At 34.7% G+C, this 57671-nt stretch carries 64 protein-coding genes (1 of these 64 running past the window's edge); 5 read left to right on the forward strand and 59 right to left on the reverse strand.

Annotation, left to right across the window (positions count from 1 at the left end):
* Positions 1-621 precede the first annotated feature (621 nt).
* The 14 genes from C8C76_RS07265 to ispE form a co-directional block, all read right to left on the reverse strand.
* Positions 622-1773 (reverse strand): D-alanyl-D-alanine carboxypeptidase family protein, encoded by a 1152-nt coding sequence (locus C8C76_RS07265; protein ID WP_108140114.1) that lies wholly within the window; start codon positions 1771-1773, stop codon positions 622-624.
* A 24-nt stretch (positions 1774-1797) separates the two neighbouring features.
* Complete coding sequence (gene mazG / locus C8C76_RS07270) at positions 1798-2643, reverse strand: nucleoside triphosphate pyrophosphohydrolase (RefSeq protein ID WP_108140116.1); 846 nt, start codon at positions 2641-2643, stop codon at positions 1798-1800.
* A gap of 66 nt (positions 2644-2709) precedes the next feature.
* Positions 2710-4341 (reverse strand): putative polysaccharide biosynthesis protein, encoded by a 1632-nt coding sequence (locus C8C76_RS07275; RefSeq protein WP_108140118.1) that lies wholly within the window; start codon positions 4339-4341, stop codon positions 2710-2712.
* Positions 4342-4395: 54 nt separating this feature from the next.
* Positions 4396-7878, reverse strand: a complete 3483-nt coding sequence (gene mfd / locus C8C76_RS07280) for a transcription-repair coupling factor (protein WP_108140120.1) — start codon at positions 7876-7878, stop codon at positions 4396-4398.
* A gap of 118 nt (positions 7879-7996) precedes the next feature.
* The gene (gene pth, locus C8C76_RS07285; protein WP_108140122.1) at positions 7997-8554 is read right to left on the reverse strand and encodes an aminoacyl-tRNA hydrolase; all 558 of its coding nucleotides are present in this window, start codon (positions 8552-8554) and stop codon (positions 7997-7999) included.
* A 66-nt stretch (positions 8555-8620) separates the two neighbouring features.
* Positions 8621-9295: a 50S ribosomal protein L25/general stress protein Ctc gene (locus tag C8C76_RS07290; protein ID WP_108140124.1), complete on the reverse strand. Its 675-nt coding sequence runs from the start codon at positions 9293-9295 to the stop codon at positions 8621-8623.
* Between the two features lie 136 nt (positions 9296-9431).
* Positions 9432-10373, reverse strand: a complete 942-nt coding sequence (locus tag C8C76_RS07295) for a ribose-phosphate diphosphokinase (protein WP_108140126.1) — start codon at positions 10371-10373, stop codon at positions 9432-9434.
* 23 nt (positions 10374-10396) lie between these two features.
* Complete coding sequence (gene glmU / locus C8C76_RS07300; RefSeq protein WP_108140128.1) at positions 10397-11770, reverse strand: bifunctional UDP-N-acetylglucosamine diphosphorylase/glucosamine-1-phosphate N-acetyltransferase GlmU; 1374 nt, start codon at positions 11768-11770, stop codon at positions 10397-10399.
* 204 nt (positions 11771-11974) lie between these two features.
* On the reverse strand, positions 11975-12241 hold the full coding sequence (locus tag C8C76_RS07305; protein ID WP_108140130.1) for a SpoVG family protein: 267 nt from the start codon (positions 12239-12241) through the stop codon (positions 11975-11977).
* A gap of 66 nt (positions 12242-12307) precedes the next feature.
* A complete protein-coding gene (locus tag C8C76_RS07310) occupies positions 12308-13312 on the reverse strand; it encodes an AIR synthase family protein (protein WP_258222443.1) in 1005 nt (334 codons plus the stop codon).
* Positions 13309-13845, reverse strand: a complete 537-nt coding sequence (locus C8C76_RS07315; RefSeq protein WP_108140134.1) for an ECF transporter S component — start codon at positions 13843-13845, stop codon at positions 13309-13311. Before C8C76_RS07315 ends, C8C76_RS07310 begins: the two co-directional genes overlap by 4 nt.
* Before the next feature lie 21 nt (positions 13846-13866).
* Complete coding sequence (gene glnA / locus C8C76_RS07320) at positions 13867-15198, reverse strand: type I glutamate--ammonia ligase (protein WP_108140136.1); 1332 nt, start codon at positions 15196-15198, stop codon at positions 13867-13869.
* Complete coding sequence (locus C8C76_RS07325) at positions 15199-15588, reverse strand: MerR family transcriptional regulator (protein WP_108140138.1); 390 nt, start codon at positions 15586-15588, stop codon at positions 15199-15201. It abuts the gene before it with no gap.
* Positions 15589-15694: 106 nt separating this feature from the next.
* Positions 15695-16558, reverse strand: coding sequence for a 4-(cytidine 5'-diphospho)-2-C-methyl-D-erythritol kinase (ispE, locus tag C8C76_RS07330; RefSeq protein WP_108140140.1), 864 nt, complete (start codon positions 16556-16558; stop codon positions 15695-15697).
* Positions 16559-16697: 139 nt separating this feature from the next.
* On the opposite strand from ispE, the gene C8C76_RS07335 reads away from it, so the two are divergent.
* Positions 16698-17216, forward strand: a complete 519-nt coding sequence (locus tag C8C76_RS07335; RefSeq protein WP_108140141.1) for a biotin transporter BioY — start codon at positions 16698-16700, stop codon at positions 17214-17216.
* Between the two features lie 77 nt (positions 17217-17293).
* Here C8C76_RS07335 and C8C76_RS07340 read toward each other — a convergent pair whose 3' ends face one another.
* The 12 genes from C8C76_RS07340 to C8C76_RS07385 form a co-directional block, all read right to left on the reverse strand.
* Positions 17294-17605, reverse strand: coding sequence for a LiaF transmembrane domain-containing protein (locus C8C76_RS07340; RefSeq protein ID WP_108140143.1), 312 nt, complete (start codon positions 17603-17605; stop codon positions 17294-17296).
* Complete coding sequence (locus C8C76_RS07345) at positions 17595-18122, reverse strand: PspC domain-containing protein (RefSeq protein WP_108140145.1); 528 nt, start codon at positions 18120-18122, stop codon at positions 17595-17597. The genes C8C76_RS07340 and C8C76_RS07345 overlap by 11 nt, the downstream gene beginning before the upstream one ends.
* 208 nt (positions 18123-18330) lie before the next feature.
* On the reverse strand, positions 18331-20058 hold the full coding sequence (locus C8C76_RS07350) for an ABC transporter ATP-binding protein (protein WP_108140147.1): 1728 nt from the start codon (positions 20056-20058) through the stop codon (positions 18331-18333).
* 188 nt (positions 20059-20246) lie between these two features.
* Positions 20247-20906 carry a phosphate signaling complex protein PhoU gene (gene phoU / locus C8C76_RS07355; protein WP_108140149.1) on the reverse strand — a complete coding sequence of 220 codons (660 nt, stop codon included), beginning with the start codon at positions 20904-20906 and terminating at the stop codon, positions 20247-20249.
* A gap of 79 nt (positions 20907-20985) precedes the next feature.
* On the reverse strand, positions 20986-21747 hold the full coding sequence (gene pstB / locus C8C76_RS07360) for a phosphate ABC transporter ATP-binding protein PstB (protein ID WP_108140151.1): 762 nt from the start codon (positions 21745-21747) through the stop codon (positions 20986-20988).
* Positions 21748-21761: 14 nt separating this feature from the next.
* Complete coding sequence (gene pstA / locus C8C76_RS07365; RefSeq protein WP_108140153.1) at positions 21762-22613, reverse strand: phosphate ABC transporter permease PstA; 852 nt, start codon at positions 22611-22613, stop codon at positions 21762-21764.
* Positions 22613-23572, reverse strand: a complete 960-nt coding sequence (gene pstC, locus C8C76_RS07370) for a phosphate ABC transporter permease subunit PstC (RefSeq protein ID WP_108140155.1) — start codon at positions 23570-23572, stop codon at positions 22613-22615. Before pstC ends, pstA begins: the two co-directional genes overlap by 1 nt.
* Before the next feature lie 102 nt (positions 23573-23674).
* Entirely contained in the window at positions 23675-24580 is a 906-nt protein-coding gene (locus tag C8C76_RS07375) for a PstS family phosphate ABC transporter substrate-binding protein (RefSeq protein WP_108140157.1), read from the reverse strand.
* Positions 24581-24835: 255 nt separating this feature from the next.
* Positions 24836-25984, reverse strand: coding sequence for a tyrosine-type recombinase/integrase (locus C8C76_RS07380; RefSeq protein WP_108140158.1), 1149 nt, complete (start codon positions 25982-25984; stop codon positions 24836-24838).
* Positions 25985-26011: 27 nt separating this feature from the next.
* Positions 26012-26176 (reverse strand): hypothetical protein, encoded by a 165-nt coding sequence (locus C8C76_RS15105; protein ID WP_181248164.1) that lies wholly within the window; start codon positions 26174-26176, stop codon positions 26012-26014.
* Entirely contained in the window at positions 26163-26312 is a 150-nt protein-coding gene (locus C8C76_RS15110) for a hypothetical protein (protein WP_181248165.1), read from the reverse strand. The genes C8C76_RS15105 and C8C76_RS15110 overlap by 14 nt, the downstream gene beginning before the upstream one ends.
* Positions 26313-26326: 14 nt before the next feature.
* Positions 26327-26506, reverse strand: a complete 180-nt coding sequence (locus C8C76_RS07385) for a hypothetical protein (protein ID WP_108140160.1) — start codon at positions 26504-26506, stop codon at positions 26327-26329.
* Between the two features lie 210 nt (positions 26507-26716).
* Between C8C76_RS07385 and C8C76_RS07390 the strand changes: the two genes are divergently transcribed.
* Positions 26717-26935, forward strand: a complete 219-nt coding sequence (locus tag C8C76_RS07390; protein WP_108140162.1) for a helix-turn-helix domain-containing protein — start codon at positions 26717-26719, stop codon at positions 26933-26935.
* Positions 26936-27059: 124 nt separating this feature from the next.
* Here C8C76_RS07390 and C8C76_RS07395 read toward each other — a convergent pair whose 3' ends face one another.
* The 7 genes from C8C76_RS07395 to C8C76_RS07425 all read right to left on the reverse strand — a co-directional run bounded on the left by C8C76_RS07395 (position 27060) and on the right by C8C76_RS07425 (position 31743).
* Positions 27060-27314 (reverse strand): hypothetical protein, encoded by a 255-nt coding sequence (locus tag C8C76_RS07395; RefSeq protein WP_108140164.1) that lies wholly within the window; start codon positions 27312-27314, stop codon positions 27060-27062.
* Entirely contained in the window at positions 27314-27835 is a 522-nt protein-coding gene (locus C8C76_RS07400; RefSeq protein ID WP_108140166.1) for a hypothetical protein, read from the reverse strand. The genes C8C76_RS07395 and C8C76_RS07400 overlap by 1 nt, the downstream gene beginning before the upstream one ends.
* 182 nt (positions 27836-28017) lie before the next feature.
* The gene (locus C8C76_RS07405; protein ID WP_108140168.1) at positions 28018-28554 is read right to left on the reverse strand and encodes an ERCC4 domain-containing protein; all 537 of its coding nucleotides are present in this window, start codon (positions 28552-28554) and stop codon (positions 28018-28020) included.
* 230 nt (positions 28555-28784) lie between these two features.
* Entirely contained in the window at positions 28785-29246 is a 462-nt protein-coding gene (locus tag C8C76_RS07410; protein ID WP_108140171.1) for a hypothetical protein, read from the reverse strand.
* Positions 29246-31303 carry a YfjI family protein gene (locus C8C76_RS07415; protein ID WP_108140173.1) on the reverse strand — a complete coding sequence of 686 codons (2058 nt, stop codon included), beginning with the start codon at positions 31301-31303 and terminating at the stop codon, positions 29246-29248. Before C8C76_RS07415 ends, C8C76_RS07410 begins: the two co-directional genes overlap by 1 nt.
* A gap of 30 nt (positions 31304-31333) precedes the next feature.
* On the reverse strand, positions 31334-31552 hold the full coding sequence (locus tag C8C76_RS07420) for a helix-turn-helix domain-containing protein (RefSeq protein WP_108140175.1): 219 nt from the start codon (positions 31550-31552) through the stop codon (positions 31334-31336).
* Complete coding sequence (locus tag C8C76_RS07425; RefSeq protein WP_108140177.1) at positions 31549-31743, reverse strand: helix-turn-helix domain-containing protein; 195 nt, start codon at positions 31741-31743, stop codon at positions 31549-31551. The genes C8C76_RS07420 and C8C76_RS07425 overlap by 4 nt, the downstream gene beginning before the upstream one ends.
* 199 nt (positions 31744-31942) lie before the next feature.
* Here C8C76_RS07425 and C8C76_RS07430 point away from each other — a divergent pair, with 199 nt between their 5' ends.
* Positions 31943-32986 carry a hypothetical protein gene (locus tag C8C76_RS07430; protein WP_108140179.1) on the forward strand — a complete coding sequence of 348 codons (1044 nt, stop codon included), beginning with the start codon at positions 31943-31945 and terminating at the stop codon, positions 32984-32986.
* Between the two features lie 38 nt (positions 32987-33024).
* Here the strand turns inward: C8C76_RS07430 and C8C76_RS15115 are convergent, their stop codons facing one another.
* From C8C76_RS15115 to C8C76_RS07515, 18 genes are all read right to left on the reverse strand, one after another.
* Positions 33025-33186 (reverse strand): hypothetical protein, encoded by a 162-nt coding sequence (locus C8C76_RS15115; RefSeq protein WP_181248166.1) that lies wholly within the window; start codon positions 33184-33186, stop codon positions 33025-33027.
* A 27-nt stretch (positions 33187-33213) separates the two neighbouring features.
* On the reverse strand, positions 33214-33876 hold the full coding sequence (locus C8C76_RS07435) for a hypothetical protein (RefSeq protein ID WP_108140181.1): 663 nt from the start codon (positions 33874-33876) through the stop codon (positions 33214-33216).
* A 107-nt stretch (positions 33877-33983) separates the two neighbouring features.
* A complete protein-coding gene (locus C8C76_RS07440; protein ID WP_108140183.1) occupies positions 33984-34526 on the reverse strand; it encodes a hypothetical protein in 543 nt (180 codons plus the stop codon).
* A gap of 134 nt (positions 34527-34660) precedes the next feature.
* On the reverse strand, positions 34661-34996 hold the full coding sequence (locus tag C8C76_RS07445; protein ID WP_108140185.1) for a hypothetical protein: 336 nt from the start codon (positions 34994-34996) through the stop codon (positions 34661-34663).
* A gap of 16 nt (positions 34997-35012) precedes the next feature.
* Complete coding sequence (locus C8C76_RS07450; protein ID WP_108140187.1) at positions 35013-35312, reverse strand: DUF6804 family protein; 300 nt, start codon at positions 35310-35312, stop codon at positions 35013-35015.
* A gap of 307 nt (positions 35313-35619) precedes the next feature.
* Positions 35620-35850 carry a thioredoxin family protein gene (locus C8C76_RS07455; RefSeq protein WP_108140188.1) on the reverse strand — a complete coding sequence of 77 codons (231 nt, stop codon included), beginning with the start codon at positions 35848-35850 and terminating at the stop codon, positions 35620-35622.
* A gap of 101 nt (positions 35851-35951) precedes the next feature.
* Positions 35952-36908: a permease gene (locus C8C76_RS07460; protein ID WP_108140190.1), complete on the reverse strand. Its 957-nt coding sequence runs from the start codon at positions 36906-36908 to the stop codon at positions 35952-35954.
* Positions 36908-37270: an ArsR/SmtB family transcription factor gene (locus C8C76_RS07465; RefSeq protein ID WP_108140192.1), complete on the reverse strand. Its 363-nt coding sequence runs from the start codon at positions 37268-37270 to the stop codon at positions 36908-36910. Before C8C76_RS07465 ends, C8C76_RS07460 begins: the two co-directional genes overlap by 1 nt.
* A 308-nt stretch (positions 37271-37578) precedes the next feature.
* Entirely contained in the window at positions 37579-39360 is a 1782-nt protein-coding gene (gene pnpS / locus C8C76_RS07470; RefSeq protein ID WP_108140194.1) for a two-component system histidine kinase PnpS, read from the reverse strand.
* A complete protein-coding gene (locus C8C76_RS07475) occupies positions 39344-40033 on the reverse strand; it encodes a response regulator (protein ID WP_108140196.1) in 690 nt (229 codons plus the stop codon). The genes pnpS and C8C76_RS07475 overlap by 17 nt, the downstream gene beginning before the upstream one ends.
* Before the next feature lie 57 nt (positions 40034-40090).
* Entirely contained in the window at positions 40091-40684 is a 594-nt protein-coding gene (locus C8C76_RS07480; protein ID WP_108140198.1) for a GrpB family protein, read from the reverse strand.
* Positions 40685-41176: 492 nt separating this feature from the next.
* Positions 41177-42895: a Na/Pi cotransporter family protein gene (locus tag C8C76_RS07485; protein WP_108140200.1), complete on the reverse strand. Its 1719-nt coding sequence runs from the start codon at positions 42893-42895 to the stop codon at positions 41177-41179.
* A gap of 176 nt (positions 42896-43071) precedes the next feature.
* Positions 43072-43329: a Veg family protein gene (locus C8C76_RS07490; RefSeq protein ID WP_108140202.1), complete on the reverse strand. Its 258-nt coding sequence runs from the start codon at positions 43327-43329 to the stop codon at positions 43072-43074.
* A gap of 117 nt (positions 43330-43446) precedes the next feature.
* Positions 43447-44958: a 4Fe-4S dicluster domain-containing protein gene (locus C8C76_RS07495; protein ID WP_108140204.1), complete on the reverse strand. Its 1512-nt coding sequence runs from the start codon at positions 44956-44958 to the stop codon at positions 43447-43449.
* The gene (locus C8C76_RS07500; RefSeq protein ID WP_133530504.1) at positions 44955-45194 is read right to left on the reverse strand and encodes an NAD(P)H-dependent oxidoreductase subunit E; all 240 of its coding nucleotides are present in this window, start codon (positions 45192-45194) and stop codon (positions 44955-44957) included. Before C8C76_RS07500 ends, C8C76_RS07495 begins: the two co-directional genes overlap by 4 nt.
* 47 nt (positions 45195-45241) lie before the next feature.
* A complete protein-coding gene (gene rsmA / locus C8C76_RS07505) occupies positions 45242-46138 on the reverse strand; it encodes a 16S rRNA (adenine(1518)-N(6)/adenine(1519)-N(6))-dimethyltransferase RsmA (RefSeq protein ID WP_108140208.1) in 897 nt (298 codons plus the stop codon).
* 121 nt (positions 46139-46259) lie between these two features.
* Positions 46260-47156 (reverse strand): Gfo/Idh/MocA family protein, encoded by an 897-nt coding sequence (locus C8C76_RS07510; RefSeq protein ID WP_108140210.1) that lies wholly within the window; start codon positions 47154-47156, stop codon positions 46260-46262.
* Positions 47157-47200: 44 nt separating this feature from the next.
* Positions 47201-47968, reverse strand: a complete 768-nt coding sequence (locus C8C76_RS07515; RefSeq protein WP_108140212.1) for a TatD family hydrolase — start codon at positions 47966-47968, stop codon at positions 47201-47203.
* A gap of 230 nt (positions 47969-48198) precedes the next feature.
* Between C8C76_RS07515 and C8C76_RS07520 the strand changes: the two genes are divergently transcribed.
* Together C8C76_RS07520 and thiI are read left to right on the forward strand one after the other, a co-directional pair.
* On the forward strand, positions 48199-49347 hold the full coding sequence (locus C8C76_RS07520; protein ID WP_108140214.1) for a cysteine desulfurase family protein: 1149 nt from the start codon (positions 48199-48201) through the stop codon (positions 49345-49347).
* Between the two features lie 14 nt (positions 49348-49361).
* Positions 49362-50582, forward strand: a complete 1221-nt coding sequence (gene thiI, locus C8C76_RS07525; RefSeq protein ID WP_108140216.1) for a tRNA uracil 4-sulfurtransferase ThiI — start codon at positions 49362-49364, stop codon at positions 50580-50582.
* 80 nt (positions 50583-50662) lie between these two features.
* Here the strand turns inward: thiI and C8C76_RS07530 are convergent, their stop codons facing one another.
* The 8 genes from C8C76_RS07530 to sufB all read right to left on the reverse strand — a co-directional run.
* Complete coding sequence (locus C8C76_RS07530; protein ID WP_108140218.1) at positions 50663-51136, reverse strand: glutathione peroxidase; 474 nt, start codon at positions 51134-51136, stop codon at positions 50663-50665.
* A gap of 87 nt (positions 51137-51223) precedes the next feature.
* Positions 51224-51664, reverse strand: a complete 441-nt coding sequence (locus C8C76_RS07535) for a MarR family winged helix-turn-helix transcriptional regulator (protein ID WP_108140220.1) — start codon at positions 51662-51664, stop codon at positions 51224-51226.
* 133 nt (positions 51665-51797) lie between these two features.
* Entirely contained in the window at positions 51798-52301 is a 504-nt protein-coding gene (locus C8C76_RS07540) for a KdsC family phosphatase (protein WP_108140222.1), read from the reverse strand.
* 149 nt (positions 52302-52450) lie between these two features.
* Positions 52451-53353 (reverse strand): DMT family transporter, encoded by a 903-nt coding sequence (locus tag C8C76_RS07545; RefSeq protein WP_108140224.1) that lies wholly within the window; start codon positions 53351-53353, stop codon positions 52451-52453.
* Between the two features lie 192 nt (positions 53354-53545).
* Positions 53546-53977 (reverse strand): Fe-S cluster assembly sulfur transfer protein SufU, encoded by a 432-nt coding sequence (gene sufU, locus C8C76_RS07550; protein WP_108140226.1) that lies wholly within the window; start codon positions 53975-53977, stop codon positions 53546-53548.
* Entirely contained in the window at positions 53967-55241 is a 1275-nt protein-coding gene (locus C8C76_RS07555; RefSeq protein ID WP_108140228.1) for a cysteine desulfurase, read from the reverse strand. Before C8C76_RS07555 ends, sufU begins: the two co-directional genes overlap by 11 nt.
* Positions 55213-56403: a Fe-S cluster assembly protein SufD gene (gene sufD / locus C8C76_RS07560; protein ID WP_108140230.1), complete on the reverse strand. Its 1191-nt coding sequence runs from the start codon at positions 56401-56403 to the stop codon at positions 55213-55215. The genes C8C76_RS07555 and sufD overlap by 29 nt, the downstream gene beginning before the upstream one ends.
* Positions 56404-56413: 10 nt before the next feature.
* On the reverse strand, positions 56414-57671 hold the 3' portion of the coding sequence (gene sufB / locus C8C76_RS07565; protein WP_108140232.1) for a Fe-S cluster assembly protein SufB. The gene runs 146 nt beyond the window's last position; 1258 of the gene's 1404 nt are visible here — the last part of the coding sequence; its start codon lies off the right edge, out of view — the gene reads right to left on this strand; its stop codon occupies positions 56414-56416.

Genomic DNA, 57671 nt, shown 5'->3' on the forward strand with positions numbered 1-57671 from the left:
TTTTCTTCTATATTTTCTGCCGCGTTTTTTATCAGCGACATTTAATATCTTATCAACTCTGCCTCACTTTGTCAAGAACTTTTTAGAAAAACTTTTAAAAAGATTTTTCTTTATTTTAAAGCTTTTTCTTTTCTCTTATATATAAAGAAGAGAAATATTTAAGCTTTAATTTGAAGTTCTTTCAACCTCCGATTTGAGATCAGTTTCGAACTCAAATTTTAGTGGAGATTATTTGTGCGACGCTTATTATCTTATCAAGCTCTTTTAACTTTGTCAAGAACTTTTTAAAATAATTTTGTCGGCCGGAAAAATTGATAATTCAACTTTTCAGCGACATACATTATCTTAACATCAATCCCCCTTTTTGTCAAGAGTTATAGAGGATTTTTTCGAAAAGATTTCTGCAGCAAATATAATTATTGCTGCAACGTTTAATATAGTAACATTAAATTAATATGGTGTCAAGAAGTTTTTTGATAAAACTTCTATATTCAAAAAAATCCCTCTATCCATTAATTAAACAATAATAATGAATAGAGGGAATATAATCATTTGGTCTTTTTTAATATTTTAGATGTAGTCCTTAGATCTGTTAAACTATTACCGCTGTAAGTTAAAGTTCTAAGAAAGCAACCCCTGAGCAAAGCCAATTGCTTTTCTCCAAAGCCTAACAAAAATATTTGCACGCTCAATATCCTCGACTGCAACAACATCTACAGATTCAACAGCTTCTTCGCCGCGATAAACAGTCAATTTTCCAAGTACTCCACCTTTTTCTATTGGAGCAGCCAAAGAATCATCAACTTCAACTTCCTGCGAAATTTCCTGTTCTTTGCCTTTTTGCACCATAATATATAAATCTTCAGCTATTTCTCCTACAGCAGCCCTATCTGCAGACTCTTCAACAGGAATATTTTGAATCTGATCACCTGCAGCAGCTATCTGTCTTTTAGAAAATGCATTAAAGCCATAATCAAGAAGCCTTGTTGTTGCCTCTTCTCTTTCATTTAGCGTATCTCCCTGCAGAACAACAGAAATAAGCCGGACATCACCTTTTTGAGCTGTTGAAGCAAGACAGAAACCAGCCTCCTGGGTATGTCCTGTTTTTAAACCATCCATACTTGGATATTTATTAATTAAACTATTGGTGTTAACTAACATTGCATCTCTGCCGGGAAGCTGAATTGTCTCAGTCCAGATAGATGCCCACTCCAGGACCTGCGGATATTTAGCTAATTCCCTGGCCATAATCGAAATATCTCTTGCTGTAGAATAATGATTGGGATCAGGTAGACCAGTTGAATTAGCAAAATTTGTAGAGTCCATCCCCAGCTCTTCTGCTTTATCGTTCATCATAGCAATAAAGTTACTGTATGTACCAGCAATATACTCACCAACTGCAACACTGGCATCATTACCAGAAGCAATTGTTACCGCTTTAAGCAATTTTTCCAGCTTAACCTGGGTATTTGCGGCCAAAAAGATCTGAGATCCTCCCATTGACTCTGCATAACGGCTAATAGTTACCTGGTCATCTAAAGAAATACTCCCCTCTTCTAGTTTTTCCATAGCTATTAAAAGAGGCATGATTTTAGTAATGCTTGCCGGTGGCAAAACTCGATCAGCATTTTTTTCAAATAAAACCTGGCCAGTTTCTGCCTCTAGCAAAATAGCAGATTCAGGTTCAATATCAAAAGCTAAAGTTGGTGTAATAAGTACAAAACTGAAAAATACTGTCATAATGATTGTGGAAATAATAAATTTCTTTTTCATTCTTTTAATCCTCCTGTATAATTTTTATTCCTGATTTTTTGCCTGCTTCCAGAATTCATCTAATTCTTCTAAATTATAATCTTCAAACTCAGCTTTTTCAGCCATTATTTTTTCTTCTATAAATTTAAATCTGTTTTTAAACTTTAGAATAGTTTTAAGTAATGCAATTTCTGGATTGATTTCCTTAAAGCGGGCAAGATTAACTACAGCAAATAACAGATCCCCTATTTCCTCCTCAAGGTTTTGCTGCTGAGCCTGATTTAAATTTTGATCGGCAAACAAGGTATTGTCCGGATTTGCTCCAATGATTTCTTTGCACTCACCCAGTTCTTCTTCGATTTTATCTAAAACAGGTTCCAATTCATCCCAATCAAAGCCCACTTCCGCAGCAATTTTTTGAATATCATAGGCCTGATTCAAAGCACTCTGCCCCTGATTAAATTTATCCATTAGAGAATTGAATTGACTGTTTTTCTCTTTCTCTTCCTTCTTAATCCGCTCCCAGTTCCTTAACACTTCTTCAGAACCATCAACATCCACCTCAGCAAAAACATGAGGATGACGTCGAATAAGTTTTTCTCTTAAAACTCTTGCAACATCAGCTAAGTCAAAATCGTCTTTTTCATATGCAATTTGAGATTCAAAAACAACCTGCAGCAGAAGATCTCCTAATTCCTCTTTAAATGCTTCAACATCATTTCGTTCCAGAGCCTCGACAACTTCATAGGCTTCTTCTATAATATTCTCTTTGATTGAATGATAATCCTGCTTTTTATCCCAGGGACAACCATCCGGGCCTCTTAAAACAGCCATAATCTCTATTAATTTATCTAACTCTTTTAAAATTGATTTCCTTTTTCTGACATCCAAGCTGTTACCTCCTCAAAAATTTAAGCTGGAACATATAAATTATATCATAAAATTATTAAAATAAAATTAATCCTTTAGAAAACTCCATCTTTTTAACAAATTAGCCAGTTTTTCACCAAAAACAGGTATCACAGCTAAATCCTGATACTTAATTTCCTGCAGCAGTAATAAAACTACAAAGTAGAATAATGCTGCAGCAGCTACTGTTATGAAAGTAGTTATTTGATAGGCATAAGCTAAATTATTCATTTCCAATAAATTTTTGAGTAGATTATAAAATATTTTAACAAAAGCCCCCATCAAAAATACTGATGCAAATGGTTTTAAAATCATAGTTTTAACATTTATTATAAATCCACTTTCTTTTTTTACATAATACAGGTTTAAAAAAGCAGCAATAGCAAAACCAATCGTAGTACCTAAGGCTGCACCACGAATTCCAATAGCTGGAACTGCGGTTAAAGTGTAATTGATAAACCCATTAAAGACTGCTCCAACCATTAAGTTTCGAGCTGGAATTGATGTTTTCCCAATTCCATTTAAAATCCCTGTACTTGTCTGCTGTAGAGCAATAAAGAATACACCCCAGGCTACAAAACGAAGTGGGACAGCGGCTCCTGGTTCTGCAAAAATAATCTCAGTCAGAGGCTCTGCCAGCAAAAACAATCCGGCTGCAGCAGGTAATGAAATTAAAACAGTTAATCTTAAAGCTGTCTGCGTACGATAATTAATTAACTTTTCCTTCCCCAGAGTAAAAGCTTCAGCAATAGAAGGAACCAGGCTTGCTGATAAAGAAACAGTAATAATTGTCGGGAAATTGACCAGCGGCATTGCTACAGCAGAAAACATTCCATATAAAGCTGTTGCCTCCCTAACCATATAGCCTGCTGCCTGGAGCCGATTGGGTACAAAAACTAGATCAACAAGACTCATTAATGGCATAACCAGTGCCCCCAGGGTGATCGGTACTCCTAAAGAAACAATCCTTCTTACAACACTTTTGGTGCTCAATTCTATTGAATCATATCCACCATCTAAAAAGCTAAATATTTTTTCTTTTCTTTTAGCATAAATATATAATAGAATTAATAAACCACCCAGCGCACCACTCACAGCCCCAAAACTTGCTCCAGCTGCAGCATAGTCCAGGCCGTAGGGAACTAAAAACACAACCAGGCCAACCATTGTAAACATTCTGATGAACTGCTCTAAAATTTGTGACTTGGCAGTCGGAACCATATCCTGCAGTCCCTGAAAAAAACCGCGGTAAGAAGCCATAATTGAAACTACAAATATTGCAGGAGAAATTGCAAGAACTGCATAATATGAACGGGGATCAAGAGAAAGAAATGAAATTAGTGGTTTAGCAGCTAAAGCCATAATAATTGAAACTATTAACCCCACTAAAAAGCTCATTTTTCTGGCAACTTTAAATATTTTATAGGCCTCTTTTTTCTTATCTGCTGCAATTTTATCAGCAATTAGCTTAGCAAGTGCTACTGGGATACCGGATCGTGAAACAACCAGTAAAACAGTATAAATTGGATAGGCCATCTGATAAAGCCCCATTCCTTCTGCTCCAATTATTCTGGTTAAAATTACCCGATAACCAAAACCCATTACTCTGGCAGCAAGACCAGCAGCAGTTAAAATTGCTGCTCCTTTTATAAAACTTCCCCGTTCTTTATTATCCGACATTTTTTCCACCCTTTTGACTTTCTATTTTAACAGCATTATCATCTATATTTAAAACTAAATATTTTTTAAATCTTTTAGCATTTTTAATAATTGTTTATCAATATTTTCTGGATCATCAATTTTAATCAATAACTGTGGCTTTTTTGCAGATTTAATTTTGATTTTTCTTCTGTATTTTTTGCTGAATTCAACTAATTTACTTCCATCCACCAGATCGGAACTGACAAACTGGCATCTAATTTTACCACCATCATCTTTAATTGAGTCCATATTCAATTCAGCCGCAATAAATTTCAAGCGGGCTGTATTAACCAGGCGCACCACTTCTACAGGCGGCTCTCCAAATCTATCAATTAGTTCATCTATAGTATCTAAAGCGTCAGCTTCATTTTCTATAGATTTAATTTTCTTATAGATTTCAATTTTTCTGGCCTCATATTTAATATAATCATCTGGAATATAGGCATCTAAATTAAGATCAATTTCTACCTCAATTTTATTCTGATCCTTTTTACCCTTAAGTTCTTCTATTGTTCCTTCTAATAATTTAGTATATAAAGAAAATCCAACGGCTGCAATATGTCCGCTCTGCTCAGGACCTAATAAATTACCGGCACCCCTAATTTCTAAATCACGCATTGCAATTTTAAAACCAGAGCCCAGAGAAGAAAATTCTTTAATTGCTTCCAGCCTTTTTTCAGCAACTTCGGGTAAAATCCTATCTCGCTCGTAAAGTAGATAAGCATAAGCAATTCGGTTGGTACGACCAACGCGCCCCCTAAGCTGATACAGCTGGGATAACCCCATCTTGTCTGCATGGTTAATAATAATTGTATTTACATTTGGAATATCCAGTCCTGTTTCAATTATCGTTGTGCAGACTAAGATATCAAACTTATGATGATAGAAGTCATACATTATTTTTTCCAGTCGTTTTTCATTCATTTGTCCGTGAGCAACTGCAATTTTAGCCTCCGGCATTAGTTTTTGAAGTTTACCTGCAGTCTGCTCAATATCCTTAACTCGATTATGGACAAAATAAATCTGACCTTGTCGAGCTAATTCTCTTCTAATTGCACTGGCAATCAATTCTTTGTTATATTCTTTAATAAAAGTCCTAATTGGATATCGGTTTTCAGGAGGAGTTTCAATCAAACTCATATCGCGAACTCCAACCAAAGCCATATGCAGAGTTCTGGGAATTGGAGTCGCAGTTAAAGTTAATACATCAACATTTCTTTTAAGATCTTTCAACTTCTCTTTATGAGTAACTCCAAAACGCTGTTCTTCATCAATGATTAATAAACCAAGATCATCAAAAATAACATCCTTAGATAAAAGCCGATGAGTCCCAATTAAGATATCTATTTCGCCTTTAATTAATTTTTTTAGTGTCTTCCTCTGTTCAGCAGTAGTACTAAATCTACTTAACATCCCAATCCGAACCGGAAATTCTTCAATTCTCTCTGCAAAAGTATTATAATGCTGCTGAGCAAGTATAGTTGTTGGAACTAAAACTGCAGTCTGTTTGCTGTCAAGGGCCGCTTTAAATGCAGCTCGAATAGCAACTTCAGTTTTTCCATAACCGACATCACCACAGAGTAATCTATCCATCGGTTTTTTTGATTCCATATCTGCTTTAACATCTTCAATCGCATCTTTTTGATCAGGAGTTTCTTCAAAAGGAAAAGAGTCTTCAAACTCCTGCTGCCAGACATCATCTTCCGAAAACTGATAGCCGGTCAGAGTTTCTCGTTCAGCGTAAAGTTCTAATAAACCTACGGCCATTTCTTCAACAGATTTTTGAACCTTTTCTTTTACCTTTTTCCAGTCACTGCTGCCCAGTTTATAAAGTTTAGGGTTACCGGCATCTGAACCTATATACTTTTGTACAAGATGTATTTTTTCAGTTGGAACATAGAGCTTATCTTCTCCAGCATATTTAAGGACAAGATAATCTTTGTGCTGCCCCTGGATTTCTAAAGTTTTTACACCTAAATATTTACCAATACCGTGATTCTCGTGGACAACATAGTCGCCAGCTTTTAAATCATTGATACTGGAAATCTCTACTCCATCTTCAAAGTCCCCGATCTTTCTTTTTCTTTTCTGTTCATTTCCAAAAACCTCTTTATCACTGAAAACAGCGAGCTTGATATCATCAAAAACAAAACCTTCGGCCAGACTATCAGGAAAAATAACAATTCTACTTTGATCAAAATTTTCTCCAACTACCAGATTCTTTTCTTCCAAAAACATTTTAACTCTTCTTTTCTTACTGGCTGAGTTGAGTGTAATTGCAATTCGATACTTTTTCTGCAGAAGATCAATTAATTTTTCGCTAAAAAGTTCAAGTTGACCATGAAAAGGTTCTAAAGAAGATGTATCAAAATGAATATCATTTTCGGCAACCTTCCGTTCTTCAAATTCGGAATTAATATCAACTACTCGATTTTTAGTTATTTCTTTTTCAAATTCATTCTCAGAAATAAAATTATCAAGATACTCAGGAAAAACCATACCCTGCTCTAAAAGACGAGTGTGGGTCTCTATGATTTCCTGATAATATTCATGAGTAAGCTGGGTAATTTTATTTGGACGGACAGCAAAAATCATACTATCTTCTAAATAGTCAAAAAAACTGGCAGTCTCTTCATAATAAAAAGGCAAAAACTGTTCAAATCCGGGGAAGCGGTGTTTTTCTCGCAGATCTTCCAGCATCTTTTTTGCTTTATCTCTTAAATAAGAAGCTTCTTCCGGATAATTATTCTCCGCCAGCCGTGCTACAGCTTTAGAATATGCTGTCTCCAGTCTGGGACAGGCCCTATCGACAACTTCTTCGTCAATAACAAGATTAGCAAATGGTGGAATTGTGATTTCTGCAACCTCTTTTTTAGAGCGCTGGGCAGTTAAATCAATTTTTCTTATTGAATCAACCTCATCACCAAAAAGTTCAATTCTAAAAGGCTGCTCATCTAAAAGAGTAAAGACATCAATGATTCCACCCCGAATGCTGTATTGACCAGGGGCTTCCACCATTTCCTCCCTTTTATAACCTAAAGCAAAGAGCCTCTGTCTTAAACTTTCAATATTAATTTCACTACCACTTTTAATATTTATACTTTTTTGCTGATAAATCATTTTTGGAGGTAATTTTTTTAAAACTGCAGCCGGAGTAGTTAAAATAATTTTCTTTTTCTGACCAATTGGGAAAACTAGCTCGGTGAGCACCTTTGTCCGTTCACTCATAGTAGTTAGATCTGGCATCAACTGCTCATGGGGAAGAATTTCCTCTTCTGGAAAAACTAAAAATTCATCTTTTCCAATCAAACGGATTAAATCTTCCTGCATCTGCTGCAGATAATAATTATCTGGCAAAAAGAAAACTAAGTCCTTTTCTGCTTTTTTTAGAAAATTAACTGCAAAATAGGAAATTCTACTGCCACTTAAACCGCTAATAGACTGGGCAGAAGTATTTATATTTTTCGCAATTTTTTTAAATTTTTGATTTTCTAGTAATAAATCTTTGAAATTCATCTGCATACTGCTCCTTAAACAAAAACCTTTTATTTCTACATATATTTCTTAATTTTATACTTTTATACATTTAACTCAAAAATGGCAAAATAGCCCCTACATAAAATGTACGGGCTTGTTATCCATTATATTTATTCATTGCTTTCATTATATCTTCTTTTAACATCAATTCAACTGCTGAAGCAGCATCAGCTACAACTTTTTTTGAGATATCCTCTTCTTCGCCTGCAAAAGTAGTCAGGACAAAATCAGGTACCGGAATATTTTCCGGCGGTCTACCAATGCCAATTTTTAATCTATTAAACTCATCTGTGCTCAAATTATTAATAATTGATTTAATTCCATTATGACCACCACTGCCGCCATTCTGCTTAAATCTCATCTTTCCTAAATCAAGATCTAAATCATCATGAATAACAAGCAGATCTTCAGCTTCTATCTCAAAATAGTCAAGCAGCCTATATATTGGCTGACCACTTTTATTCATATATTTCATTGGTTGAAAAAGAATAACTTTTTCTCCACCTAAAAAGAAATCGCCAACAAGGCCATCGAACTTATAACTGCTCTTAACTTTAAATCTGTCTGCCAATTCTGAAATAACCATAAATCCTATATTATGTCTGGTTTTCGCATATTTTTCACCAGGATTTCCAAGACCAGCAATTACTTTCAAACTTTAAACCTCCAATAATAAATTGAAGCGCAGCTGACTAAGCCGCGCCCAATTTCTTTACTAAAATTATTCCTGTGGTTCTTCCTCTTCTTCTGCTTCTTCGCCTTCTTCTTCCTCTTCTTCGCCAATAACTTCTGGCTCTAAGAATTCCTCTTCCTCTTCTTCTACCTCTTCTTCGATAAGTTCAGTAGGAGTAACAACAGTTACAATAACTTCGTCACTGTCAGTTACAAGGTCAATTCCTTCAGGAAGATCCAGGTCAACAACAGATAAAGACTGTCCAACCTCAAGTTCAGAAATGTCAATAGTAATTTCTTCTGGAATTTCAGCAGGTAATGCATCAATTTCAATTTCGCGTAATAACTGCTGTAATACTCCACCGTCACGAACACCAACAGCTTCTCCTTCTAAATGCATTGGTACAGAAACAGTGATCTTTTCGTCCATAGAAATAAACTGAAAATCTACATGCAGCAGATTTTGCTTAATAACATCTTTCTGATAATCTTTAATGATTACAACCGCTTCATCCTCTTCTCCATCTTCTCCGACAAAAGTCAGATCAAAGATAGCATTAGAATGGAGAAGCTTTTCAATATCCAGTGGATCTACTTTAATAGATCTTGGTTCATTTCCTCTTCCATAAACAACACCTGGGATAAGTCCGTTTCTTCTTATTTTACGGGCTACTCCCTTTCCAGTTTCAGTCCTTAGTTCAGCTTCAATAGAATGTCTCTCCATGACTATCCTCTCCTTGCATAAATTAAATTTTAAGCCAGATTAACTGCTTATACTGGCAGGTCTGCGTTAAATAAGACATAACAAATTTTATTATAACATCAAAGCTCAGTTTGAGCAAGTGTTTTAGAAAAATTATTTAAAATAATACACTAACAGATAAATCTTTAAAAATACGGTCAATAGCCTCTCCAACCAGAGGAGCAACAGAAAGCACTTCCAGATTATCAAGATCATGGTCTTTCTGAGCAATTGTATTAGTAACAATAATTTTGGTAATTGGCGCTTCTTTTAGACGTTCAACTGCAGGGCCTGAAAATAAAGCGTGAGTTCCACATGCATAAACTTCCTTAGCTCCTTTATCTTTAAGAACTTCGGCTGCTGCAGAAATAGTTCCAGCTGTGTCAATAATATCATCAAGCAGTATCACATTTTTACCATCAACTTCTCCAATTACATTCATAACTTCAGCCACATTTGGTTTGGGCCTTCTTTTATCAATAATCGCCATTGGAATATTTAAACTTTCAGCAAAAGAACGCACTCTTTTTACCGAACCAACATCCGGAGCAACAGCAATTAGATCAGAACGATCAAAATCCTTAAAATAATCAACCATAATCGGTGAGGCATAGAGATGATCAACTGGGATATCAAAAAAGCCCTGGATCTGAGGTGCATGAAAATCAATTGAAAGTACTCTTCTGGCACCTGCCTGAGTTAGTAAATTGGCCACCAATTTAGAAGTGATTGGATCTCTTGGTCTTGCTTTTCTATCCTGGCGCGCATACCCATAATATGGTATCACCGCAGTAATTCTTCGGGCAGATGCCCTTCTTAAAGCATCAATAATCACCAGCAGTTCCATCAGATTCTCATTAACAGGAGGTGCTGTAGGCTGTACAACAAAAACATCAGCTCCCCTTACAGTTTCATAAGTGCGAACACCAATTTCCCCATCTTTAAATCTAGTTACATCTGCATTAACCAATTCCGTCCCCAGATAATCACAAAGATCCTGAGCTAATTCAGGGTGAGAATTACCTGCAAATATTTTTAACTGTTCACTATAACTGGACATTTTTTGACCCCCTGGCTTATTTTTTAATTTTCCTGCTTAGATTTTGGATTATATATTCGAGCAGGAACGCCCATTACTGTATCACCAGAATTAATATCTTTTGTAACTACTGATCCAGCAGCTGTCTTAGCCCTGTCACCAATTTTAAGTGGCGCAATTAAAATAGAATCACTGCCGATGAAGACATCACTACCAATTTCAGTCTTAAATTTATTTTCTCCATCATAATTCGCAAATATTGTACCGGCTCCGATATTTGTTCTTTCACCAATTTCGGCATCTCCAGCATAACATAAATGAGGAACCTTAGCTCCATTTTTAACTGTAGTCTTTTTAAGCTCTACAAAATCACCAATTTTACAATTAGCTTCTACTGTAGAACCCGGTCTTAGATAAGCAAAAGGCCCAACATTAGTTCCAGCTCCAACTTTACTTTCCTTTATAATAGTATTTGAAAGGATTTCAACATTTTCCCCTATAACTGCATCTTTCAATTTGCAGTTTGGATTAATGGTAGTGTTTTGAGCAATTTTAGTTTTTCCTTCCAGATAATTAAAAGGATAAATTGTAACATCCTTTGCTATCTCCACCTCAGCATCTATGTATGTAGTATCTGGATCAATAATTGTTACTCCATTTGCCAGATGTTTGTCAGCTATTCTGCCTCTTAATATTTTTTCGGCCTCTGCCTGCTGTTTACGAGTGTTAATCCCTATAATTTCATCAGAATCCTCGACAGTATATGTATTTATTTTTTTATTTCTAGTTACAGCAAATTCTATAATATCAGTTAAATAATATTCCTGCTGAGCGTTATTATTATTCATATTTGCCATAAAATCTCTCAACAGGGCACTATCGATACAGTTTACCCCACTATTAATTTCACTGATCTGCTTTGTTTCTGAATCAGCATCTTTTTCTTCTACAATTGCAGTTAAATTACCAGCCTCATTCTTAACGATTCTTCCATATCCTTCAGGATCATCAAAAATAGCCGTCATAACTGTTAAATCAGAATTGCTCTGCTTATGTTCTTTAACAAATTCTGCAATAGTCTCTTTTCTTAATAAAGGGGTATCTCCATAAAGAATCAATACCGGACCCTCATAATCTGCAAAAAAACTTTCAGCCTGTTTTACAGCATGACCGGTACCTAATTGTTCTGACTGTATTACATAATTTAAATCCCATTTATTTAAATCTTCCAATTCAGACTGAACCTCTTCTTTTTGATGTCCAATCACATTAACTATTTTACTATTTAAACCATCTAAAGTATTTAAGACATGCTTAATGATTGCCTTACCGGCAACTGGATGTAATACCTTAATTTTATCTGATTTCATTCTGGTTCCCTTACCGGCAGCCAGAATAATACTTAAAAGATCTGCCATCTATAATTTCCTCCTTTAAATAAGGAATAAATATTCTTGCTTTAATTAAACATTATTTCCTGACAATAGTAGTCCATCATAGTTCTTTAATCGCTTGAAGTATAACAGAGAAATTAGCATTTGTCAAGATTATAAATTCCATGAATAGAAATAACACTACCCCAGCTGAGGTAGTGTTATTTTAGTGATTATTAAAAGATTTATCTAGGCACTTGCCAGCAGTTCATCAAACTTTTCTAAAACCTGGTTTTCCATTAGATCCCTCAACTTAGTGGAAATTGGAAAACAGATATCCTGATAGTCTCCGTTTCTCTTTCTTCTTGCCGGCATCGATAGGAAAATCCCGTTTTTCCCTTCAATAACCCGCATGTCTCGCACAACAAAAGAGTCGTCAAATGTTACTGTTGCATAAGCCTTGACCATACTTCCATTAATTTCGACCGGAAAAACTCTGACATCTGTAATTTCCATAAATACACCGCCTTTGGAATTATTTGTTAATAACATTATAATTCCATTAAATGTAAATGTCAAGACTTATTTGTGATTTTTTTCAATAAATTTCCATAATTCGTCCTTTTCAGGTGCTTTAAACTCTTTTTTAACTCCGTTTGCTTCCATATAATTACCTTCTTTAATCATTCTTCCAACCCTGATTATTTCAAGCTCATTTTCTGCAAAAATGCTTTTTAGATCAATTTCCGGTGGAGCGGCCATCAGCATTGACCCTGAGGAGATTAAAGCTGCTGGATCTAGATCTAATTTTCGGCAAACTTCTTCAACTTCAGGAATTAACTTAAAATTATCTTTCTCAATAATAAATCCAAGCTGTGAAGCTGCTGCCATTTCAGTTACTGCACCATAGACTCCACCTTCCGTTACATCATGCATAGCCTTAACTCCATTTTTTCTGGCTATTCTGCTTTCAGGTAGCACACTTAAAAGTTCCAAATAACCATCCAGTTTGACGATTGTTTCACTGCTGACACCTTTTTCAATCAGATGCTCCCTATAATCACTTGCCAGTATATAGCTTCCTTCGATACCCATACCTTTAGAAATATATAAAATATCGCCAGCTTCTGCGGCAGAACTGGAAGTTAATTCTTCCCTGACAGCTCTGCCCATTGCAGTAACTGTAATGATAGGTTTTTGAACCAAGTCAGTTATTTCTGTATGCCCACCGAGGACTTCTATATTCATCGCGGCTGCTGTATTAACTATTTCTTCCATCATTTTTTCGGCTCTTTTTTCTCCCAGGCGGGGTGGTAATAATAAGACGACCTGAATTCCAAAAGGCTCAGCCCCAGCGGCTGCAATATCATTACAGGCAACATTAACAGCCAGATAACCAGCATTTTTTTCAGCACCGGTTATTGGATCAGAAGATACCACCAGCAAATAATCTCCCAGATCTATTACCGCACTATCTTCTCCTGGACCTGCCGGTACCAGTACATCAGAGCGAAAATGTTCTATTTTATCAAGTATTGTTCTTTTTAATTTATTTCCTGCCAGTTTACCTATTTCCAAAAATATCACTTCCCAAAATAATTATCTAAATGATGAGAAAGAGGAATTGCCAGAACTCCCCCAATCAGCATCTGGGCAAAATCAATGCCAATTTCGGGTAAAACAACTGCCCAGCTTAATAAAAACGCTTTGGCAAGAGCATAACCCAGAATCATTACATTTCCACCAACAATAATAGCAAATATTTTGCGATCAAACTTTTTATCCTGCTGCTGGCTGGCAATTTTACCTACAATTAAACCTTCCAGCCCCTTAATTAAAAAAGTAAATGGAGCCCAGATTGAATAACCAAGTATAATATCCATTAGAGCAGATCCAACACCACCTGCAATTCCACCAGCTTTAGCACCAAAAGTTAGGGCAATAGTATAAATAGCTACTTCCCCCAGGTTGAAATAAGAACTGCTGGGTCCTGGAATATGTAAATAGGTCGCCACAGAGGTAAAGGCTATAAAAAGTGCTAAAAAGGATAATGATCTGGTGTCCAGCTTACCTAATTTCATTTTCTTTAAATGATCCTGTATATTTTCTCTGCCTTCCATTTTTATCCCCCCAACTAGAATTTAATAAGTTGTTAAGTATTGATCAATTTCCCAGCTGTGAACCTGTTTTTTATAAACAGACCATTCTATTTTCTTAGCTTCAACTAAATGGTTAAAAATATGCTCACCCAGTGCTTCCCGCATAAATTCACTTTCCTGGAAATGTTTAAGCGCTTCTTCCATAGATGAAGGGAGGCTTGTAATCCCTCTTGATTTTCTTTCTTTATAATTCATTTCATAAATATTATCAGTAGTCTGTTCACCGGGATCTATTTTATTTTTGATCCCATCAAGACCTGCTCTAAGCATTACAGCTGTGGCCAGATATGGATTTGCTGCCGGATCAGGGTTTCTTAATTCTAATCTGGTTCCATTACCACGAGCTGAAGGAACTCGAACTAAGGCACTTCTATTCTGAGTTGACCATGATATGTAAACTGGTGCCTCATAACCAGGTACAAGCCTTTTATAGGAATTAATAGTCGGATTTAAAATGGCCGTTGTTTCTTTGGCATGCTTTAACAGTCCACCTATATAATAATAAGCAATTTCACTTAAACCATGTTCATCTTCAGGATCATAAAAAGCATTTTCTCCATTTTTATATAATGATTGATGAACATGCATTCCAGAACCGCTCTCTCCATAAATAGGCTTAGGCATAAATGTTGCATGGAGATTATGCTGCATTGCAATAATTTTTGTTACAAATTTAAAAGTTGCAATATTATCTGCTGTTCTTAAAACAGGAGTGTATTTAAAATCAATTTCGTGCTGGCCTGGCGCCACTTCATGGTGAGCAGCTTCAACTTCAAAACCCATTTTTTTAAGTGCTAATACAGTATCACGACGAGCTTCTCCTCCTAAATCAACTGGAGATAGATCGAAATATCCTCCCTTATCATGGGTGTTTGTCGTTGGATTACCATGCTTATCTTTTTCAAATAAGAAAAACTCCGGTTCTGGCCCGGCAAACATTTCATAACCCATCTCCTCTGCCTCAGCCATCGCACTTTTTAGTGCACCACGAGGACAGCCAACAAAAGGTTTACCGTCAGGTAAATAAATATCACACATCATTCTGGCTGTACAGCCTCCACTGGTCTCCCAGGGAAAAATTGTAAAGGTATCATAATCAGGCTTTAAATACATATCGGATTCGTGGATACGTGTATAGCCCTCAATCGATGAACCATCAAACATGATCTTGCCGTCAAGTGCTTCAGGCAGCTGCTCAATTGTAATTGCAACATTTTTAATAATCCCTAAAATATCAACAAACTGCAGACGAATAAACTCAACATTTTTCTCTTCAGCAACCCTTAAAATCTTCTCTCTACTAAATTTTTCCACTTATTCTTCCTCCTTCTGGGAATGCTTTTTATTACTCCGGGAAAGTTTCTTTATCAACTCTGAACGATTAGAAACAGGATAAAGTGAGTCAAGATCAACATCTGAATAATAATCATAATTGTCATCAAAATCGTCATCCACTTCCAGATCTTTATCAACTGTCAGTGGAGCCTTTAATTTTGAGCGCACAGTCTCTATACTATTCCCAGCAGTAAGCAGTTCTTTTATTTTAAGCAGTCTTTTGATATCACTTGCCGAAAAAAGACGCTGATTCCCCTTGCTGCGGGCTGGAAAAATCAATTCCTGCTGATCATAATAACGAATCTGCCTGGATGTTAATCCTGTTTTTTCCTTAGCTTCCTTCATGGTGATATTTTTTCCCTTTTTCATAGCTATCACTACTCCCAAAGTCCTAATAATTATTGGAGAAAGTATAACACGAAATTAAATTCATGTCAATCTCATGTGAGCTTTTAATTTGTCTTTCTAGCCTCAATTAATAACTGGGAACAGTTTTTGCCACAGTAACAAAATCATTTTTGCGGGGCCATCTGGCTGCAGCTTTTTCCGCCAGCTCTCTGCTGCTGTAAATCGAAAAGACTGTTGGACCACTTCCGGAAAGCATTGTGAATTCAGCTTTAGTATTCTTAAATATATCTTTTATTTCTTTTATCTCCGGACAAATTTTTTCTGCCGCTTTTTTTAAATCATTTTTATAGTCAAGCTCCCAGTCAATCTCCTGATCATTTTTTAAGTTATTTTGAACTGAGTCAAAATCAAATTTATCATAACCTTTTATTTGATCATATAATTTATATACTTCTGGTGTAGAAATTTTGAAAGCAGGAGTCACTACTACCAGATATTTTTCTCCGATAAAAGGAAGTTCCTCTAAAATTTCTCCCCTGCCGGAAGCATAAACAGTTCCTCCTTCAAGACAGTAAGGAACATCTGAGCCGATATTTTCCAGAAAACTGCGGAGTTCTTTTAAGTCATATTCCAGTTCAAAAAGCAGATAGAGCCCCTTCATTACAGCTGCAGCGTCTGTACTTCCCCCTGCCAGACCAGCTGCTATAGGTATGTTTTTTTCAATGTAGATTTCTACTCCCTGGTTGATTTCAGGATTATTCTTAAAGAAAATCTCTGCTGCCTGATAAGCCAAATTTTCTCTTCCGGTTGGCAGCTCAGTATGAGAATTTTTAACAATTATCCCTCCACTTTTCTTTTTTAGCTTAATTCTATCTGCCAGACTGATGCTCTGCATTATCATCTGTAATTCATGAAAACCATCTTCTCTTAAACCCTTAACATGTAAGGCAAGGTTAATTTTTGCTGGTGCTTTTAGATATAATTCGCGCATAATTATCCCCCAAATTATAATTTTTTAATAATTTTTTTATTAGCTGTTTACATTAACTAAAGTTTGTGATAACATTATTTAAAGAATTTGACTATTGGTCAGATTTTATCAAGCTTAACAAATAGAAAGGAGTTTTAAATTGAAAACAAATCAGATGATTAAAGCTGCTTTGATGGCAGCATTAACAGCAGTTGGTGCTTTTATTATTTTCCCTATTGGTCCAGTTCCTATAACCCTGCAGACTTTCTTTGTTCTGCTTTCAGGAAGACTGCTTGGAAAAAAATATGGTGTTTTAGCTCAGGTTACATATCTTTTGCTTGGTGCTTTTGGCCTGCCAATTTTTTCAGGTGGTCAGGGTGGATTGGGTGTAATTGCTGGACCTACAGGTGGTTTTTTAATTAGTTTTGTAACTGCAGCCTGGATTGCAGCCCACTGCAGTGGTGAAAATAAAAAAGATTTTTTGGTGCTTTCAGCTGCAGTTTTAAGTAACTATATTATTGGAAGTATCTATTTTTCTTTTATAACCGGCACAGGTTTAATTGCTTCCCTCAATATGACGGTGATTCCATTTATTCCAGGTGATTTAATAAAAATTGTCCTGGTATTAATCCTGGCCCCAGTCATTGAAAAAAGAATTGCTTTAAACAATAAAATTTAAGCTTCTAATCTTTAAAAATAAATGCCACCTGAGTACTTCAGGTGGTTTTATTTAAATCTTTAATTTAATAAGCTATCTCATCTAAATGGTAAATTATCAAAATCAAAAATACGCATTCTAATCTGCGGCATAAAATAAAAAGGCTGCTGGTTAACAAGCATATAGATTAAATATAAAGCAAGCCCAATAACAATAACCGGGACAACAAACCAGAAACTACTATTCTGCAGCAGCATGTGAAAACCAAATATAATTAATAATACAGGCCAGTAACTGCGCAAAAAGAAAAATAGATTAAAATTGTATTCACCCAGGGTATCTCCCAGGAAAATGACACCCGCAAAAATCAAAATTATTGCAATCAAACTCCGATCGCGATTATCTGTCATTATTATCACCCTTAAGCATTAGAACCCCGGCAGCAATTAAAATTACCGGCCAGTATTTTTCCCAGTAGAGAGCTGGAATCCAGATATCAACTAAGAAGATTGAACCGACTAAAATCATGATTACTGCAAATAATTTACGGCGGTTACTACTGCTCTCAGAGTTCTGCTCCTGATACTGCTCGTAATATTCTTTTTCTTTTTTCTTTCTGGCATCATATTCTTCGTTTCTTTGTTCTTCCCTTTCGGAACCTTCCTCCTGTTCCTGCTTTGAGTGATCAAAATCTTTCTTATCCTCTATATAATAGTCATCAGGCATTCTATACTCATTTTTAACAGGTTCCTCAGACATCACAAGCCAGGCAATAATATAGGCAATTAAGCCTACCCCTTGAAAGAGGAAGATAAATAAAACTGCAAGTCTAACTAAAGAAGAATCTACATTAAAATAATCTGCAAGCCCTCCGCAGACTCCGGCAATCATCCGGTCATCACGAGAACGATATAATTTTTTTGACATTCTAAATCTTCCTTTCTTTATCTTATTAATTATAAATCCAAACTCAGCTTAAATATAATAATTCTAAAGATTTATTACTGATTATAGTATCGCAGATTTTAAAGCACTTGTCAAAGAAAAAAGCCGGGTTAAATACCCGACTTTTTAGTAAACTCTATCTTCTTTTTATCACTCTGAATTACTAATTGATTTTTACTAATTTTAATTCTTAACCTGCTATATCTGCAGAAAATTGCTCATTATAGAGCTGAGCATATTCACCACCATTTTCAATTAATTCCTCATGTCTGCCTCGCTCAACTATTCCTTTATCAGTTAAAACAATGATTTGATCTGCATTAATTACTGTCGAGAGTCGGTGAGCAATTACCAGAGTTGTTCTTCCCTCAGCCAGTTTTTCAAGTGATTCCTGAATAATTTTCTCACTGCGATTGTCAAGAGAAGATGTAGCCTCATCTAAAATCAAAATCGGCGGGTTCTTTAAAAATGAGCGCGCAATAGAAATCCGCTGTTTCTGGCCACCAGAAAGTTTAACTCCTCTTTCTCCAATATCGGTATCATAACCATCACTTAGATTTAAAATAAAGTCATGAGCATTAGCCTTTTCTGCAGCCTCTATTATTTCTGCATCAGAGGCATTTGCTGTACCATAAGCAATATTTTCTCTAACTGTACCATTAAAAAGGAATACATCCTGCTGGACTATCCCAATATTTCGGCGCAGAGATTCTAATGTTACATCCTTGATATCAATATTATCTATCGAAAGTCTGCCGCTGTCAATTTCATAAAAACGGGGCAGTAATTTAGTTAAGGTTGATTTGCCAGCTCCAGAAGGGCCAACAAAGGCCACAGTTCTACCCGGATCAATCTCTATATTTATATTACTCAAAACTTTCTCATGGTTATCATAGCCAAAGGTTACATCTTCATATTTAATTAAGCCTTCAACATTTTTTAATTCCTGTGCATCAGGAAGATCAACAATTTCAGGGTCAACCTCTAATAATTCTTTAAAACGGCTGAAACCTGACATCCCACGCTGCAGCTGTTCATTAAAGTTAACAAGCCTCCGGATGGGATTCATAAACATATCTACATAAAAAAGAAAAGCTACCATCTGACCGGCAGTTAGAGAACCATTATAAATAAAATAACCTCCTGCTGCCAGAGTACTCAGACGAATTAAATTGATGAAAAGGTTCATTCCCGAATGAAACTGGGCCATGTTTTTCATTGCCCATTCGCGAGAGCGCCGGTAATTGTGGTTCCCCTCACAGAACTTTTCATTTTCGTAGTCTTCATTGGTAAAGGACTTAACGACTCTAATTCCACTCAAACTGTCTTCAACTATTGTATTAACAACTGCCATTTTTTCTCTAATCACTTTAAAGGCATGATACATTTTTTCGCCCAATTTTTTAGAGAAAAAGAACATAATCGGAATCAGGGCAAAGGTAACTAAAGCAAGCTGCCAGTGCATATTGATTAAAATAACTAAAGACCCAAGCAGAAGCATTGATGAAATTAGTACATCTTCCGGACCATGGTGAGCAAGCTCAGAAATATTGTTTAAATCATTTATAACTCTGGACATTAAATAACCAACTTTGTTATTATCATAAAACTTAAAGGAAAGTTTCTGCAGATGGGTAAAGAGGTCTGAGCGCATATCAGTTTCCATTCTGATCCCAACTACATGGCCCCAATAGTGAACAATATATTGAAAAACAAAGCGTAAAACATAAATAACAAGTAAAATCACTGAAATTCTGACCATCATGTTTAAATTTCTGTCTGGAAAATGCTGATCTATCAGCTGCTGAACAAACATTGGGTAAATCAAATCCAGCCCTGACATTAATACAGCACTTCCAAGAGTGGCTGTGAATAATTTCCAGTGGTTTTTATAATAACTTAAAAACTTTTTTAACATGATATATAGTTATCCCCCTTTTATTTACTAACTAGAAATTTTATCACAGCTGGTTGCTGATTGCAATCAAATTTATTTAAGCATTAAAAAAAGATACACCCCCAGTTGAGAATGTATCTTTTATCACAATTTATATGGCTGAAATATCGAATTTTAATCTTTGCTAATAATTAAAATCACTTATCAGTTTATTCAAGTTCAGTCCATTCTCCGGTCTTCATATAAACAGTACGCTCACAGATATTGGTTGAGTGATCACCAATTCTTTCTAAAAAGCGGCTGATAAACATCAGAGAAGTTCCCTGTTCAATTGTGGCACAGTCATTTTCCATTACAGTTAAAAGTTCAGCGTTAATCTGTTTATCCAGGCGGTTAACTTCTTCATCTCTGGCTGCAACCTCTTTTGCCTTTTCAATATCCATTTCAACAAAAGCTTCCAAACTCTCTCTAAGCTGCTGGACAACCTTATCTCTCATCCCAGGCAGATCCTGCATCTCTTTGATCAGAGGCTGATCTCCAATATCTTTGACCCTGTGAGCAATATTTGAGGCATTATCACCGATTCTTTCTAAATCAGTTACCAATTTTGAGATTACAATGATTTTTCTAAGATCAATTGCTACCGGCTGCTGAAGGGCAATTAAACGAGTACATTTTTCTTCGATATCAAGTTCATAATTATCTATAATGTCATCCTCTTTTATTACCTGATCAGCAAGTTCAAGATCCTTATTCATTAGTGCCTCAATACTTTTACTGATACTTTCGCCAACAATACTTCCCATCTTTAGCATTTCTTTTTCTAAGTCTTTTAATTCTGTATGAAAAGTTTTGCGAGAATCATTCATTTTTTAAATTCCTCCTCAAAGCTGTTAATTTCAAAAATTTTAAACAGCTCTTATCTTATAATTTTTTTGGGGTTAACAATTAACCAAAACGTCCTGTTATATAATCTTCTGTTCGCTGATCAGCTGGATTTTCGAATATCTTATTAGTCTTATCATATTCAACCAACTCACCCATTAAGAAAAATCCCGTTAGATCAGAAACCCGAGCAGCCTGCTGCATGCTGTGGGTTACAATTACAATACTGTAGTTGTCTTTTAATTCTTCTATCAGATCCTCAATCTTAGCTGTAGCAACCGGATCTAATGCAGAAGCTGGCTCATCCATTAAAAGCACTTCGGGTTTAACTGCTAAGGCACGAGCAATACACAAACGCTGCTGCTGGCCGCCAGAAAGACTGAGAGCAGATGTATCAAGACGATCTTTTACTTCATCATATAAAGCAGCTCCCTTTAAACTTTCGACAACAATTTCTTCCAGCTCTGCCTTATCAGTAACTCCATGGATTTTAGGTCCATAGGCTACATTTTCAAATATTGACTTTGGAAAAGGATTCGGCTGCTGAAAAACCATTCCGATTCTCTTCCTAAGATTTACTACATCTACATTTTCCTGATAGATGCTTTCTCCATCAAATAAGATATCTCCTTCAAGTCTTGCTCCTTCTATTAAGTCATTCATTCTATTTATTGTTCTTAAAAAAGTTGATTTTCCACAGCCGGATGGTCCAATTAGGGCTGTAACCTTATTCTTTTCTACATCCATAGTTATATTTTCTAAAGCCTGAAAATCATCATAGAAAAAATCTACATTTTTAATTTCTAAAACTTTTTGATTTGACATTAATTATCCTCCCTCTATTTCCGACTGTATTTATAGCGAATAAATGTTGCCAGTCCATTTAAAATAAATAACAAGATTAATAAAAGCAAACTACCGCTGGCAGCTACCAGCTCAAATTCAACTTTCGGTAAAGAAGTCCAGTTGAAAATCTGAATTGGGATTACTGTAAAGCTGTCCATAATTCCCTGGGGAGTAAACATAACAAAGGTTAAAGCTCCCATCATAATTAAAGGTGCAGTCTCGCCAATCGCCCGCGAAATTGCCAGGATAAAACCAGTTAGAATTGACGGCAGAGCTGAAGGTAAAACAACTTTGTAAACTGTATGCCAGTGATTTGCTCCCAGAGCATAAGATGCATTACGCAGAGAGTCGGGAACACTTTTTAGAGCTTCCTGGGCAGAAACAATTACTACCGGCAGCACCAGTAAACTTAAGGTTAAAGCCCCTGCCAGCACACTTCTCCCCATATTTAAATATCTAACAAAAACTCCAAGTCCCAGCATACCATAAATTATCGAAGGAATACCTGCTAGATTAGCAATATTCAGTTTGATTAAGTCTGTCAGCTTATTTTTAGGTGCATATTCTTCTAAATAAATTGCTGTTGCCGTTCCTACAAAAAATGTAATCGGAATCATTAAACCTATTACATAGATAGTACCAAATAAACCGGCCTTGATCCCTGCTTTTTCAGGAAAGCGAGAATCAAAACGGGTAAAGAATTCCCAGTCAAGCATGACCATTCCTTTAGAAACAATATCATAGATTAATGCTGCCAGAACAACCAGGCCTAAAGAAATAAAGATTAAAAATATAACTTTAAAGATCTTATCGGTCAGCATTCTTTTTTTCTTAAGATCAGCCATTATTGATATACCTCCCTGTATTTCTTTAAGATCAGGTGACTAATTATATTTAAGCTTAAAGTCATTAAAAATAATAATAATCCAACTGCAAAGATTGTATAATATGATAGAGATCCAACCGGAGTATCTCCCATACTGATCTGAACTATAAATCCGGTCATTGTCTGAATCGGTTTTAAAAAACTAGATGTAAGCTGGGGCCTCATACCGGCTGCTACAGCTACAATCATTGTCTCACCAATTGCTCTTGAGATAGCAAGAATAAAAGATGATAGGATTCCCGACAAAGCTGAAGGAACCATTACTCGAGAAGCTACCTCAAACCTGGTTGAACCCATTGCGTAAGCACCCTGTCTGATGCTTTCCGGTACAGCATTTAAAGCATCCTCACTCAAAGATATTACCATCGGTAAAATCATAATACCTACTGCAATACTGGCACTTAATGCATTAAAGGTCTGGATATTTGGGAAAATCGGTTTCAAAATATTTGGGGTAATAAAGGTTAAAGCAAAGTAACCATAAACAACCGTAGGCACACCTGCTAAAATCTCCATTATTGGTTTAATAATTTTGCTGAATCTGGTTGAAGCATATTCAGTTAAATAAATTGCACTTCCCAGGCCAACCGGAATTGCTATTAAAGCAGATCCCAGGGTTATCATCATTGTACCTGCAACCAGAGGCAGCACTCCATACGATTTGTTGGGTTCTATTAAAGGATTCCAGTTGGTACCTGTTAAAAAGTCAAAAACCGGAACCTGTTCAAAAAAATGAAAAGAATCAGTTAATAAAATTATTATAATCCCAATAGTTGTAATTAAAGAAATCAGTGTAGTTAAAAGCAAAACATAGTTAACCAGACCATTCTTATTCTTTTTGGAATTCATATAGCGTATTTTGGGATCAAAAAATAAAGAGGTCCAGCTTTTTTTATTTTCATTTTTTAAATCTGACATTTAAAAACCACCTTTCTTTTAATTTATAACAAATTAAACTGCCTAAAAAGGGGCAATTTAAGCCCCTTTCAGCAGTAATCTATATTTTAATATTTAATATTTTTACTTTGCTAATTCTTCAACTTTAGCCATTGCTTCCTCATAAGATGGAAGTGGCGCATAACCAACTTGAGGTATAATTTCTTGAGCGTTTTTAAAATAGAACTTTAAGAAAGCTTCTACTTCTGGACGCTGAACAGCTGAGTTTTTAGCATAAACAAATAATGGTCTAGCAAGTGGTGTATATTCTTTGGCAGCAATAGTTTCTGGATTTGGTAGAACTCCATTTACTGCAACAGCTTTTAATTTTTCACTATTTTCTTCATAGTAAGCATAACCGAAATAGCCAAGTGCATATTTGTTGCCGGAAATTCCTCTAACTAATACATTGTCATCTTCACTAGCAGTGAAATCTGAACGACTGGCTCCACCTTCACCATTAATTGCTTCAGTAAAGTAATCAAAAGTACCTGAATCTGCACCAGGACCATAAAGATCTATTTCTTCATCTGGCCAATCATCTCTAACATCACTCCAGGTTTCTACACTTGAGTTTGGTTCCCAGATCATCTTTAATTCTTCAACAGTCATATCATTGGCCCAGTCATTTTCTGGATGAACAGCAACTGTAATTCCATCATAACCAACAATAAACTGAGTAAATTCAATTCCATTTTCAGCTGCAATTTCTGCTTCTGATTCTTTAATCTCACGGGAAGCATTACTTAAATCTGTTTCACCAACATTAAACTTAGCAAAACCTCCACCTGAGCCAGATACTCCAACAGTAACTCTTACACGTGGATTTTCATAAGAAAACTCTTCTGCCATTGCCTGTGTTACAGGATAAACTGTACTGGATCCATCAATCTTAATAGTACCTTCCAGTTCCTCTGCTGCAGCGCTAATCGGAAGTACTGCCATAACTACAAGTGCAAGAACAAATAATAATGCTGTAATTTTTTTCATTAAATATTTTCCCCCTTAAGGAATTTTTGATTTTTTCTTTAACTTGACTCTGATTAAAATAATAACAGGCGAATGTTACAGCAGTATGTCCCTTATGTTAACAAAATGTAAACTCTCTAGTTTTTAAGATTTTTTAATTTAGTCTAACATAAGCTAAATGACAGCATTCTTTAATTTTACACCTTTAATCCGTTTTAGGTGATTCACCCTGTTTTTAATCTGTATTGCAGTAACATTGCAGTAAAAAAGACCAGCTTATTTGCTGGCCTTCTTAATCTTATACATGGTATCCATATTTTTAGCTGCACTATCCAGCATTTCATCTGTTACATGTGAATATGTATCCATTGTAACTGTAATACTACTATGCCCTAATATCTGCTGTAATGTTTTTATATTTCCTCCATTTTCTAAAAATAGTGTTGCGAATGTGTGTCTTAAATCATGCAGTTTGATTTCAGGCAAGTTTATATCCCTGCTTAAATTTTTGAATTCAATATACGCCATCATTGGACTAATTGGTTCCCCCAGCTTATTACAGTTGACTAAATCTTGATCTTTATAATTATTTCCTAATGCTAATTTATTTTCACTCTGCCGTATCTTATGCCTTTTTAATTCTTTTACAACATTATTAGTTATTGGAATAACCCTGTTACCTGCTTTAGACTTAGGCTTCTTTAATATTATGCCTTTATCAGTCTTAACAGCCTGTCTCTTGACTTCTAGTCTTTTCTTATTAAAATCTATATCCTTCCACTTCAAACCCAGTAATTCGCCCCTTCTCATGCCTGTGTTGACCGCTAAAAAGAATATCATATAATATTTATGCTTTTTTGCCCGGGCCAGAAATCTGCTTACCTGTTTTTTATTCCATATATGCAGTTTTTCCTCTTCCTGTTTGGTTGGAAGCTCTACCCCTTTGGACGGATTAGAATAAATCAGTCGTTCTTTTACAGCCTGTTTTAATGCTTTATTAGCAATAGCATAAATTAGTCTAACGGTACCAGTATTCAAACCACTATCAAACCTATCATTTAATACCTGCTGCAGATGCCTGGTCTCTAATTCTTTTAGTTTTATATCTCCTATTTCTGTTTTAAGGTGATTTCTAATAATAGAACCATAAACTCTATATGTGCTGTAAGCAACAGTGTTCTTTCTACCTTTATTCCATTCTAACAGCCAATCCCCGAACTTCATTTCTGACTGTTTTTTATATGACCCCTCAAACAACTTTTGCTTTAACTCAGTCATTTGCCGGGAGACATCTCTTCTTTTATCTCCGTAAAAAGTTTTTCTAATAATTTTTCCTGTCTTTGGATCAGTTCCTACTGTTACCTGTCCACACCACCGGCCATTTTTTCTTTTATAAATAGTGCCTTCTCCATCTCCTCGGGCCATCTTTAAAACCTCCTTATTTTTTAATGATTATAACCATATTTTCAGTTTTAAATCGGTTGAATCAGCTTCATCTCTAATCTTTTCTTCCTCTGTCTTATTTAAATCTTTATTAAGAAGTAGATTTTTATTTTCTTTTGGACTGTATAAACAAGCTTTTAAATCTTTCGGTAATGTTTTCTTAAATATTTTCATTATTTATTACCCCTTTTCTAGTATTGGCTTTCAAAATATTTCTAATCACTCTAGACCGGCTACCTTCCTCTAATGATTTAACCCAATTAATTAAATGCTGATCCTTATTCTCCCTTAATCTTATTGTAACTTTCAAAAAATCACCTCCAGTTAACATAATTCATTAATAAGGGCCTTTACTTTCTTAACTCTAAATTCTATTGATTCTAGCTGCATTTCTTTTACCAAAGGACAAATTGTCATTTCCATATCTGCTGCTGTATTTCTTATATCATCAACATAATTTAATAGTTCCTTTTGCTTTGCAATTCTAACTTTTTCAGATAGCATTATGCCTCCCCCCTTTGTCGGATTTTGTCATACTAGATAAATAAAAAAATATACTTTTGAAACTGGCCTACTTTTTATAATCTTTTCTAATCTAATTTAATTCTTGCTTATATTATATCACTATAGTTATATATTGTAAAGTTATATATTTTATAGTTATATTGTTATTAGAATATATATAAATTATAATTAAACAAAGGAAGTGTTAAAATGATAAAATTAAACATAGAAAAGTTATTAGAAAAAAATAATAAATCCATGTACTGGTTAGCTGAAAATACAGATATAACATATGCAGCAATATATAAAATTGCCAAAGGTAATACTGAAGGTATCCAATTTCATACTTTAGAAGAAATAATGCTGGCCCTGGATATTAATGATTTTAATGAAATATTTAAGTTTATAGATGATAAGGACCAGCAATAATTAGCTTCTAAGCCTAAAAAAATAGATATACTGGCTTTTTATGGACTTAATTTTATTTATAGGTATCAAAAGTCAATAAACTAACTAGGTATTATTATTTAATGAATATAAGGTTGTAATAATTTCAATTCTTAGCAATATCCTTATAATCATCTGATTCTTCAAGTTGATCAAATAAACTTAATAACTGTTCTCTTTCTTCTTCTGATAATTCTTTTTCTAATTCCATTTTCTCGTACAAAACAACAATTTCATTTAGAATTTCAAGCGTTTCTTGGCTTAAAGCATCAAGTTTCTTAATTTTCATTTGAAAATCATCTTTTTTATTATCTAATTTATCTGCTATTTCATTTAATATATGCTTGCTTACTGTACTCATTAATATTTAACCTCCTTTAACCTGCCAGCAATTCTTTTAACAGCAGAATCATCCCTTATTTCCTCATTTACTATTGTTACTACCTGATTAACTATATTTTTTACCTCGGTAACCTCTAAAATATACTTTTCTCCCTCTTCAACTTTCTGCCTTCTCTCAATATTCCTGCCCAGTTTATCAGCTAAAGTATTAAGCGTTTTAGCCAAACTCTGGTTAAATTCTAGTTTTCCCTGTTCTAACTTTTCTAAAATAGATAAAATAATGGACTGCTGCAGGGCTATAGTTTTCCTTAAATCAAGTAATTCTTCATCATCTGCTAATTTATCAACCATTTCCCCTAATCTATGACTGGTATATTTACTGTACATTCCATGTTTTATTGGACTGGCTCCTCCATGTAACTTGCATTTACCTATACCTTGATGATTAGTACCCCAACCTGCCGGCTTTTGACAGGGAGATCCATCTTTTTTAGTTTTAGCCCCGCATATTTCAAAGTTTTTTTCTTTTACTTCTTTCATAAGGTATCATCCTTTCTTTAATCTTTCATGGACTATAAAAAACAATTCCAAATTGTTAATATATGGTAATTGAAATAATCTGAAATAGCTTAAAATTTATATCATATATTCGGGAGGGCATATATATATTATAGATACCGACTTCGACTCACCCCTTCCCCCTCCCCTGTTTTCCATTAAAATCACTTAATATTCTCTCTTAACCAATAATAGAAGCATTGATACAAGTAGCTTCCAGTTAATTCAGGCCTAATGAAAACTATATTCAAATTATATCTGTGCTGAAAAGTATGCAGCGTTGCCAGAAATGATTTAGGATTATATTGAGTTCTATAATTATGTTGAATCATATCCTCATAACCGCTGCTGTTTTCTATTAATAAGATTAGCTTTCCCTTATTCGATCTAATTAATTCGTTTTCAAATTGAGTTCTATCATGAGTAAAGTTGTTGCTTAACTCATTCAGACTGGCTTTCCTCTCAACTGCTATCTGATCATTAAAGTAAATATCCCGGATTATTCCTAGCTCTTCATCTTTAGGCAGAAAAAAAGAGTAATCTCCAAAATCTAACTTTTTAGTTTTATATTTAATTTTCTTTTTATCTAAATAAGATGTAATATGTTCATTCTTTTGCTCCCTGGTATCAATAAGGACTTTTAAACTCTTTAGCAGCTTTTTCTGTTCTGTTGCTGTATATCTATAATTTAACGCCTGCATGGTCTGGTACCACCTCCAGTATTGTATTTAGTGCTTGATTGCTTTTAGATGTTCCTGTTTCCATTTCAGCAGATGATCATAATGCTTGTGTCCTAATCTGAATGCTTTCATTATTAACTTATCTAAATCTTTTACTTGCTTTTTGCGATAATTATCTGATATACTAATCATAAGTTAAATACCTCGCTTTCCATTGTTTTGAGTCCTGCCTCTAACAGGACTTTTTTTATTTATATAGCAACTTTTTCAAATATCTTTGCAATTTCTCGACTGAATGGAATTAAATATTCTTCCCTGGCCTCGGTCCAATGCTCCTGAGTATCCCAGAATTGGACTTTATCGGGTCCAGCTTCCAACCTTAGCTTATTATCCTTAACTTGTAATACAGCACCTACTGCCCTGAATCCATGCAGATTTGAATATAATTTTTCGTCTATCTGTTCAGCTTTCTTTAATACTTTTTTCCAGAAATGATGGTCAACTTTCAGGTCCGGCCTCGGATCATATCTGTATTTTAGAAATCTAACTGCAGCTGATTTATTATTTTTGAGTTCATTTATTAGATGTTTAATCTCATCTTTATTATTAGACTTCTTTTCATCTGCTAATTTTAATTTGAGGTTTTGGCCGAACTGGATAACCAACTTATAACCGGCCTGCTCTAATTTTTTAATTATTTCAGCTGCAAACATTAGATAACCACCTCTCGTAAATCATCAAATTCTAAGTCTTTAATAGTATCGACATTATCGACATAATCGACATTATTAATTTTATTTGTTATTTTGTCTATATTGTCTATATTGTCGCTACTGGTGAGTTTAATTATTTCGGGATTTAACTTTATTAATGGACTTGGATTTCTACCTGGTTTATTATTTTCTCTTTTGATAACTTTCAAATAATATCTTTCTTCTAAAAAGGCTAATATTTTATCTAAGTCTTTAACTTTTTTGATTTCTTTTTTCTTTTCAACTAATCGGTAAACATCTCTTTTAGTTATTTTTTCTTCACCTGAGGACAAAATTCTTTCTAATACATATTTAGCAAGCTCAACCTCTGGATCAATCTCCAATAAACCATATACCTTTTTAGCATGAGGAATCAATATTTTTCCTAACTCAATAGCTGCATTCATGCTGTCTGGCTCTATTTTCTGCTGCCAGATGTCTTGAGATGCTTGCCCGGTCTTTGGATTTATTTTACTTGCTAGATGGAATATACCGGCAACTCTTGCTAAATTACCTTTTAATTTTCCAGCCCAATCAACCATATTATTTAAATCTCCCTCTGGACCCATTCGTCTTTCTATGTCTTCTTCAAAATTATAAAATATTTCTTTTGCTTCTCTGGTCATTTTAATTACATGTGGTATCCATTCGCCTGAATTATCAACCTGCATTGGCTGCATATTCAAGAGACCATGCATAGCTCTTTTATAATTATTAACAACTAACTGATCAAGTTCTGGAGCATTGAATCCTACTTTTCTATGCCCTATCTTAGATTTCGGAAACCCCAACAACATTCTTCCGATTGCCCCCTCTTGTCTGAAAGCTCTTTTATTCTGTAGATCCTCGAATATTATCGGTTGAACTGCTAACCCCAGAGTAAGTGCTGCATTTTTAACATTAACGCTACTTCTGCCCACTCTATCATCTGTAATATTGCCACCATCCCAACCTTTATTAAATCCCTCTAAATTGGTTACTCTTGAATATTGGCCGGATAGAATTTTAAATATACCTCCTTCATCAGATAATATTGCTAATCTACCTTTGTTTTCTTCAAGCAATATATTCATCTGCTCCGGTGTAACATTAGAAGCAATTAATTTTGGAAGTGTTGGAATCTCCATTTCTTCAATTTCGTCACTTAAAGCATAAACTTTCTCAAATAATTCTCTTTGTTTATTGGTATCAGTAGTACTTGCTGCAGCTTTCTCCAGCTTACTCAATTGTTCTTCTAAAATATTTTTCTTTTTATTAAGATGTCGCCTTTCGACTTTTACTTCTTCTCTCAATTGCTCCTGTTTTTCTTCTATTGGTTTTATGAATAATTGATAGATACTGCTCTTTCTATTGGCCGGACCCATGAAGACAACTATAAATAAATTAAGTGGTTCCTGGTACCCTGTTTTAATCTGTACAACTGCTTTTTTTGCTAATGCTGTTGCAAGTGAAGCTAAACCAATCAACAAAGGCATTAACTTAGGTGTTTGAGTAAATTCTGAAACATTTTCAACCATATCTCTGAAATAATCGATATTTAAAAAATCTAAATCAAACTCAGGAATATTGTGATTTACTATTGGAATTGGTTTTTCCCAAACTTTTGAGTTTTCTAATACCTCTACAACACTTGCTATTTCTTCAGAACTCTTACCTTCATCAATCATCTTAGAAATTTTATTTTTTAAATCTTCTCTATCGCGAATCTTTCTTCTTTCTTTTAATTTATCTACAAGATCGTTATTTGACATTAATTTTAATTGCATACCCTCTTTAAAATCTATCAATTGTTCCATTTGATTGTCATTTAAAACGCCTGCAGATTGTAAAGTTAAAAGAGAAATTTTATCATCAGTATCTAATTGGTTTTTTATCCATTCAAAAGCCTTTTTTGTTATTTCTAAATCAAAATGTTCTGATTTCAATTCATTAAAGTTATCAAATCCAAATGGCGATCTATCATCTAATACTGTTGCGATTATTCTTTTTTCTACGGAATCATAAGCAATCTTGCTCATTCATTTTCTGCCTCCTTTTTGAGTTTTCCTTTATTTCTGGCTCTGTTCATCTATCCATCTCAAAAACTCTTTTTTAGTAACCATATATCTGCCACCTAATTTAATTGAATTGAAATCATTTCTTTTAAAGATGGAATACATCTTATTAACATTAATGCCCAGGAAACTCGCACAATCTTTAACTTTTAAAATCGCACTTAAATCATCAGGGCTTTTATATTCCTTATACTTATCTTTTGCTGTTCTCATCTCTCCACCTCCTCAAGCAATTCATCAATACCCATTTCAAAAAATGATTCGAGCTTTTCCTGTGTTGGTTTATACGGGATTAATCTACCGTTTTCAATTTTGCTCAACTGTGACGGCTGCACCCTTAACTCAAATGCCAAATCGGACTGTGTCATATTTTTCTTTTTCCTTTCTTTAACTAATCTTTTCATTTGTTTTAGCCTCCTAATTTTAAATTATAAATAAAGATTTCGTGCTTTTGTTCTTGTATATGTCTATTATATCTGATATAATCATTATGGTAAAAACAAGTTAGCATAATATTTTATTATGATATCTGTCATATCAAGGTTTATAATAGTTATATTATTAGACAATAAAGTGGGTTAGTATAAAGGAGGAAATTTTAAGATGTATGAAGTATTCTTTGATTTTAATGGCCATAATTCTGAAAATAGTCATAAATTGGAGGGTTTATGGATGCCTGCTCAGTCTAAACCTCAAATTAATAAGTTTGGTCACGGTCTATTTAGCTTTGTAAATTTAAATTTGAATAACTTGGAAAAGATTAAAGAATTTATAAACCAATGGTCAGTTAATAAAATAAGACTGATAAATGGTGATGAATACAATATTGATAAGTTATCGGTTAAAGACATTAATATCTTAAGAACTCAACAGGAAAAAATAAAAAGAGCAATTTTTTTATATTTAGGCGATATGGAAGAAATTGGTAGCAGTATAGATACTGAATATTTGTCTCCAGAAGAAAGATTTAATATCTTTGAGGCAAATATATTTAATATTCCTGTTGAACTAACTACTGATAGGATATTTACGAAAAGTGATAGAACATTGAGAAGGGTTCAAAAAAGAATTGGTGAAATAGAAAAGGAAATTGATAAAATAGAGAAAGAAATTACTAACTTAAATTCCCATAATATTTTATACAATAATATACTTTTTGAAATGTTTGAAAAATACTGTGATGAAAATGAATGTAATCAAGAAATTTGTAATGAATACGAATGTATGGAAAGAGCTCGAAAAGAAAAAATAGATGAACTAAATAATAAAAGCAATCTTAAAAGACAACAATTGAGGGAATTAGAATTTCGAGGATGGAAGGTTATTACTAAATATACGGTTCCAGATATTTTAACTCTTTCACTATTAGAAATACTATTAGCAATTCAAAATAACATTCCAGCAAAAAGATGTTCTTTATGTGGAAAAATTTTTTTAAATTATGGCAAACGAAATAGCATAAAAAGATGCCCAATATGTGGTGAAAATGATAATACAGCAGCAAATGCATATAATAAAAAAAAGAGGATTTTAAAAAAAATTGTTGAAAATGAAGCTAAACTTGAAAGAATTGCTAAAGAAGAAAATTTACCAATTAATTGGTTAAAAAAACAAGTTGGAAGTTTTAAATCAAATAAAAAATCCTAGGAGTTAATCCCCTAGGATAATTTATTAATCTATTCTTTTTAACTGTCAGTTTCCATTTCTAAAAAAGAATTCAATTTATTTTCAGCATTTATATATATCAAATTATTCTTATCACAATTCGGACAAGTAATTCTTAAAAATCCTTCAAAATCACCTTCAAACAAATCAGTTTTACAACCTTTACATTTTACTGTTTTCATTTTATTTTACCTTCTTTTTATATTATTTTATTTATAAGAATATCCTCTATATCTCTCACCATATTTATCAAAAACCGTTATAAGGCCATGTTCATTATTGTCCTTTCCTAACATGATTGAAAAATCTCCCTCACCATTTAATAAAATAATACTTCCTCCTGTATTATTTGCTGAATTTGTTATTAACATAGTAGAATTTTCTCCTATTACTAAATTATCTTTTGGATCATCTCTTTCATATAAATCTATTCCAAAACCAAATAATAAATCATTATCATTATCTTCATCTTCTTCAAAGAAGTCATCCTTAAAATTTCTGAAATTACTGCCAATGTTCATGGCGTTTTTATTATCTTTGAGATTAATACTACCAGTCCCTATATATGTTCTCCATTCACTATTATTATTTAAATCAATACTTCCTGCCTGAATATTAGTATTAGAATTCCCTAAAGTAGAACTTTTGCTAAAGACATCTATTTTTCCATAACCCTGTTCAAATACTTCATTTTTTTCAGCACTTAATTCAATCAATTTATTTCCTCTTTCATCCACAATCTTAATATTTTTAGCGATAATCTCATTATAAAACTGTTGAGCTGTCGTCTGCTGCAAGCCATCATCTGCAAAACTAAAAAACACAGCAATAAAAAGAAGTGGATAAATAATAAACCTTTCAAATTTCTTCATAATTTCATCTCCTTATTTAATGCTATATGAATAGCTATCAAAAAAATATCTCTATTTAAATAAATCCTCTGGTAAAGTCTTATATTTAAGATTAATAAATAAAATTATTATTTATCCTTCCAAAATTTCATCACATCAGTAACTGTCAAAGCTATAATATCTGCAATTGTTTGATGAATAAATGGATTCAAATTATTTGTACCTGGAATACATATTTTTTCAATTCGCTTTTTGAAACTACGGACAAGTAACACCGCTGAAATTTCTTCAAAAGGATTAATATTTTTATTTATTGCTTCTCGAAATACTTCTTCATATTTTTCAATTATACTTATCTTAATAATTTTAGGGTTTGATTCGAATTTAGAGCTCATTAATATACTTTTACAATATCCATTTATTTTTTGCCCTCGCTTTTTAGGTATGGCTTTAGAATTGCCATTCAAGATACCAAAACAAGCACCAAAAATCGCCCCTAATAACTCATCAATATTAATATTATCCTGATATTTTTTTATACTTGTCTCTTTTTCCATTTTAAGAACATCATTTATAATACTAATAGTTTTAGATCCTTTTTCCAAAACAATAGTTAAAAATTCAACAGAATTTAAGTCATCTTTTGGTTTTCTTTTAAAAAAATCAAACATTTTTTCTCCTCTCTTTATTTATTCATACCACAATTAACTTTCCTTATAATAAGATTCATATCCAAAAAATTTAAAATTTCTAAAATTAATTTTTTACTTAATAGTTGATGGAATTAAAGTTTTTATTTCACCCTTTATATTTCCATCCTATTCCATTCATTAGGTGGTATAAGATTGGCGAAAAGATATGTTATTATTATTCCAATAAGTGCGCCATACCATGCTCCTATATTAATATAGAAAGTATAAGCATGAATAACTAAATAAATAAACATAGTGAAGGTATAAATAATATCTAAATATTGCTTAGTTTGTTTCTTAAAAAACTGCATTGGATTCAGAATAATCCTAAATATAATCATCATCAAAGGAAAAGCAATTATTGTAATCCACCAAATCATTGAATATAATTGAATATTAATGACCAAAGATATAAAAATCTCAAATACTAAAACAAATAAAGATAACATTTCAATCCCCCTCTTTTTATTCTTTAAAATTAAAACTTCTAATTAAAAATATCCCAGCAGCAATAACATCTAGAACTTGCCAGACAGATCTCTTTAAATAAAAAGGTAATACAGGATTAAATATTATAACAATTAGTGCAAATAAGGATACATATATGTTATCTTCATTCTGAAATGAAATATATATATTATACATTCCTACTAAAAAAACTGTCCAGCGTAGTAATATGTAATAATTATAAGGTTGTGATTTTAAAGCTAAAATTAATAGAAGAACACAAATTAAATTAATAAACAATCTTGTATACTTTCTCATAAATCATCTCCCTAAAAAATATTCTTAATACATAATTGAAGATAAAGAAAAAAATTCCTTTATTTAAAATAAAAAAACTCCAGCAGGGAAAATCTCCACTAGGGCCATAAAATCGCTTCTATTTTTGCTATTGCAGTAACATTGCAGTAAATCGGGTTATTTGAATTAATTAGACCTGCTATAATGACTGCTATAACAGTAACCTGTCTAAAATATCATTAATCTATTATGTTAACAAAATGTAAACAAATAAAAAAACCGCCCCTAAAGGCGGTTTAAAAAAGTTTATCTTACTTTTTATTATTATTTATACTATTAATTCTTTAATCTCATCTACTGTTGCAACTCTACCTTTAATTTTAACTTCTCCATCAATTCCAATTGCAGGTGTACTCATGATTCCAGCCACTGCTATTTCTTTCATATCCTCTACTTTAACTATTTCTGCCTCAACACCTGTTTCTGCTACAGCTTTTTTTGCATTATCAGCTAAGTTGACACAATTTTTACATCCTGGTCCATAAATAGTAATCTTCATGATTAACACTCCTCAAATTTTAGTTTGTGATTTTATTCTTTTTAACCAGGTCCAAATCGACTTATTTGGACCTGGTACGAATCTACATTTTTGGTACGAATCTACATTATAAAGTTGAACATATAACCTACTCCAATAATTGAAACTCCAACAACTGTTACGAAAACTGTTATCAACTTTGGTTTGATTACCTTGCGTAAAATAACCATTGCTGGTAGTGATAAAGCTGTTGTTGCCATCATAAAACTTAAAGCAGTACCTAAAGCAACTCCTTTGCCCATTAAGGCTTCTACAATTGGAATTGTTCCAACTGCATTAGCATAAAGGGGAATCCCAACAATAACAGCAGCAATTACAGATAAGGGATTATTGGCTCCCGCATATTCAGCCAGCAGTTCAGCAGGTGCATAACCGTGGATTGCTGCTCCTATTCCAATACCGATAATTACATATTTCCAGACCCGACCAACAATTTCTTTAACCTCTGCTTTAGCAAAATCTATTCTATCACTCCAGTCTAACTCTTCTATTTCACTTTCGCCAGCACTGATCTGATAAACATATTCTTCAACCTGTTTTTCCATTCCTAAAGCTTCAATTACAATTCCACCAATAATACCGACTAAAATACCGCTGGCCAGATAAAGTGTACCTATTTTCCAGCCAAAAATTGTATAGAGCATCACCAGGGCCACCTCATTAACTATTGGTGAAGTAATTAAAAAAGAAAATGTGATTCCCAGTGGAATACCTGATTCTACAAAACCAATAAAAATTGGTACTGAAGAACAGGAGCAAAACGGTGTCACAACTCCCAGCAGTGAAGCCATAACATGACCGGTGATTTTTCTATAATTACTTAAAAGTTTTTTTGTTTTTTCTGGGGGAAAATAACTTCTGACAATTGAAATAAAAAAGATCATTATCGAAAGTAAGAAAATAATCTTAGTTGTATCATAAAAGAAGAAGTGAACTGACTCTCCCAGGCGGGTCCCAGCCTCCAGGCCAAATAAATTAAAAGCTACTAAATCAGCAAATCTCTCAAACACTGTAAACACTAACAGCAACCTCCCTTAGAACCTGATTTTATTTCTGCAGCTGTATCTAAAGTATCAATTTTATTTTTTAGCTCTGCTAAATTTAAATCCTCCAATGAACTGGCCTTTAAGGAAATAAGTCTTGCCAGATAACTATCATAAACACTTCTATCTATTGAATAATAAATCCACTTACCGCTTTTCTCTTCCTCTAAAAGCTCAAGCTCTTTAAAATAACTCAAATGCTGAGATACACTGGACTGCGACTTATCCAGTAATTCCTGCAGCTGGCAGACACAGTACTGACCATCCAGGAGCAGTTTTAATATTTTAAGACGATTTTCATCAGCTATACATTTTAAAAAGTTAAGTAATTCTTCCATAAGCACTCCCTCGTTTTCATATTAATATTTACTAATATGATTATATAGTAATATATTTCTCATGTCAACAAAAAGAGTGTATTTTAATTTTTTATGATTTTGAGCACTGTCAAATAAGTAATTTATTTTAATATTAATTTATCACCCCAAAAAATAATGCCTGCTCATATTAACATAAGCAGGCACTAAACTCAATATATTTATCTGTAATGATTGAAAATATTTTAGATAATAATCTTTACTTAACGTCCAAAGCAAAAATCAAATTAACTTTGTGTTTTTATTCACCTGTACCGGGTCCAAATAATTTATTCCGCCATCTTCAAATAAAATGTAAACTCACTTCCGGCTCCTTCACGGCTTTTAACCTGAATATCACTGCCGTGCTGTTTAACGATATTACGGACAATTGAAAGGCCAATACCAGTACCACCTAAAGATCGACTGCGGGCTTTATCAACTCTATAAAACCTTTCAAAAATCCTTTCCTGGTCAGCAGCTGGAATTCCCATTCCATTATCTTTTACCGAAAAATAGACCTTATCACCTTCATGTTCAACTTTAATTTTAACTTCTCCACCGGCAGGAGTATATTTAATTGCATTATCAATTAAATTAATCAGTACCTGCTTAATCTGTTCCCGCACCATATATACAAGTGGTAAATTATCAGCTATTTCAACTTTAAAATCAATTTTTTTGTCTGCTGCATTTTTTTCCAACAAATTAACTACTTTGTCTAATACTTTTTTCGGATCATCTTTTTGTAAGTCAAATGACTGTGACTCAATTTTTGAAAGATTAAGGAGATCATTAATTAAGATAGATAAGCGGTCAGTTTCTTCTTTAATTATCCCTAAAAATCTGTCTCTTGTTTCCTGGTCTTCAATATTACTTTCTAAAAGTGTATCTAAATAACCAACCATTGATGTCAGAGGTGTTCTAAGCTCATGTGAAACATTGGCAACAAAATCATTGCGCACTGTCTCCAACTTCCTCAACTCAGTGATATCAGTAAGCACAATTACTCCACCACTAACATTTTCCTTTTCATCAAGCAGAGGAATAAAGGTAGCCTGAATTATTTTTTCATCCGGATTTTTATATTTAATCTCTCTACTGATACTTTCTTTTTTATCAAATGCACGCTCTAAATACATATCAATTCGGTGGCTGAAAAGCGAGCTGATTAGTTCTTTCCCCTTAATTTTTTCTGCTTCAATATTAAAAATTCGGCGGGCAGCAGGATTAATCAGAGAAACTTTCCCCTCCCTGTCAACTGCAATTACTCCATCGACCATACTCTCTAAAATAGCTTCAATCCGATTTTTTTCCTGAGAGACTTCCGTAATTTTTTCTTCTAATTCTTCCGCCATAAAATTAAACATTCGGGCCAATTTTTCAATCTCACTATTATATTTTCTTACCGGTATTCGTTCAGAAAGTTCGCCTTCTGAAATTTTGGCCGCAGTTTTTGTAACTGTCTCCAGAGGCTTAACTATACTGTTTGTTAAACGCCAGCCAAGAATAATAGTAATTACTGCTAAAATTATAAAGAAAAATAAATAACTTTTAATATCTTCATATAAAACACTGCGGATAAAACTCAAAGGCCTTGCTGTCCTTATTGTTCCCTGCAATTCGTCATTTTCATAAATTGGAATCGCATAATAAAGCATTTCTTCACCAATTGTATCACTAAAACGAATTGAGCTCCCCGACCTTTGATTATTAACAGCCTCCACTACTTCCGGTCGATCGTTATGGTTATCCATCGCCTGAACATTATGATGAGAATCAGAAAGAACGACCCCCTCAGCAGTAATCACTGTAACCCTGGTCTCCGTATTTTCTGACCACTCTGCTGTTTCTTCCTGAAGTGCTGGCTGATTATTTAATAAATTATCTTCTTTAATATCACTTAAAATTAACTTGCTGTAATGTCCCAGACTCAGTCTTTCCTGCTCCAGGTAAAATTCCCGATGATTGGTACTGAAATAATAGAAACTAAAAGCAATAATTAAAAGCTGAATCACTATAAAAATAATTACAAGCCGGTTTTTGATTCCAATATTATTCCATTTTAACAAACTTATATCCCACCCCTCTTACTGTGGCTATATAGTCTGAAGATATCTTTTTGCGCAGACGCCTGATATGTACATCAACTGTCCTTGTATCTCCAGCATACTCATAACCCCAGATCTTTTCTAATAGTAAATCTCTGCTCAGTACACGACCCTGGTTAATTATTAAATAACGTAAAAGCTCAAATTCTTTGGGGGTTAAGACAATTTTCTGTTCCTGATAAATAACTTCATGGCGGGGGATATCGAGTTTCAAATCACCTAAGTCAATAATTTCCTCTTTTAACTCACTGGTGTCAGCTTTAAATTCCTTTATTCTGCGAAAAATCGCTTTTATTCTGGCTATCAACTCCCTGGGACTAAATGGTTTAGTCATATAATCATCCGCTCCCATTTCCAGACCCAGAATTCTCTCAACTTCTTCTCCCTTGGCCGTCAGCATAATTATTGGGATCTGGCGCAGTTCTTCACTTCCACGCATTCGCCTGCAGACCTCCATCCCATCAATTTGGGGCAGCATTAAATCTAGAACCACCAGATCTATTTCATCTGAAAGCTGCTCCAAAGCCTCTCTGCCATCGTCAGCAGTCAGCACCTCAAAACCTGCATTTTCTAGATTGAATTTTATTAGTTCTCGTATATTTTTTTCATCTTCAACAACTAAAATCTTTTCCATTCTAAATCCTCCCGGATTTCTTATTTTAATCATATCTATTTGAAATATTTGTAGATTTTATATTTCTTCTGGCAGATACTTTTCTTGGAATTCTTTTTTTGCTTCAGCTGTATGTTTTTTAATGAATTCAGTTTTAGCTTCAGTATAGCCATCGCGATTATGTTTATATTCTTTTTCTAATTTTTGCTTAAGTTCTCCATACTTTTCTGCTATCTCAGGGTGAGCAATTAAATAATCTCTAAAATATAATTCCTCCCAGTCTCCCAGATAACGTAAGTGAAGGTGAAATACTTTATCTGCAAAGCCTTGGGGAGTATAGCCTTTATTAAAAACTAGATTAAGTTCTTGATCTTCTTCATTTCTATGCATCAGAGTCCAGCCAGCATCTTTTAGTTCAGCTTCAACTTTTGCCAGTTCAGCTTTTCTGCTTATTTCCAGCAAAATATCAACAGTTGGCTTAGCCAGCAGTCCAGGTACTGCAGTACTCCCAATATGATTGATCCGTTTAATATAAACTGCAGGCAAAGCTTCTGTAAGCCCTGCTTTTTCTTCCCGATACCAATTTTTATATTCCGGATTATGTTCTTTTAAAATAATGGGAAAAAGCTGCCACAACTCCTCCAGTGACATCTCAGAAAGTGATTTTGCCATTGTTACCTCCTTAATATAACCCAGCACAGCGGTGCGTCGGACCGCAGCGAGTTAGAAATTTACAATGTAACTATCATTAGAACAATTCGTTAAATTAAAGTATAAATCCAAACTCCAAGTATCTTCCGAGAAAAGGTTTATCTGATTTTGCACTTCAGACGGAATAGCTTTGATTATAATTTATTAACCTAGCATCAAAGCAATTTGCTATACTAAGATTCAAACTCAAATTATAAGTATCCCCCAGAGAAAAGAGTTTTTTTAATTGGCACTTTAGTCGAAACAGGTTTGAGTATAGCTAATTATGAAAAGTTTTTTCCCTGTTTGAACGAAGTGAGTTAGAAAAAACTCATAATTAGCTATCAACGAAAACCGTCGTGAAGACTATGGCCAATTAAAAATAACCCTTTTCTCCATTATAGCAAAAAGAGCCTCCTATAGAAAGGAGGCTCCACCCAAATAAAGCTATTTTAATGTTAAATCTTTGTAAAATTAAACTACATCAACATCCTGAACATCTTTACTAATATTCTCATCTTCATAAATTTCAATTATACTGTGAGCAATATCAGCCATCTGATCACTGATATGTTCTAGATCATCAAGCAGTTCTAAAAGGATAATACCAGAATTGGGGTCACAGCTGTCTTTATCATTACCCTTGATTCTGCTGATGCTTTCATGTCTAAACTGGATCTGCATTTCATCAAGACGTTCTTCTGCCTCTAAAATTTCAGCAGCAATTTCTAAATCATCAGTTTCAATTAATTCTAATGTCTTATCTAAAACATCACAGATAATAGAATATACTTCCTGAATTGTAGCCTGAGCATCAGAAGAAAACTTAAGCTTATTTTCTAAGCGGTTTTCTATTAATTCAGCAATATCATCAGCATCATCAGCAATACTTTCAATATCATCTACAACTGCAAAATACTTATCTAAGGTTCTAATGTCAACATCATTCAATTGAGCCTGAGGAATTTTTTGAATGAAATGTAAAAGTTCTTCTTCCATTTCATTAACAATATCCTCATGCCGTCTAATTTTTTTAATAACGTCTCCATTTCCATCTAGAAATCCATCTACGGATTCACAAACCATATCGCGAGAAATTCCACCCATTGCTACAATTTCTTTTTTTACCTGATCAATTGCAACATAAGGGGTACTCAACATTCTCTCATCAATAAATGTAGTTCCTCTTTTCAGTGTCAAATCTTCTCCAGGAATCATCTTTTTAACTAAATAAACCATAAAACCTGTAAATGGCAGCCAGAGGAATGTATTTAAAACATTAAAAAATGTGTGTGTATTAGCCAGAAGTCTCTCTTCAGATGGATTTATCTGACCAAAAAATCCACTAATACTTAAAATAAGGTTTTCAATCATTACTCCAAAGTCGGGGATAATGTAGAGAAAAGCTATCATAATACTGGCACCCAAAACATTAAATAAAAAGTGGGCTGCAGCTGCTCTTTTAGCAGTCAAATTAGCTCCGATAGCAGATAAAATTGCAGTAACAGTTGTACCAATGTTACTACCTAAAAGAATTGGGATGGCAGCTTCGTAATGAATCGCTCCTGCTGTAACCAGACCTAACAAAATACCAAAGGAAGCTGAACTACTCTGAACAGCAACTGTAACAAATATACCTGTTAAAACTCCTAAAATTGGATACTGAGCAAAACTCTCCATCCAGTTAACAAAAACAACTGAATCTTTGAGGGGTTCCATTGTATCCCCCATAGTTTCCAAACCTAAAAATAAAAGACCAAATCCCAGTAAAACTTGCCCGATATATTGAAACTTTTTACTTTTAGAAAATAAATATGTAAAAGCACCAATTGCTATCGCATGAAAAGCATAATCACCAAGTTTAAATGCAATTAACTGTGCGGTTATAGTAGTACCAATATTGGCACCCATTATTACTCCAACTGACTGAAATAATGTCATTAACCCCGCATTAACAAAACCTACAACCATAACTGTAGTAGCACTACTGCTCTGAATAATAGCAGTAATAATTGTTCCAACTCCAACCCCCATAATTGGTTTTGAAGTCATTGCTGCTAAGAAATGACGCAGTCTTTTCCCGGCGGTTTTCTGGAGACCTTCACTCATCTGTTTCATTCCGTAGATAAAAAGCCCCAGACCACCGAGTAAACCTATAGCCATATCAATTCCCAAGCCTATCTCCCCTTTCATATTTTGAGATTATCCTGTTATTATATTATCTAATTATAGATAATCATCTAAAATGCTGCAGTTTTCAGTTTTTATTAGGAATTATTTACTTTTCTGTAAAACTATATTTAAAAAATAACAGGAAAAAAAGCAGCCACCCAGGGCTGCTCTATTAAATTTATATACTCTATCTAAAATTAAACTCCTATCTTAACTTCATCATCTTTAGATATCACAACTACATCATCTGTTAATAGATCTGAGTAGGTATAAGACAGCCGCCTAATTTGATTGTGATCTTTGATCCTGACTACAAAGACATTCTCATGAGTTTTTTCTAAAACTCCTTCTTTTTCTACAGCTTTTCTTCTGCCACGATTGGCTTTAACACTTACTCGGTGGCCGACAAAAGATTTTACTTCTTCTTTAATTTTATCCAAAACATTTTCTTCCATTCAGATTCACCTCATTTTGAAAACAATTCAAAAATAATTATATCATAAGTTGCTCATTTAAGCAAAACTTATAACTCTTATAAGGACTAATCATAAGAGATGATTCTAAGGACATATTTATTCTTTTTTCTCTTTTTTATTCAGTTTTTCATTTTCAAAAGCAAATTTATATGGCGACTCACCGGCAAATTTATCAACATATTTTGCTCCCCGCTTGGTTGCCAGTAAAGTACCAGGCCCACCAACACAACCGCCCTCACAGGCCATTCCTTCAATCAGATGTCCATCTAAAACTCCTGCTTTGGCTTTGATCAAGGTTTTTTTGCAATCTGCCAGTCCATCCGCCTTAGTTATTGGAGGATTAATATTATATTTTTCTTTTAAATTCTGCCGGATTGCCTCTGCTACTCCACCAGCATTAGCATAAGCGCGGCCATAATAGGAAGCATCTCTAATTTCTTCTTCGGCATCCACTTTTGTCAGCTCAATATCTGCTGCTACAAAAATAGCTGCCAGTTCTTCAAAAGTAATTACAAAATCCACTTCTTCTTTAACTTTATCACTTAAGGCCTCTAATTTTTTGGAAACACAGGGACCGATAAATACAACTTTACTGTCCTCATTATTTTCTTTGACAGATTGTGCTGCAAAAATCATGGGTGAACTGGATTCAGAAATATTATCTTTAACTTCAGGAACATGTTTATCAGCAACATAAGTCCAGGAAGGACAGCAGGAAGTTCCCAGATAGGGTTGTTTTTCCGGAATATCTTCTGCAAATAATTCTGCTTCATGCAGAGAAGCAAAGTCAGCACCCAGGCTAACCTCACGCACCTCTTTCATCCCCAGCTCTTTTAAGGCAGCTACAATTTTTTCAGCAGAGACTAAAGGACCAAACTGTCCAACAAAAGAAGGGGCAATAATTGCCCGCACATCTTCTCCTCTTTTAATCGATTTTAATAGCTGAAAAATCATAGATTTATCTGCAATGGCGCCAAAGGGGCAGGCAATAATGCACTGGCCACAGCTGACACATTTATCCTGATTTATTTTAGCCCGATCATAGTCATCACTTTCAATAGCATCAACTCCACAGGCTGCAGCACAGGGACGCTCATAGTTAACAATCGCCTCATAAGGACAGGCTTCTTTACATTTACCACAGTTGATACATTTTTCCTGATCAATTACTGCTGCATGTTCTTCAATGGTAATCGCATCTACAGGACAGACAATACTGCAGGGATGAGCCAGACACTTGCGGCAGTTATTGGTTACAAAATGAGCGTTAGTTGGACATTTTTCACAGGCAAAACGAATAACATTTACCAGCGGTTCTTTCAGCTGATTATCATTTTTTAGAAAATCTCTAATTCCCTCTGAAAGGAGTTTATGCTCCTGATTTGTTTCATAATCCATTCCGAGGCCCATCCGAACCCGAGCAGCAACTATTGCTCTTTCTTTAAAAATACTGGAACGGTATGTAGCTTCTTCAGTATCAATAATTCTATATGGAATTTTATCAAATTCTTCGCATTCTGCATCTTTGAGAGCCAGTCTTGCCAGCTCCGCAAAGACCATCCGTCGGATTTTTACAATATCTGTATAAATACCCTTTAGCTTGCTCATTTTATCCTCTCCATTACTTTACTGATTACCATCTGAGTCTGAGCTGAGGTGATAAGATCATCATCAACTTTAACTACCGGAGCATTCTTAATATCTCCACACCTGTCCATACATTCAACTCTTTCAATTTTCAGCTGATCTGGATATTCTTCCTGCAGCTCTTCTAGAGTCTCTAAAATATTTAAAGCTCCTACAAGTGAGCAGTGGCTGCCCACACATATCTCTACTTTAACCACTTTTCTGCCTCCTTCCGGGATTTGATAAATATATTTGAAATAATATTTTATTGATTATTTTTTCTCATTTTATAAATCCTGTTGCTGATAGAAATCATTTCGGATATCGAAAGTTTTTCTCCCCGTTTTTTAAGACCAATTCCTTCATCCTCTAAAGCCTTAGTTACAAGATCTCGGTCAAGCGCGATTACAGCTGATTTGCTCAAACTATTGCGTAAGGTTTTACGCCGCTGTTGAAAGATCGACTTTACAACCTGAAAGAAGAATTTTTTATTGATTACCTCTTCCTGATAAATATTTTCCTCATAGGGTGAGAGGCTGACAATAACTGAATCTACATCAGGCTGGGGTATAAAGACTGAGGAAGGCACCTGGTGTACAATCTCTGGCTGCATATGGTACTGAACTGCCACACTTAAAGAACCAAATTTTTTGGTTTCCGGGCCAGCACAGATTCTTTCTCCAACCTCTTTCTGCACCATGAAAACCATCTGCTCCAGTTCAATTTCGCTTTCTAAAACTCCCATAATTATTGGAGTGGTGACATAATAAGGGAGGTTAGCAATTAGCTTTATCTTCCTCTCTTGCGGGTTGTATTTAGCTGCAGTTTCTTCCCAGCTGATCTTGAGTGCATCCTCGTTTAAAAGCTCAAGTTTTTCCTGACCGGCAAAAATATCTTTTAAAACTTCAACCATAGCAGCATCTTTTTCTACTGCCAGCAATTTACCGCTGTCAAGTTTAGCAAGCAGAGCCTGAGTTAAAGAACCAATACCAGGGCCAATCTCGATTACAAATTCATCACCCTTAATATCTGCTGCTGCTGTAATTATATCAATGATATTTGAGTCAATTAGAAAATTCTGACCAAGGCTCTTTTTTAAATTAAGATTGTGTTTGCGGAGAATCTTTTTTGTTTCCGATGGTGTTGCAATTTTATTTTCCATATTAATTTTAAATCATCCTTAATATATTATTTGTTATAATTTTATCACATCTGCTCTATCCAGGCAATAATTGTTGCTCTGATAAAGATAGATGCTTAAAGCTTTAAATAATTGCTGGAGCTTAAGCTTCAATTACTTTCTCTGCCAGACGGTGAGTCAATAAATCTGCAGCCAGCTCATTTTTATTGTTTTCTCCTTTTTTAACTCTTGCCAAAAATTCATTTATCATATCAACAAAACCACGATCATAGCCCATCTTATTCCAACCTGCTGTCTGCGATGTTTTTTCCCCACCGTCAGTGTAATCAATAATTTGAGTTATATTCTTGATTTTCTGTTTCTCTTTAAAGCCCATAACTTCAAGGCTTTCTTCAGTAACCGCATTATCACGGTTCATTATTCCAATGGCAGTATTTTCTCCATTTTTGAGAGTTAATATTACCTGAACTAGTTTATTTTTTCTCTTAATCTTACTAACCTCAAGCTGATCAAGCTCAACTTCTCCCATTAGATATGAAATAGTATCAATTACATGGATAAAGTCATCCACAACAAAGCTGCGGGGCTCTCCTGGCAGCTCAGTCCTATTTTTCTCCATAATTATTGTTTTAGGATCTTTAATTTTTAAAAGCGAACGATAGGTTGGCACATAGCGGCGATTAAAACCGGTCATCAAAATTGTATTCTGATCTTTGGCCAGCCTAATCAGTTCTTCGGTTTGTTCTAAATGATAAGTTATTGGTTTATCAACAAAGGTAGGAATTTCATTCTTCAGCAGTTTTTTTACTAACGGATAATGAGCTTCTGTAGCAGCATGAACAAAAGCTGCATCCAGATCCTCAGCTAGTAACTGATCAAGAGAGGTATAAAGCTGATCAACCCGATATTTTTTCCCCAGCCTCTGCAGAGTACTTTCAGTTCTAGTGCAAAAATATGGCTCTACCTCTTCCAGCTGAGTAATTAAAGGTAAATATGCTTTCTGAGCAATATCTCCCAGTCCAATAATCCCTATTTTCATTTTAGATTCCTCCCGCTTAATTTTTGTTGAAATTTAATTCCAAGTTAAAAATCATAAATTCTTTCAGCATTTTTAGTCGTGATTTCTGCCATTTTTTCAGCGCTAACCCCTTTAACTGCAGCTGCTTTTTTAACAATATGTTCCAGGTAAGCCGGCTCATTTCTCTTACCCCGGTGAGGTGCTGGTGTCAGATAGGGAGCATCAGTTTCCAGTAAAATTCTATCTAACGGCATTTTCTTTAAAGCATTTCTGATCGGTTGAGCACTGTTGAAGGTAATTAAGCCACCAAAGGCTGCATAATAATCTCTCTTTATTATTTCTTCGATTTCACTGGGACCGTACGCATAACAATGAAAAATTAAATTTTCAGCGAAGTCAGCAGTCTGGTCTAATATTTCCAAAGTTTCTGCTGCTGCTTCTCTGGAATGGACTACCATCGGCAGTTCAAGCTCCAGGGCCAGCTGCAGCTGTTTTTTAAAGGCTTCTTTTTGAATTTCTCGCGGTGAATTATCATAATAAAAATCAAGGCCGCATTCTCCAACTGCTTTAACCTTTGGTGAAGCTGCAAGAGCTTTAATTTCGGCCAGACTTTTTTCATTAACTGTATCTGCTTCATGGGGGTGAATTCCAACTGAAGCATAGACAAAATCATGCTTTTCTGCCAGTTCAACCGCCCGGTAACTTCCCGCCAGATCTGCACCAATATTAACTATCTTTTCTACTCCGATTTTCTGGGCTCGTTTGAAAACTTCTTCTCGATCCTGATTGTAATCATCAAAATCAAGATGAGCATGAGTATCTATTAAACGCAAGTTATTTCCTCCTAATTGATTATAAGTTTCAATAAAAATATAATTATTATAGTTCAACCTTTATTATATCACTAGAATTAAAAAAATAAAATAAGGCCAGAAAAACTTAGATTAAATTAGAATAGCTAAATCAAAATAATCTTTTCTTTAAATTTCTGAGCTTAGCGGTTTATTTATTTACCCAATACTGGTATAATAAAAGTTAGTGTTAAAAATTAGGAGTGAGTCTAATGGAAAAAGAAATATATCTAGATAATGCGGCAACTACTAAAGCACTGCCGGAAGTAACAGCTGCTGTAGTAGATGCTTTAGAGAATAATTATGCAAACCCGTCTTCTCTGCATCGTTTTGGTCTGAAATCAGAAAAGATTTTAAAAAACAGCAGAAAAACTATAGCTGACTATCTTGGCGTCAGATCAGAAGAGATCATCTTCACATCTGGCGGCACAGAAAGCAACAATCTGGCAATTAGAGGAATAACTGAAGCTTATAAAAATCGGGGCAGACATTTAATTACCTCTCCTATCGAACATTCTTCTGTGGCTGAACTTTTTAAGGCTCTGGAAAAAGAAGGCTGGCAGGTAGATAGAGTTAAAGTAGATCAAAAAGGACAGGTTGATCTTGACCATCTGAAATCTTTAATCAGCGAAGAAACCATTTTAATCAGCATTATGCAGGTTAATAATGAAATGGGAACTATCCAGCCGCTGAAAAAAATTGCTGAAATCATTAAAGAAAAAAATCCACTCAGCTTTTTCCATGTCGACGGAGTCCAGGCCTTTGGTAAAATATACAGTAATTTAGGTGAATGGCCGGTAGATCTCTATTCGATCAGTGGTCACAAAATACATGGTCCTAAAGGTATCGGTGCTTTATATATCAAAAAAGGTATAGATTTAAAACCTCTAATTTATGGAGGTGGACAGGAAAGAAATTTGCGCTCTGGTACAGAAAATATTCCTGCAATTGCCGGGTTTAGAGAGGCAGTAAGAAAGCTACCTCAATTAACTGCTGAAGAAAATACTGACCAAAAAATGGCTGAACTCAGACATTATCTTTTCAATTCTTTTAAAAAAATTAAGGCGGTTGAAATCAACTCACCTGAGTCTGGGGCACCACATATTATTAATTTTTCTATTCCAGGAATTAAAGGAGAAACTATGCTCCATGCACTGGAAAGTCAGGGAATCTATATTTCAACCGGTTCCGCCTGTTCTTCCAAGAAAAAAGGCAGCCGAATTATTAATGCCTGTGGACTATCAGCAGCAAGAAGTGAGAGCGCACTTAGAGTGAGTTTAAATAGAAATATAACTAAAACTGATTTAGATTATTTTGTAGAAACTTTAAAAGAACAAATTGATTTTCTTAAATTATTTTAATGAGGTGAAAAATTTTGTATGATTTAATAATTATTCGTTACGGAGAAATTGGCCTTAAAGGTGACAACATCAATGATTTTATCTCTCAGCTGGTTTCAAATATTAAAAGGGCAACTGGTGATCTCGGAGATTTTGAAATCAGTACAATTTACGGCCGAATTTTTCTCTATGCAGAAAGTAATAAGATTGAAAAAATTGTAGATAGATTAATTAATGTTCCCGGTATCATTTCCTTAAGTCCAGCTCAGAGATTTAGAATCGGAAAAAAGGTAGCAGACTTTAATGAACAGGACTTTGAAAAATTAAAAAGCAAAGTTGTTCAGCTTTTCAAAGCTGAAGTCAGAAATTATCCCACTACCTTTAAAGTTGAAACAACTCGAGCAGATAAATCCTTTCCCATGGAAAGTCCAGAACTAAATCGGGAACTGGGAGCAGAAATTTTAAGAGAAATTGAAGGACCTGATTCTCCTCTTAGTGTTGATGTGCATCAGCCCGAGCATCTTTTTGAAGTTGAAATTCGCCGGGGAAAAATTTATCTTTTCATCAGGCGGGAAGCTGGTCCAGGCGGGCTGCCGGTTAAATCATCCGGAAAAGCTCTGCTTTTATTATCGGGAGGTATTGACAGTCCTGTTGCCGGTTGGCTTGGTTTAAAAAGGGGATTATCATTAAGTGCAGTTTATTTTAATTCTCCCCCTTACACTTCCGAGCGGGCAAAAGAAAAGGTGATTGATCTGGCTAAGGTTTTAAGCCGTTATGGTGGAGAAATAAAACTGCAGATCCCTTATTTTACAGAAATCCAGCAGGAAATATTAAAAAAATCACCGCGCAGATATACGGTGACAATTATGCGGAGAATGATGATCAGAATTGGCAACAGACTGGCAGCAATGAACAATGAGCTGGCTTTAGTTACCGGAGAAAGTCTGGGTCAGGTGGCAAGTCAAACATTAGAAGGTCTGCGTTCATCTGATGAAGTTGCTGAATTTCCAGTTCTTAGACCTTTAATTACCATGGATAAAAATGATATTATTTCTCTAGCGAAAAGAGTAGGGACTTATGAAATTTCAATCAGACCACATGAGGACTGCTGTACAATTTTTGTGCCTGATAATCCAGCAACTCAGCCTAAACTTGACACTATTCACTTTGGAGAAGAGGATTTAGAAATTGAAAAATTAATTGATAGAGCAATAGAAAAAATGGAAGTTATTACAATTAATGAAGGGGCGGAATAAATAAGTTTTATTTCAGCTGCTTAAAATATTGGTGTTTAAAAAGTTAACGGAGTAGAATAATTCTACTCCGTTTTTTCTAGCTATAATAATTTTTCGATATCAGCTTTTGTTTTTTCTGGTTCAGTTGTGGGTGCATATCTATTAACTACATTTCCTTCCCGGTCAATTAAAAACTTAGTAAAATTCCACTTAATTATTCCTCCCAGCAGTGATCCAGTTTCTTTTTTGAGATAATTAAATAAAGGATGGGCTTCACTGCCGTTAACCTTGATCTTTTCAAACATCTTAAAAGTAACTCCATAATTTAGCTGACAGAATTCCTTAATTTCTTCATTACTACCCGAATCCTGATTGGCAAATTGATTGCAGGGAAAGCCTAAAATTTCAAAACCCTGCTCTTTATATTCTTGATATAATTCTTCAAGCCCCTCAAACTGTGGAGTCAGGCCGCATTCACTGGCAGTATTAACAATCATTAAAACCTTTCCTTCATATTTTTTAAAGTCAATTTCTTGACCCATAATATCATTTGCTTTAAAATCATAAACACTCATCATAATCTCCCCTTTTTCAATTTTATAAAATTTAATTGTGCTCAATCTAAAATTTAAAAATATAAGTTAAACCCTGGTGAATAGGATTTAACTCTTTTCATCAAATTCTGCTAAAATCTTGTCTAAATTCTCTTTCAACTGGAAAAGTGCCTCTTTATCTCCCTCAAAATTTCTATATAATTTTTCAGGAATTTCAACAATTTCTTCTTTTATCTCTTTTCCTTTTTCAGTTAATTTAACCATGACTATCCGCTCGTCTTCTTTAAATCTAAACTTTTCAAGCAGACCCTGTTTAACCAGTTTTTTTACCACAGGCGATATAGTCCCAGAATCAAGAAAAAGCTTTTCTCCTAATTCCTTAATTGAAATTTTCTCTTCTTCCCAGAGAACAAGCATAATAATATACTGGGTGTAAGTTAAGTTATATTTATCCAGTAATGGCTTGTATAACTGAATCACCTTTCTGGATAAAGCATAAAGAGGAAAACAGATCTGATTATCTAATTTTAAAATATCATATTTTTCCATAGTATCACCCTATTCAGTTTCATATAATTAAATTGCGTTCAACTTAATTTATTATACATCTAATTTGATCATTCTGTCAATAGTTTTTTATCAATTCTTGAAAATATTTCTAAGTACCCGGTACCTGGAAATGTTAACCAGTAAAACTTTCTATAACCTGATGGTATTCTCCCTTTGCTTTCATAATATGGCTTAAAATCTCCCTGACTGCCCCATCTCCACCCTTAAAATCAGATACCAGATCAGAAACTTCTTTAACTTCTGCTGCTGCATCTCGGGGACAGCCGGCAAATCTAGCTTCTTTCATTACAGGCAAGTCATTTAGATCATCACCAAGATAAGCTAAATTTCCATAACCAAAATCTTTTTCTTCCATCAATTTCTCTAAAGCAGCTTTTTTATCTCTAACTCCCTGATAATATTCTTCTATTCCCAGCTCAGCTGCTCGGCGGGCCACAACTTCAGATTTTCTCCCAGTCATAATTATGACATCATAGCCCATTTTAATTGCAGCCACTACCATCAGACCATCTTTAACATTAAAAGCTTTAAATTCATTTTTACCGTTATCTAAATAAACTTTACCATCTGTCAGTGTACCATCAACATCTAAAAATATAGTATTAATATTCTTCATCTTATCCCTCCATTGCTAAACAAAAATAGTTGCAGACTAATTTAATTATATGTTTTTAAAAGGCATTCTGCAATGTATATCACGCAAAAGTTAAAACCCCCAGTTTTTAGACTGAGGGTAATCTAAACAAATCATTATTTTTTCAAATTCTAAACTGTACTCTGCTGCTTTTCCTGCTTGAGCTTTAATTTTGCCGCTTTTTCGGCCGCTTCTTTTTCCTTGGCTCGATAATTTAAATAGCCGGCTGAAATAATTAAAACTGCACCAACAACTGAAAAGAAATCAGGAATCTCCTGAAATAAAACAAGCCCAAAAATTGAAGAAAAGACAATATTAGCATAGGTATAAATTGAAAGTTCTCCTGCCTCAGCATGACGATAGGCATTTGTCATAAACATCTGTGCTGCTGCTGCAAATAAGCCTAAAGCTAGTAGAGCCAGTGCCTGCAGAGCTGTTGGAATCACAAAGCTGCCGCTGAGCATAAAAGGAATCATCGCTATAGTTGAAAAAAAGCTAAAATAAAATACTACAGTGGCTGCTGAATCAGTTTTACGCAGCTGCCTGACTAAAGTATAAGCAACTCCCGCAAATAGACTGGACATTAGAGCAATCAATGATGGGATGAGATTAGAATCAAATCCCGGCCTAATAACAAGTATAGCTCCTAAAGCAGCTGTCACCAGGGCAATTAACTGCTTTTTTGTAATCTTTTCTTTTAAAAATAAGGCAGCAAAAATCATTACAAAAAATGGAGACATCTTATTTAAAATAACTGCATCCGAAAGTTTCATGTTTGCAAGGGCATAAAAATAAGCTGCAATTCCTAAAAGCCCAAATGTGCTGCGCAGAATTAAAAGCTTCTTGTTATTACCAAAGAGTGTACTGCCACTTTTTTTAACCAGACTAAATGCTACAAAAATTCCGACTAAGTTCCTAAAAAATATCTTCTCTGCTGTCGGCATATCTCCTAAGTATTTAACGGTAGCTGCCATCAAGGCAAAAAAGAGTGATGATAAAAGTATATATGTTATTCCCTTTTTCCTATTTTCCATTTTTTCCACCTCTTCTTATAGTATTATAAAATTATAGAGTTATTAAAATCTTATCCACAGGTACCAGGTTCAAAACGGCCGTTTTGGACCTGGTACCATGATATTCATTATCATTATTATATAGATTATTTAGCCCTATGTAAAGTAAAAACTCCACCTTTTAGGTGAAGTTTTAAAAATAGTGTTCAAATTTTAATTTCTCTCTTTTAAAGCTTCCTTGAGAGTATGCCAGGAAAGCACTGCACACTTAACCCGGGCCGGCATATTAGAAATATTTTTTAAGGCCATTGCATCTTTAAGCTTCCTTAATTCCTGCTGATCTTCTATATCTTTTTTGATCATAGCGATAAAAGTTTCGACCAGCTCCAGCGCCTCTTCGATACTCTTTCCTTTAATCAGATCAATCATGATTGAAGTTGATGCCTGTGAGATAGCACAGCCACTGCCGGTAAATGCAGCATCAGAGATTGTATTCCCATCAAATTTAAGCTCGAGGGTAATATCATCTCCACAGCTTGGATTATGGCCGTGTTCACTTAGATCAGCATCCTCTAAAGAGTGCTTGTTGCGGCTGTTTTTATTGTGCTCCATTATTAATTCTGTATAGACTGAATCAAGATCCATATCCAAAAACCTCCCTTACTTTCTCCAGGGATTCCAGAAAACGATCCACTTCTGCTTTAGTATTATAAAGATAAAAACTAATTCGGCCGGTAGAATTAAGGCGATAAAATTTCATCAGCGGCTGGGCACAGTGATGGCCGGAACGAATGGCAATTCCTTCACTATCAACTATAGTTGCCAGATCATGAGAGTGAATATCCTTTAAATTAAAAGATATAATTCCACCTCGATCTTCTAAATCAAGTGGGCCAGCTATTTCTACATAGTCCAGCTCCTTCATTTTTTTTAGGGCATACTCTGTTAACTCCAGCTCATGTTCTTTAATTTTATCCAGCCCAATCTCTTCTAAATATTCAACTGCTGCCTCAAGTCCTACTGCTCCCTCTACATTGGGAGTACCAGCTTCAAACTTTTCTGGAAGTGGCGCATAAGTAGAATCCTGTTCTTTAACATATTCTATCATACCTCCACCTTTTAGAAAAGGAGGTAATTCTTCTAGCAGCTCTTTTTTACCGTAGAGAACACCAATTCCCATTGGCCCCAGCATTTTATGACCGGAAAAAGCATAAAAATCTGCATCCAAATTCCTAACATCGGTCTTAAGATGAGGAGCACCCTGCGCCCCATCAACTATAACTAAGGCACCTATTTGGTGGGCAAGTTCTGCCATTTCTTTAACCGGGTTAATAACTCCACTCACATTGGACATCTGAGAGATACTGAAAATCTTTGTTTTCTCTGTCAGCTTTTCTTTCAATTCAGAAAGTGGGATTCTGTAATTTTCATCAGGATAGAGATATTTCAACTTTAAATTTTTCCGCTCAGCCAGCTGCTGCCAGGGAAGAATGTTGCTGTGGTGTTCAAGCACAGAGATTAAAATCTCATCTCCTTCTTCAACCAGAGCTTCCAGGCTGTTTGCCAGCAGATTTAGTGACTCCGTGGTGTTGCGGGTAAAAATAATCTCTTCTGACTTTTCGGCATTAATAAAATCTCTAACCTTAGCTCTCGCGTTTTCGTAGGCTTCAGTTGCCCGTACACTTAAAGTGTGAGCTCCCCGATGTGGATTAGCGTTAATTGTACGATTATAATTATCTACTGCATCTAAGACAGAAACCGGCTTTTGAGTTGTAGCTGCATTGTCAAAATAAACCAGCTCTTTACCATTTATCTGCTGATCTAAAATTGGAAAATCAGCTTTATATTTTTTAGCAAATTCCTGATTTTGTTTTTCTTCTCTAACTGCGGATTCTAGTTTTGACGTCATTGATAACACTTCCTTTGAGGTCATTAAGCGGTATTTTATCAAAAATTGGGTTAAATGAAGCTTCTACCATCAGCTGTTTAGCTTCAGCTTTTGTCATCCCTCGGCTCATTAAATAAAATAGACGCTGCTCATCAATCTGACCCGCACTTACAGCATGTTCTCCTTCCACATTATCTTCTTCAGAAAATAGGGCAGGAATTGAATCAGAATCCACTGTTTTATCTAAAAGCAGTACTTCTTCTCGTTCTGATCCCTTTGACTGACCGGCACCTTTTTGAAAATATAGATCTCCTCTAAAAATTTTCTGAGCCCTGTCTTTTAAAACTCCCTTTGACTCAATTTCACTGCTGCTGTGGCGCCCCTGATGATTCATCTTAAATCCAAGATCCATTTTTCGTTCACCATCTGCAAAATATACTGAACTAATGCTGGCTCTGCTGCCGTCATCCATCAGAGTGTTTTCATTATTAGTTACTGAATTTTTTGCTCCCAGTTCAATCGGAATCCAGTTGAGCTCTCCCTGGTTGGAAACAAGAGAAATATTGCTGTCAAAATTATCACTCTGGTCATTGAAACGCTGTACTTTAACAATATTTAAAACAGCATTTTCCTTAACTATAACCCGAGTTAAGCCATTATGAAAGGCCTTTAAATTTTGATCCTGCATTCTGTAATCAATAACAATAGTCAGCTTAGAATTTTCCTCAGCTACAATTAAATTATTATCTATTAAAACCGGGTTCTCCTGATCAAGTTCATAAAAAATCTCTACAGGAACCTTCAACTCCACATTTCTGGGCGCTTTAATAAAAAGACCGGTATTATAAAACGCTTCTGCCATTGCTAAATATTTCGGGTCAAGTCCCTGATTTCCCTTTTCAACCTTTTTATCTTTAAATTGTTCTAAATAATTAATAATTTCTTCTTCATTATTTAGATTATCTGTCATTTTTTTGATCAGCAGTTCCTGCTGCCATTTTTTCTCTTTTAAATATTCCTTATTATAGGGGCTGTATTCTGGAAACTGATAATCAAATAATTTTATCCTTTTAAAGTCACTTTTAGTCAGGTTTTCATAAAGATCATAGCTTTCTCTTCTTCTGCTGCTCAAAAGTTTTGACTGGCCGGTAGTTAAATTATCTACTAATTTTTTATTATACATTTCATATCACCTATCCTATAGTACCTTCGAGTTCAAGGTTGATTAGATTATTCAATTCAACTGCATATTCTAAGGGAAGTTCGCTGGCAATCGGCTCCACGAAACCACGAACAATCATTGCTTTTGCTTCTTCTTCACTAATTCCTCTGCTCATCAGATAGAAAATTGCTTCCTCACTAATCCGACCAACTTTTGCTTCGTGACCGATATCTATATCATCAGTCTGCAGCTTCATTATTGGCAGTGTATCTGATTTAGATTCATTGTCCAGCATCAGTGATTCACAGGACACTGAAGCCTTTGCTCCGTGGGCATTATCAGTTGCCTTAAGCAGGCCTCGGTAATAGGCATGTCCGCCGTCTTTAGCGATCGAGCGGGAATTGACTGTAGAAGTAGTATTGGGAGCTGCATGGATCACCTGAGCTCCTGTGTCCAGATACTGTCCTTCAGCAGCAAAGGTTACACCGGTAAATTCCGCTCTGGCTCTGGCTCCTTTTAAAATACTCATTGGATAAAGCATCGAAACCTTTGAGCCGAAAGAACCGGAAACCCATTCAATAACTCCATCTTCTTCCACTAAGGCCCGCTTGGTGTTCAGATTATACATGTTTCGGGACCAGTTCTCAATTGTACTATAGCGCAATTTTGCACCTTTATTAACAAATAATTCTACAGCACCTGCATGAAGATTATTAACTGAATATTTTGGGGCTGAGCAGCCTTCAATAAAGTGAGCATTTGCTCCTTCTTCTAAAATAATCAGTGTGTGCTCAAACTGTCCTGATCCAGGTGCGTTCTGACGGAAATAGGACTGCAGCGGTATATCTACATCTACTCCTGCCGGAACATAGACAAAAGACCCTCCTGACCAGACAGCTCCATGCAGAGCTGAAAATTTATGATCATTAGGTGTGATTAATTTCATAAAGTGTTCTCTAACTAAATCTTCGTGTTTTTTAACGGCATTTTCCATATCCATATAAATAACGCCCTGTTCAACCAGCTCTTCTTTTAAGTTGTGATAAACAACTTCAGAATCATACTGGGCACCTACTCCGGCTAAAGATTCTTTTTCCGCCTCTGGAATCCCCAGAGCATCAAAAGTATTTTTAATCTCTTCCGGAACCTGATCCCAGTCACTCTGAAGATCAGCATCTGGTCTCACATAGGTGATAATATTATCCATATCTAAATCTGAAATATCTGCTCCCCAGGTGGGAACCTCTTTTTTCTGATATATTTTTAAAGCCTTCAGCCTGAATTCAAGC

The sequence above is a fragment of the Halanaerobium saccharolyticum genome (genome assembly GCF_003053565.1).
Lineage (GTDB): Bacteria > Bacillota > Halanaerobiia > Halanaerobiales > Halanaerobiaceae > Halanaerobium > Halanaerobium saccharolyticum_B.

Excerpts from the sequence above, each read along its gene's own strand:
- C8C76_RS07265 (WP_108140114.1), bottom strand. The coding sequence starts at position 1,773 with ATGAAAAAGAAATTTATTATTTCCACAATCATTATGACAGTATTTTTC.
- C8C76_RS07275 (WP_108140118.1), bottom strand. The coding sequence starts at position 4,341 with ATGTCGGATAATAAAGAACGGGGAAGTTTTATAAAAGGAGCAGCAATT.
- mfd (WP_108140120.1), bottom strand. The coding sequence starts at position 7,878 with ATGAATTTCAAAGATTTATTACTAGAAAATCAAAAATTTAAAAAAATT.
- C8C76_RS07290 (WP_108140124.1), bottom strand. The coding sequence starts at position 9,295 with ATGGAGAGACATTCTATTGAAGCTGAACTAAGGACTGAAACTGGAAAG.
- C8C76_RS07295 (WP_108140126.1), bottom strand. The coding sequence starts at position 10,373 with ATGTCCAGTTATAGTGAACAGTTAAAAATATTTGCAGGTAATTCTCAC.
- glmU (WP_108140128.1), bottom strand. The coding sequence starts at position 11,770 with ATGGCAGATCTTTTAAGTATTATTCTGGCTGCCGGTAAGGGAACCAGA.
- C8C76_RS07305 (WP_108140130.1), bottom strand. The coding sequence starts at position 12,241 with ATGGAAATTACAGATGTCAGAGTTTTTCCGGTCGAAATTAATGGAAGT.
- C8C76_RS07315 (WP_108140134.1), bottom strand. The coding sequence starts at position 13,845 with ATGGAAGGCAGAGAAAATATACAGGATCATTTAAAGAAAATGAAATTA.
- C8C76_RS07325 (WP_108140138.1), bottom strand. The coding sequence starts at position 15,588 with ATGAAAAAGGGAAAAAATATCACCATGAAGGAAGCTAAGGAAAAAACA.
- ispE (WP_108140140.1), bottom strand. The coding sequence starts at position 16,558 with ATGCGCGAATTATATCTAAAAGCACCAGCAAAAATTAACCTTGCCTTA.
- C8C76_RS07340 (WP_108140143.1), bottom strand. The coding sequence starts at position 17,605 with ATGACAGATAATCGCGATCGGAGTTTGATTGCAATAATTTTGATTTTT.
- C8C76_RS07345 (WP_108140145.1), bottom strand. The coding sequence starts at position 18,122 with ATGTCAAAAAAATTATATCGTTCTCGTGATGACCGGATGATTGCCGGA.
- C8C76_RS07350 (WP_108140147.1), bottom strand. The coding sequence starts at position 20,058 with ATGTTAAAAAAGTTTTTAAGTTATTATAAAAACCACTGGAAATTATTC.
- phoU (WP_108140149.1), bottom strand. The coding sequence starts at position 20,906 with ATGAATGATTCTCGCAAAACTTTTCATACAGAATTAAAAGACTTAGAA.
- pstB (WP_108140151.1), bottom strand. The coding sequence starts at position 21,747 with ATGTCAAATCAAAAAGTTTTAGAAATTAAAAATGTAGATTTTTTCTAT.
- pstA (WP_108140153.1), bottom strand. The coding sequence starts at position 22,613 with ATGGCTGATCTTAAGAAAAAAAGAATGCTGACCGATAAGATCTTTAAA.
- pstC (WP_108140155.1), bottom strand. The coding sequence starts at position 23,572 with ATGTCAGATTTAAAAAATGAAAATAAAAAAAGCTGGACCTCTTTATTT.
- C8C76_RS07375 (WP_108140157.1), bottom strand. The coding sequence starts at position 24,580 with ATGAAAAAAATTACAGCATTATTATTTGTTCTTGCACTTGTAGTTATG.
- C8C76_RS07380 (WP_108140158.1), bottom strand. The coding sequence starts at position 25,984 with ATGGCCCGAGGAGATGGAGAAGGCACTATTTATAAAAGAAAAAATGGC.
- C8C76_RS15105 (WP_181248164.1), bottom strand. The coding sequence starts at position 26,176 with ATGAAAATATTTAAGAAAACATTACCGAAAGATTTAAAAGCTTGTTTA.
- C8C76_RS07385 (WP_108140160.1), bottom strand. The coding sequence starts at position 26,506 with ATGCTATCTGAAAAAGTTAGAATTGCAAAGCAAAAGGAACTATTAAAT.
- C8C76_RS07390 (WP_108140162.1), top strand. The coding sequence starts at position 26,717 with ATGATAAAATTAAACATAGAAAAGTTATTAGAAAAAAATAATAAATCC.
- C8C76_RS07395 (WP_108140164.1), bottom strand. The coding sequence starts at position 27,314 with ATGAGTACAGTAAGCAAGCATATATTAAATGAAATAGCAGATAAATTA.
- C8C76_RS07400 (WP_108140166.1), bottom strand. The coding sequence starts at position 27,835 with ATGAAAGAAGTAAAAGAAAAAAACTTTGAAATATGCGGGGCTAAAACT.
- C8C76_RS07405 (WP_108140168.1), bottom strand. The coding sequence starts at position 28,554 with ATGCAGGCGTTAAATTATAGATATACAGCAACAGAACAGAAAAAGCTG.
- C8C76_RS07410 (WP_108140171.1), bottom strand. The coding sequence starts at position 29,246 with ATGTTTGCAGCTGAAATAATTAAAAAATTAGAGCAGGCCGGTTATAAG.
- C8C76_RS07415 (WP_108140173.1), bottom strand. The coding sequence starts at position 31,303 with ATGAGCAAGATTGCTTATGATTCCGTAGAAAAAAGAATAATCGCAACA.
- C8C76_RS07420 (WP_108140175.1), bottom strand. The coding sequence starts at position 31,552 with ATGAGAACAGCAAAAGATAAGTATAAGGAATATAAAAGCCCTGATGAT.
- C8C76_RS07425 (WP_108140177.1), bottom strand. The coding sequence starts at position 31,743 with ATGAAAAGATTAGTTAAAGAAAGGAAAAAGAAAAATATGACACAGTCC.
- C8C76_RS07430 (WP_108140179.1), top strand. The coding sequence starts at position 31,943 with ATGTATGAAGTATTCTTTGATTTTAATGGCCATAATTCTGAAAATAGT.
- C8C76_RS15115 (WP_181248166.1), bottom strand. The coding sequence starts at position 33,186 with ATGAAAACAGTAAAATGTAAAGGTTGTAAAACTGATTTGTTTGAAGGT.
- C8C76_RS07435 (WP_108140181.1), bottom strand. The coding sequence starts at position 33,876 with ATGAAGAAATTTGAAAGGTTTATTATTTATCCACTTCTTTTTATTGCT.
- C8C76_RS07440 (WP_108140183.1), bottom strand. The coding sequence starts at position 34,526 with ATGTTTGATTTTTTTAAAAGAAAACCAAAAGATGACTTAAATTCTGTT.
- C8C76_RS07445 (WP_108140185.1), bottom strand. The coding sequence starts at position 34,996 with ATGTTATCTTTATTTGTTTTAGTATTTGAGATTTTTATATCTTTGGTC.
- C8C76_RS07450 (WP_108140187.1), bottom strand. The coding sequence starts at position 35,312 with ATGAGAAAGTATACAAGATTGTTTATTAATTTAATTTGTGTTCTTCTA.
- C8C76_RS07455 (WP_108140188.1), bottom strand. The coding sequence starts at position 35,850 with ATGAAGATTACTATTTATGGACCAGGATGTAAAAATTGTGTCAACTTA.
- C8C76_RS07465 (WP_108140192.1), bottom strand. The coding sequence starts at position 37,270 with ATGGAAGAATTACTTAACTTTTTAAAATGTATAGCTGATGAAAATCGT.
- C8C76_RS07475 (WP_108140196.1), bottom strand. The coding sequence starts at position 40,033 with ATGGAAAAGATTTTAGTTGTTGAAGATGAAAAAAATATACGAGAACTA.
- C8C76_RS07480 (WP_108140198.1), bottom strand. The coding sequence starts at position 40,684 with ATGGCAAAATCACTTTCTGAGATGTCACTGGAGGAGTTGTGGCAGCTT.
- C8C76_RS07485 (WP_108140200.1), bottom strand. The coding sequence starts at position 42,895 with ATGAAAGGGGAGATAGGCTTGGGAATTGATATGGCTATAGGTTTACTC.
- C8C76_RS07490 (WP_108140202.1), bottom strand. The coding sequence starts at position 43,329 with ATGGAAGAAAATGTTTTGGATAAAATTAAAGAAGAAGTAAAATCTTTT.
- C8C76_RS07495 (WP_108140204.1), bottom strand. The coding sequence starts at position 44,958 with ATGAGCAAGCTAAAGGGTATTTATACAGATATTGTAAAAATCCGACGG.
- rsmA (WP_108140208.1), bottom strand. The coding sequence starts at position 46,138 with ATGGAAAATAAAATTGCAACACCATCGGAAACAAAAAAGATTCTCCGC.
- C8C76_RS07510 (WP_108140210.1), bottom strand. The coding sequence starts at position 47,156 with ATGAAAATAGGGATTATTGGACTGGGAGATATTGCTCAGAAAGCATAT.
- C8C76_RS07520 (WP_108140214.1), top strand. The coding sequence starts at position 48,199 with ATGGAAAAAGAAATATATCTAGATAATGCGGCAACTACTAAAGCACTG.
- C8C76_RS07530 (WP_108140218.1), bottom strand. The coding sequence starts at position 51,136 with ATGAGTGTTTATGATTTTAAAGCAAATGATATTATGGGTCAAGAAATT.
- C8C76_RS07535 (WP_108140220.1), bottom strand. The coding sequence starts at position 51,664 with ATGGAAAAATATGATATTTTAAAATTAGATAATCAGATCTGTTTTCCT.
- C8C76_RS07540 (WP_108140222.1), bottom strand. The coding sequence starts at position 52,301 with ATGAAGAATATTAATACTATATTTTTAGATGTTGATGGTACACTGACA.
- C8C76_RS07545 (WP_108140224.1), bottom strand. The coding sequence starts at position 53,353 with ATGGAAAATAGGAAAAAGGGAATAACATATATACTTTTATCATCACTC.
- sufU (WP_108140226.1), bottom strand. The coding sequence starts at position 53,977 with ATGGATCTTGATTCAGTCTATACAGAATTAATAATGGAGCACAATAAA.
- C8C76_RS07555 (WP_108140228.1), bottom strand. The coding sequence starts at position 55,241 with ATGACGTCAAAACTAGAATCCGCAGTTAGAGAAGAAAAACAAAATCAG.
- sufD (WP_108140230.1), bottom strand. The coding sequence starts at position 56,403 with ATGTATAATAAAAAATTAGTAGATAATTTAACTACCGGCCAGTCAAAA.